General features: G+C 60.8%; 47 protein-coding genes (2 of these 47 cut by a window edge). 7 read left to right on the plus strand and 40 right to left on the minus strand.

Translation table 11 applies throughout. The features are described from left to right. Both QNJ86_RS12125 and QNJ86_RS12130 read right to left on the minus strand, forming a co-directional pair. Positions 1 to 5,470, minus strand: partial view of a leucine-rich repeat protein gene (locus QNJ86_RS12125; RefSeq protein WP_283833083.1) — the 5' portion only. The gene continues 2,474 nt to the left of window position 1, outside the view; only the first 5,470 of its 7,944 coding nucleotides appear in the window; the start codon lies at positions 5,468 to 5,470; its stop codon lies beyond the left edge, outside the window. A gap of 130 nt (positions 5,471 to 5,600) precedes the next feature. Beyond that, entirely contained in the window at positions 5,601 to 5,942 is a 342-nt protein-coding gene (locus QNJ86_RS12130; RefSeq protein ID WP_283832899.1) for a hypothetical protein, read from the minus strand. 524 nt (positions 5,943 to 6,466) lie between these two features. On the opposite strand from QNJ86_RS12130, the gene QNJ86_RS12135 reads away from it, so the two are divergent. After that, the gene (locus QNJ86_RS12135) at positions 6,467 to 6,961 is read left to right on the plus strand and encodes a YaiI/YqxD family protein (RefSeq protein WP_283832900.1); all 495 of its coding nucleotides are present in this window, start codon (positions 6,467 to 6,469) and stop codon (positions 6,959 to 6,961) included. A 139-nt stretch (positions 6,962 to 7,100) separates the two neighbouring features. Here the strand turns inward: QNJ86_RS12135 and QNJ86_RS12140 are convergent, their stop codons facing one another. Continuing rightward, positions 7,101 to 8,465 carry a DUF2130 domain-containing protein gene (locus QNJ86_RS12140; RefSeq protein WP_283832901.1) on the minus strand — a complete coding sequence of 455 codons (1,365 nt, stop codon included), beginning with the start codon at positions 8,463 to 8,465 and terminating at the stop codon, positions 7,101 to 7,103. A gap of 203 nt (positions 8,466 to 8,668) precedes the next feature. On the opposite strand from QNJ86_RS12140, the gene gdhA reads away from it, so the two are divergent. Beyond that, positions 8,669 to 10,000: an NADP-specific glutamate dehydrogenase gene (gene gdhA / locus QNJ86_RS12145; RefSeq protein ID WP_283832902.1), complete on the plus strand. Its 1,332-nt coding sequence runs from the start codon at positions 8,669 to 8,671 to the stop codon at positions 9,998 to 10,000. Between the two features lie 138 nt (positions 10,001 to 10,138). Here gdhA and QNJ86_RS12150 read toward each other — a convergent pair whose 3' ends face one another. From QNJ86_RS12150 to mtnA, 33 genes are all read right to left on the minus strand, one after another. Beyond that, entirely contained in the window at positions 10,139 to 11,059 is a 921-nt protein-coding gene (locus tag QNJ86_RS12150) for an alcohol dehydrogenase (protein WP_283832903.1), read from the minus strand. A gap of 103 nt (positions 11,060 to 11,162) precedes the next feature. Then, positions 11,163 to 11,696 (minus strand): GNAT family N-acetyltransferase, encoded by a 534-nt coding sequence (locus tag QNJ86_RS12155; RefSeq protein ID WP_283832904.1) that lies wholly within the window; start codon positions 11,694 to 11,696, stop codon positions 11,163 to 11,165. Between the two features lie 99 nt (positions 11,697 to 11,795). Further along, positions 11,796 to 12,758, minus strand: coding sequence for a DMT family transporter (locus QNJ86_RS12160; RefSeq protein ID WP_283832905.1), 963 nt, complete (start codon positions 12,756 to 12,758; stop codon positions 11,796 to 11,798). Positions 12,759 to 12,924: 166 nt separating this feature from the next. Then, on the minus strand, positions 12,925 to 14,472 hold the full coding sequence (locus tag QNJ86_RS12165; protein WP_283832906.1) for a GNAT family N-acetyltransferase: 1,548 nt from the start codon (positions 14,470 to 14,472) through the stop codon (positions 12,925 to 12,927). Positions 14,473 to 14,785: 313 nt separating this feature from the next. Further along, the gene (locus QNJ86_RS12170) at positions 14,786 to 16,969 is read right to left on the minus strand and encodes a LuxR C-terminal-related transcriptional regulator (protein WP_283832907.1); all 2,184 of its coding nucleotides are present in this window, start codon (positions 16,967 to 16,969) and stop codon (positions 14,786 to 14,788) included. 766 nt (positions 16,970 to 17,735) lie between these two features. Further along, positions 17,736 to 19,055 (minus strand): MFS transporter, encoded by a 1,320-nt coding sequence (locus QNJ86_RS12175; protein WP_283832908.1) that lies wholly within the window; start codon positions 19,053 to 19,055, stop codon positions 17,736 to 17,738. 70 nt (positions 19,056 to 19,125) lie between these two features. Beyond that, positions 19,126 to 19,761, minus strand: a complete 636-nt coding sequence (locus tag QNJ86_RS12180; protein ID WP_283832909.1) for a TorD/DmsD family molecular chaperone — start codon at positions 19,759 to 19,761, stop codon at positions 19,126 to 19,128. 69 nt (positions 19,762 to 19,830) lie between these two features. After that, positions 19,831 to 20,424 carry a 4Fe-4S dicluster domain-containing protein gene (locus tag QNJ86_RS12185; RefSeq protein ID WP_283832910.1) on the minus strand — a complete coding sequence of 198 codons (594 nt, stop codon included), beginning with the start codon at positions 20,422 to 20,424 and terminating at the stop codon, positions 19,831 to 19,833. Then, positions 20,421 to 23,156, minus strand: coding sequence for a molybdopterin-containing oxidoreductase family protein (locus tag QNJ86_RS12190; RefSeq protein WP_283832911.1), 2,736 nt, complete (start codon positions 23,154 to 23,156; stop codon positions 20,421 to 20,423). Before QNJ86_RS12190 ends, QNJ86_RS12185 begins: the two co-directional genes overlap by 4 nt. Positions 23,157 to 23,267: 111 nt before the next feature. Continuing rightward, positions 23,268 to 23,486 carry a zinc-ribbon domain-containing protein gene (locus QNJ86_RS12195; RefSeq protein WP_283832912.1) on the minus strand — a complete coding sequence of 73 codons (219 nt, stop codon included), beginning with the start codon at positions 23,484 to 23,486 and terminating at the stop codon, positions 23,268 to 23,270. 409 nt (positions 23,487 to 23,895) lie between these two features. Continuing rightward, the gene (uvrA, locus tag QNJ86_RS12200) at positions 23,896 to 26,772 is read right to left on the minus strand and encodes an excinuclease ABC subunit UvrA (RefSeq protein ID WP_283832913.1); all 2,877 of its coding nucleotides are present in this window, start codon (positions 26,770 to 26,772) and stop codon (positions 23,896 to 23,898) included. A 287-nt stretch (positions 26,773 to 27,059) separates the two neighbouring features. After that, on the minus strand, positions 27,060 to 29,195 hold the full coding sequence (locus QNJ86_RS12205; protein WP_283832914.1) for a PTS sugar transporter subunit IIC/EAL domain-containing protein: 2,136 nt from the start codon (positions 29,193 to 29,195) through the stop codon (positions 27,060 to 27,062). 214 nt (positions 29,196 to 29,409) lie between these two features. Then, positions 29,410 to 29,790, minus strand: coding sequence for a nitrous oxide-stimulated promoter family protein (locus QNJ86_RS12210; protein ID WP_283832915.1), 381 nt, complete (start codon positions 29,788 to 29,790; stop codon positions 29,410 to 29,412). A 279-nt stretch (positions 29,791 to 30,069) separates the two neighbouring features. Continuing rightward, positions 30,070 to 32,265, minus strand: a complete 2,196-nt coding sequence (locus tag QNJ86_RS12215; protein ID WP_283832916.1) for an ABC transporter permease — start codon at positions 32,263 to 32,265, stop codon at positions 30,070 to 30,072. Beyond that, complete coding sequence (locus tag QNJ86_RS12220; protein WP_283832917.1) at positions 32,255 to 33,082, minus strand: ABC transporter ATP-binding protein; 828 nt, start codon at positions 33,080 to 33,082, stop codon at positions 32,255 to 32,257. Before QNJ86_RS12220 ends, QNJ86_RS12215 begins: the two co-directional genes overlap by 11 nt. Before the next feature lie 83 nt (positions 33,083 to 33,165). Then, entirely contained in the window at positions 33,166 to 34,236 is a 1,071-nt protein-coding gene (locus tag QNJ86_RS12225) for a sensor histidine kinase (protein ID WP_283832918.1), read from the minus strand. After that, the gene (locus QNJ86_RS12230; protein WP_283832919.1) at positions 34,214 to 34,882 is read right to left on the minus strand and encodes a response regulator transcription factor; all 669 of its coding nucleotides are present in this window, start codon (positions 34,880 to 34,882) and stop codon (positions 34,214 to 34,216) included. The genes QNJ86_RS12225 and QNJ86_RS12230 overlap by 23 nt, the downstream gene beginning before the upstream one ends. A gap of 131 nt (positions 34,883 to 35,013) precedes the next feature. Next, positions 35,014 to 35,481 (minus strand): hypothetical protein, encoded by a 468-nt coding sequence (locus QNJ86_RS12235; RefSeq protein ID WP_283832920.1) that lies wholly within the window; start codon positions 35,479 to 35,481, stop codon positions 35,014 to 35,016. 2 nt (positions 35,482 to 35,483) lie between these two features. Further along, entirely contained in the window at positions 35,484 to 36,122 is a 639-nt protein-coding gene (locus QNJ86_RS12240) for a TetR/AcrR family transcriptional regulator (RefSeq protein ID WP_283832921.1), read from the minus strand. A 228-nt stretch (positions 36,123 to 36,350) separates the two neighbouring features. Then, the gene (locus QNJ86_RS12245; protein ID WP_283832922.1) at positions 36,351 to 36,818 is read right to left on the minus strand and encodes a hypothetical protein; all 468 of its coding nucleotides are present in this window, start codon (positions 36,816 to 36,818) and stop codon (positions 36,351 to 36,353) included. 164 nt (positions 36,819 to 36,982) lie between these two features. Beyond that, entirely contained in the window at positions 36,983 to 37,945 is a 963-nt protein-coding gene (locus QNJ86_RS12250; protein WP_283832923.1) for a tyrosine recombinase, read from the minus strand. Then, a complete protein-coding gene (gene trmFO, locus QNJ86_RS12255; protein WP_283832924.1) occupies positions 37,938 to 39,353 on the minus strand; it encodes a methylenetetrahydrofolate--tRNA-(uracil(54)-C(5))-methyltransferase (FADH(2)-oxidizing) TrmFO in 1,416 nt (471 codons plus the stop codon). Before trmFO ends, QNJ86_RS12250 begins: the two co-directional genes overlap by 8 nt. A gap of 58 nt (positions 39,354 to 39,411) precedes the next feature. Further along, on the minus strand, positions 39,412 to 39,708 hold the full coding sequence (locus QNJ86_RS12260) for a DUF2442 domain-containing protein (RefSeq protein WP_283832925.1): 297 nt from the start codon (positions 39,706 to 39,708) through the stop codon (positions 39,412 to 39,414). A 16-nt stretch (positions 39,709 to 39,724) separates the two neighbouring features. Next, entirely contained in the window at positions 39,725 to 39,991 is a 267-nt protein-coding gene (locus QNJ86_RS12265; protein WP_283832926.1) for a DUF4160 domain-containing protein, read from the minus strand. A gap of 65 nt (positions 39,992 to 40,056) precedes the next feature. After that, complete coding sequence (gene dprA / locus QNJ86_RS12270; protein WP_283832927.1) at positions 40,057 to 41,067, minus strand: DNA-processing protein DprA; 1,011 nt, start codon at positions 41,065 to 41,067, stop codon at positions 40,057 to 40,059. After that, positions 41,058 to 42,563, minus strand: a complete 1,506-nt coding sequence (locus QNJ86_RS12275; RefSeq protein ID WP_283832928.1) for a YifB family Mg chelatase-like AAA ATPase — start codon at positions 42,561 to 42,563, stop codon at positions 41,058 to 41,060. Before QNJ86_RS12275 ends, dprA begins: the two co-directional genes overlap by 10 nt. A gap of 5 nt (positions 42,564 to 42,568) precedes the next feature. Further along, entirely contained in the window at positions 42,569 to 43,069 is a 501-nt protein-coding gene (locus tag QNJ86_RS12280; RefSeq protein ID WP_283832929.1) for a YraN family protein, read from the minus strand. Between the two features lie 292 nt (positions 43,070 to 43,361). Further along, positions 43,362 to 44,150 carry a ribonuclease HII gene (rnhB, locus tag QNJ86_RS12285; RefSeq protein ID WP_283832930.1) on the minus strand — a complete coding sequence of 263 codons (789 nt, stop codon included), beginning with the start codon at positions 44,148 to 44,150 and terminating at the stop codon, positions 43,362 to 43,364. A 284-nt stretch (positions 44,151 to 44,434) separates the two neighbouring features. Continuing rightward, entirely contained in the window at positions 44,435 to 44,782 is a 348-nt protein-coding gene (gene rplS, locus QNJ86_RS12290) for a 50S ribosomal protein L19 (protein ID WP_283832931.1), read from the minus strand. Positions 44,783 to 44,995: 213 nt separating this feature from the next. Next, the gene (locus tag QNJ86_RS12295) at positions 44,996 to 45,328 is read right to left on the minus strand and encodes an AzlD domain-containing protein (protein WP_283833084.1); all 333 of its coding nucleotides are present in this window, start codon (positions 45,326 to 45,328) and stop codon (positions 44,996 to 44,998) included. Next, entirely contained in the window at positions 45,328 to 46,014 is a 687-nt protein-coding gene (locus QNJ86_RS12300; protein WP_283832933.1) for an AzlC family ABC transporter permease, read from the minus strand. Before QNJ86_RS12300 ends, QNJ86_RS12295 begins: the two co-directional genes overlap by 1 nt. 102 nt (positions 46,015 to 46,116) lie before the next feature. Beyond that, positions 46,117 to 47,160 carry a deoxyguanosinetriphosphate triphosphohydrolase gene (locus tag QNJ86_RS12305; RefSeq protein WP_283832934.1) on the minus strand — a complete coding sequence of 348 codons (1,044 nt, stop codon included), beginning with the start codon at positions 47,158 to 47,160 and terminating at the stop codon, positions 46,117 to 46,119. Between the two features lie 29 nt (positions 47,161 to 47,189). Then, positions 47,190 to 48,266 carry an S-methyl-5-thioribose-1-phosphate isomerase gene (gene mtnA / locus QNJ86_RS12310; RefSeq protein WP_283832935.1) on the minus strand — a complete coding sequence of 359 codons (1,077 nt, stop codon included), beginning with the start codon at positions 48,264 to 48,266 and terminating at the stop codon, positions 47,190 to 47,192. A gap of 174 nt (positions 48,267 to 48,440) precedes the next feature. Between mtnA and QNJ86_RS12315 the strand changes: the two genes are divergently transcribed. From QNJ86_RS12315 to QNJ86_RS12325, 3 genes are all read left to right on the plus strand, one after another. Continuing rightward, positions 48,441 to 51,164, plus strand: a complete 2,724-nt coding sequence (locus QNJ86_RS12315) for a cation-translocating P-type ATPase (protein ID WP_283832936.1) — start codon at positions 48,441 to 48,443, stop codon at positions 51,162 to 51,164. 124 nt (positions 51,165 to 51,288) lie between these two features. Further along, complete coding sequence (locus QNJ86_RS12320; RefSeq protein ID WP_283832937.1) at positions 51,289 to 51,948, plus strand: DUF1847 domain-containing protein; 660 nt, start codon at positions 51,289 to 51,291, stop codon at positions 51,946 to 51,948. Between the two features lie 109 nt (positions 51,949 to 52,057). Beyond that, positions 52,058 to 53,008: a MarR family winged helix-turn-helix transcriptional regulator gene (locus QNJ86_RS12325; RefSeq protein ID WP_283832938.1), complete on the plus strand. Its 951-nt coding sequence runs from the start codon at positions 52,058 to 52,060 to the stop codon at positions 53,006 to 53,008. Between the two features lie 5 nt (positions 53,009 to 53,013). On the opposite strand, the gene QNJ86_RS12330 is transcribed toward QNJ86_RS12325, so the two are convergent. Genes QNJ86_RS12330 through QNJ86_RS12345 form a run of 4 tightly spaced genes read right to left on the minus strand, consistent with a single transcriptional unit; the run spans position 53,014 to position 56,800 of the window. Further along, positions 53,014 to 53,742 carry a hypothetical protein gene (locus tag QNJ86_RS12330; protein WP_283832939.1) on the minus strand — a complete coding sequence of 243 codons (729 nt, stop codon included), beginning with the start codon at positions 53,740 to 53,742 and terminating at the stop codon, positions 53,014 to 53,016. 1 nt (position 53,743) lies between these two features. Next, the gene (locus tag QNJ86_RS12335; RefSeq protein ID WP_283832940.1) at positions 53,744 to 55,609 is read right to left on the minus strand and encodes an FAD-binding protein; all 1,866 of its coding nucleotides are present in this window, start codon (positions 55,607 to 55,609) and stop codon (positions 53,744 to 53,746) included. After that, entirely contained in the window at positions 55,606 to 56,115 is a 510-nt protein-coding gene (locus QNJ86_RS12340; RefSeq protein ID WP_283832941.1) for an FMN-binding protein, read from the minus strand. Before QNJ86_RS12340 ends, QNJ86_RS12335 begins: the two co-directional genes overlap by 4 nt. A 34-nt stretch (positions 56,116 to 56,149) precedes the next feature. Continuing rightward, positions 56,150 to 56,800: a cytochrome c3 family protein gene (locus QNJ86_RS12345; protein ID WP_283832942.1), complete on the minus strand. Its 651-nt coding sequence runs from the start codon at positions 56,798 to 56,800 to the stop codon at positions 56,150 to 56,152. A 194-nt stretch (positions 56,801 to 56,994) separates the two neighbouring features. On the opposite strand from QNJ86_RS12345, the gene QNJ86_RS12350 reads away from it, so the two are divergent. Together QNJ86_RS12350 and QNJ86_RS12355 are read left to right on the plus strand one after the other, a co-directional pair. After that, a complete protein-coding gene (locus tag QNJ86_RS12350) occupies positions 56,995 to 57,606 on the plus strand; it encodes a TetR/AcrR family transcriptional regulator (RefSeq protein ID WP_283832944.1) in 612 nt (203 codons plus the stop codon). A gap of 49 nt (positions 57,607 to 57,655) precedes the next feature. After that, on the plus strand, positions 57,656 to 57,671 hold the start of the coding sequence (locus tag QNJ86_RS12355; protein WP_283832945.1) for a DUF5692 family protein. It continues 1,019 nt past the right edge of the window; the window shows 16 of its 1,035 coding nt (coding positions 1-16); the start codon lies at positions 57,656 to 57,658; its stop codon lies beyond the right edge, outside the window.

Genomic DNA, 57,671 nt, shown 5'->3' on the forward strand with positions numbered 1-57,671 from the left:
AGAGATCAACGAGGTTGGGCATATGTGCGAACCACACCGACAGATTTACGCATTTTACACCCGGATCTATTTCTATCCGCTTTACCGCATCACGGTACGGCCCCCATAGACCCTCTGAACACCTACGCAAGGTCCAATCAATGGGTTCAACATCGCCCGCACCCTTAATCGAAAGCGTCCCGTCAGCAGTGACGCGCCACCACACGTCGCCCGTCGTGCCCGTAGCCAGAGGCATCTTCGCATCGAAGCCGCCACCCAACAGCCACTTGCCGTACAGCGTTGTCGCACCCGCGGGCACCGGTTTCGTGAAGTCGAACAGCGTGAGACATTCTTCATCCGTACACCAGCCGCTGAACACATAGCCATCGCGCTGCGGATACCCCGGGTCGGCAAGCATTCTCTGCGTATTGGTCCACGCCGTCGAGCGCGTCTCCCACGGGAAGCCCGCCGCTTCGTCGGGCGACTGCACCTCAAACGCAATCTCCGTCATACCACGATCGCCCATTTCAGCGTCATCGGTGATAAGCGTACGCCCCTGACCCTCCCAATCGTAATTGAGCACGTTGGGGTCGCTTCCCGCATAATACGTGGGAATGCGCTGTTCACCAGGGGAAAGTTCACAGAAGAAAGGCCTGGTCTCACTCACCATACTCTTCGGCATGGTGAAATCCGCCGGCAGATAGGAAAGCGCCGAGCAATTCTCGAACACGCCAAGCTTCTTTCCTCCCTCTGAAAATGCGAATCCCTCCGGGAGCGAACTCAGATTGACACAACCTTTAAACAGGTACGTTATATCCGGCGTTGAACCTTCTAAGGAAAACCCTGCGGGCAACGACGTCAGCGACTCACAGCCCAGAAACATCTCGCTGGCATTCAGAAGAGAGGGACCAAATTTCACCCCGTCAGGTAGAGTTTTCAGGTTCGTATTCCACGCAAAAAGCGACTCCGCGTTCACAAGCGTATCCGTCAGGGAGAATCCGGACGGCAACTCCTCAAGTGCGCAGTTTTGGAAAGCCGCAGTCGCCTTCTCCAGGCCGTTTGGGAACGTGAAGGTGTCGGGCAACTGAGTGAAGGAACTTGAGCCGCCATTCTGCCCACGCATGTTGAATAGCCAGGTCACGTCCTTGGTATCAGTAGGCACAAACACTTCCGCTATGTCGGCGAGGTTGAGCATCCCACAAAACCAGTACGCCATGCTGGCGGCACGTAGGCTCGGCACCAGGGACGCCTTTGTTACGCGCTGGCGATACGGACCCCAATAGCCTGCCGTTGGAAATTCCTCGTTCCCGTCGTCTTTCCATCCCAAGTCAGCAATGGAGCCGCTACCCTTAAGGTACAGCGTGCCGCTATCATCCAGCGACCAGAATGCGGTACCCCCATTCCCCACCGTCGGCAGCGCACCTTGAAGCGTGCCGGCCACGTACTTGCCGTACAGCACCCAGGGTTTCGTGGTCAGCTGCTCATCAACACGCTTCGAGAAATCGAAGCGCTGCGTGCACGCCTCGTCCGTGTACCAGAGCGTGAACACCTGACCATTGCGCGTCGGCACGGCAGGTTCGCCGAATTTGCCAGAGTTTAGATCAGGCGTGAGCGCCGTCCACGGGTCAAAGCGGGAACCGTCCCGGGATGACAGCTTGAAGGTAACTGAGGCATCTTCCGGTACTTTCAACGTTCGATGCTGATTAGACCAGTAGTTTGCATCCATATCGAGAATGACAGCATCATCACCGCTGTAGGCCAGCCCCTGGTCGACGCTATAGTTATAGAACATATTTGGTGCGGCAGTCAGATCAAACCCTGTCGGCATGCGGAACGCTGCTGGTAGCACATCCAGCTTTTTACAGTTACTAAACATCTTGTCTGCGCCAGGTGCGTTGCTGAACAGCTTAGGCAACGTGAACTGCTCCGGCAGACACATCAGGTTAATGCAATCCTCGAACAATCCAACGGCTGAGGTCAGCGAACCCGGCAACACGAAGCTTTCCGGCAAGTACGCAAGGCGCGAGCAAGACTGGAACATTTCGTCCATGGATGTAAGCGAGCTAGGCAGGAAGAAACCTTTAGGGAGCGTCTGCAGCTTGGTACCCTTGAACATTGCGGAAGCATTCTGCGCTTGCTCAGGCAGACAATGACTGCTTGGCAGGCTTTCTAGATTCGTTCCCTCAAACATCTGCGAACAGTCAGCAATGGTGCTATTACCCGCCATTGAACTGGTAAAACCTTGAGGAATCTCCGTCAGAGGGTTTCCAGCGAAAAGCGCACGCACCGTAGTAACACCTTCGGGGAATTTCAAAGAATCTGGAATGTGCGACACTGCGCAATTTTGCAACAAGTACGAAAGATCCTTTGTCCCCCGCGGAATACTTAGGCGAAAAATGTCGAGCAATTGCCTCATGTCTTTGAACCAGCACGCCATACTGGTAGCGCCCGCTAAACCACTCGTATCAACAATCCTCACTTCGTCGCGCAGCGGTCCCCAGTATTGGCTGTTCATGAGTGGGTTGTCAGGTGACCACCCAAAGTCACCCACCGGATCGGTGCTTCGAATGGTTAAAACGCCCATCTCCGAAAGCGACCAAGAGGCCTTTTCTTCGTCAGTGTTGTTGGCGTCCGCTGCCGTGGGCAGTGCACCAGAAGTCGGAGATGTCTGCACCGTACTTGTCGATTCAGCGAGCACGATGTCCCCATTCGTGCCGTCGTTGTACACCAGCTTCGAAGTAAGGGTGCCCGATCCGCCGGATGTGTATTTAAACATAACCGCGCATCCCGTTTGATCTGGATATACAGAAATGTCACCGTCTTTGTGGCTGAACTCATGCACGAGCCTGATATTGCTACCGAATGCCGAGTTCTCGGGAATGGACGGCGTAAACATTCTCTTAAATTCATTTCGCGAATTGGGCAAGCCAATGAAAGAAGGTACACCGGTTGAGAACGGAACCGCATTCACGCCATAGCTTTCCCAGAATTCCACTGCCTCGGAGGGGCAATGGAGGGTGACGAACGAGGTGTCGATATCTTGAAATATGGTGTGCTGTTCCGGGCCTTCTGTATTCTTAAATAGTGGATCCGGTGAAGTAATGAGCAGTTCTCGCAAGCTCGTACAATTGCTAAACACCGCTGTGTCAAACGTAACTCGTTCTTGGGAAAGAACAGCAGCATGATCCAAACTTATGCAGTTATAAAAAACATTTGCACTCACCCGAGTAACAGAGGGCGGCATGATAATCGAGGTAATATTGCGTCTTTGACTGAATGCCGACTTGCTCATTTGGGTCACAGTATTTGGGATTACCGGCACATCAGGTGTCGACTTCGGCGTTCCCCCAATAAGTACGGTTGGAACGCCATTCGCTTTCTTATAGAGCAACCCATCGCTAATGGCATACCACTCGTTAGCTGGATCGATATCAATTTCCGCCAAATTAGTTAAACCAGTAATAATATTGTAGCCTTGTCCGAAATTGGAAACCGATTTAGGTATGTAAAGATATGTCACGTTTACACAGGCCGACATCGAGTTTACATTCACCGCCTTCACGCCTTCCGGAATTAAGAAACGCCCGGTAATTGTTGCCGGCGTACCCCCGATAAGGGTAGTCATATCTTTCGAATAAATAACGCCATCTTTCGCCGTGAAAGATGGATTGCCTTCCTCGACCTCGATTTTTGTTAGAGACTTGCATACCATGAACGGATTAAAGCCCATGCTCGTCACAGACTTCGGAATGAGAACTTCCTTAAGGTTATAGTTATTTCCAAAAGCACAACCGGTCATATATTCAAGGGTTTGAGGAAGTTTAAGCGAGGCAATATCTGCCCCATTGAAGGCATAGTTCCCTGTTTCGGTCACCTTGTATTGAGCATTCCCATTACTTGCGTCTATCGCGATGTCGGGGATAACCAAATCAACTCCAGAAAGACTCACCATAGAGTACGACTTTCCCAGCACCCTACACGTTCCAGGCGTATCTCCATTGGGCTCTTTTATTATTTGGTAACGTAAGCGAGCCCCTTCGTATTCGTAATCGAATATGCCATTTTCCGCCAGAAGAGAGACTGTCCCGGAGAGGACCGAAAGACCCGAAGCTGTTGTATGCTCTTGCAGTGCGAGCGTTGTGTCGTAGGTGGGCAGCGTTTCCGCCTCAGGCTGCTCATCTGCGGGTTCAGTGGTCGTTTGGGAGGTGGTCGCTTCTGATGATGAGGCGACCACCTCCACGGCGCGGGTGGCGCGAGTAAGCTCATGAGTGTCAAGCGAGAGAACTGCGGTCACCTCGGAGGTGCCTTCGGCTTTGGCGGTGGTGGTGCCTTGCTCGTCAACCGAGAGGGGCTTGGCGGCGTAGGAGAAGGAAAGTTCCACCGGGCTGGGGGCTTCGCAGAGGCCATCTTCGAAGAGGTTGGCTTGCTGGCCTACTTCGAGGGTCAGGGGTTCTTCAGGGAGAGTGAGACCGTAGGGCATCAGGTGGTTGTTGTTGGCCAGAAGGCCGAGGTTCCAGGGGTAGCTGCCAGCTTCGTTATAGGGGCAGTAGATGGAGACGTTTGTGCAGGTGGCGAGGGCGTCTTCGGCTACCTCGGGGGTGTTGAAGGCGACGATGCGAGTGAGCGCTTCGCAGGAGGCGAAGGCGCGGGAGTTGATTGATTGCACGCTTGCGGGAAGCCAGATGTCGGCGAGAGACGTGGCTTCAAAGGCGCGCTCGTCAATGTGTTGCAGGGTGCCAGGAAGACTCACGCTTGCGAGGTTCGCACATCCTGCAAAGGCGGCTTCCCCAATGGTCGTTATTCCGGCGGGAAGCTTCACGCTGGTCAGTGAGCCGCGGTTTGCGAAGGCGTTGGTGGCAATGGTACTCACGCGGTACGACACGCCGTTGATCTTGGCGGATGCGGGGATTTCAAAGTCAGATGCGGGGTCTTCTGCACCTTCCCAGCTAACAGAGAGTGTATAGTCATCCAGAAGCGTAAACACCAACCCGCTTGCGGCGGATTCCACCTCGGGGTGCGCCGTTGCGCCCAGCTCGGCAGGTTCGGCAAAGTGCTCAAAGCCAGCCGCTTCCCACACAGCCTTGCGCTCGTTGTAGTCTTCCCCTGCTGGCAGTGCCACCACAACAGAGGACTTAACCTCATCGGCAAACGCCGTCGCATCAATCTCGCGCACGTTCCCAAGTGCGGTAATCGACGTTAAATCCTTGCAACCAGCAAGGGCATATTCGCCAATAGTTTCCGTCTCAAGCGGAACCACAACGGCCGCGCCTACTTTCGGTGGGCACACGATGAGGGTCTTCATATCTTTCGAAAATAGCATCCCTGCCTGCGTTGCGAAGGTGGTGCTGCCATCCCCGGCAGTGAGTGAGGAACCCTGGCATCGGGAAAATGCCAGGGCGGGAATGAATTTGGTTGAACCGGGGATGGTGACAGCACCCTCCTTGCCCTCGGGAATGAGCAGGAGATGCGAGTAGTCTTTGGAAAACAGCATGCGGTCCAACGACGAAAAGCCCTCGTTGCGGGGGCTTACGTGGACCTGCTTGAGCGACGAGCAGCCTTTCAGCGCCTCGTCGTCAACAGCTTTGATTGTTTCAGGAAGAAAGAGGGACTCTACAGAAGAGTCAGTGAATGCCCCCCCCCCCCCCGAGGTTTTTGAGGGCAGTTACCGTGTAGGTTTCGGAACCGCTCGCAACCTGGGCGGGAACGCTAAGGTGGGCGCTATTGGCAACGCAGCCGACGAGCGCCGCTGTTTTGCTTGACGCGTCCACCTCAAACACAAGACCGTCGGCGACGATAGACGTAAGGGAATCTGACGAACCCGCAGGTAGCGGTACCGTGCCTGCTACCTGGTCAGATGCACCAGTAGCGTCGGTGGAACCGGACACATTCGTGGTTTGCTTCTCGTTCGTGGAAGGTTGGTCGAGGGGTACCTGTTGGGAGAACTGAGCAGCGTCGCTACTCACACTCGAAGATTCAGTGGCATCCTCCGCGCCTGTAGCGTTGGAGGTTTCCGGGGCTAAAGGCTCAGAATGCCCCCCCCCCCCCGGAGGTTTTCGGATGGTGCGTCTGCGAAAGCAGGCAGCGTGCCGGTCGCCAAGGTCAGCGCGAGCACCGATGCGCACGCAACCTTGCCAAGCCGCAAAGCTCGACGAGTAATCATTTGTCCCTTGTCCCTTTACTTCAAAACTTCCGTGCATTTCCCGATGCACGTATCCCCTCTATGCGGGATATGTTCTGCATAGTAGCACGCGAATTGCGAATGTGAAGGGGTGCCGGACTTAGCCGCCTCGGGAAGAAGCCATGACACAAGAAGCAATATTCGCAGGTAGGTGCCCTCCCCCGTGAGGCACGGCAAAGTACCTTCCTGCGATGCATGTCTCCATCGTTTCTCCACAACTTACGTTAACATAATCTGCCGAAGATGAGCCCCCGCCCCACGCCAGCGCGTATACTTGAACGCACTACCTACCAGAAAGCGAGTCGCCCCATGAAACCTACCGTCTTCATCGATGCCGATGCCTGCCCCGTAACCTCGGAGGCGCTTGAGGTGGCGCGTGCGTGCAAGGTGCCGGTTGTCATTGCGGGCAACTCCACGCAGAATCTCGCGCGGCACATCAAGCGCGGTGATTTGCGCACGCCCACCGACGGATTCTGGGTGGATACGCTGGCGGTTGGCGTGGGTTCCGACGCGGCGGATTTCGCCATTGTTCAGGAGCTTTCGCGCGGCGACGTGGTGGTGACGCAAGACATTGGCCTTGCCGCCATGGCCTTCGGACGCGGCGCGCGAGCCATCGGCGTGCGCGGCCGCGTATACACGCTGGCCACCATCGACTTAGACATGCACATCCGCCACGAGGAAAAGAAGCTGCGCCGCCAGGGTGGCCGCACCCGCGGCCCCGCCCCCTTCGAAGACGACGACCGCGACCGCTTCACCACCAACCTCCGCCGCCTCATAGAGGAATCCCTCCGCGAAGAGGCGTGAAGTAGTTTCCGTAGGGCAAGGGTTCTACCCTTGCCGCTCAACAACAATAAACATGCAGGTCAGACACGGTTGACGGCAAGGGCAGAGCCCTGCCCTACGGCCAACCTGCCACGTATTAGATCAATGCAATAGAAAGCGCTTACGAAGCCGCAGCCTCCCCTTCCTCGCCTTCGTCGTGGAGGGCTTCGAAGGCGGCTTTCATGGTGGGGTTGTTCCTGGTCAGGCGTTTGATGGTGAGGTCTTGGGCCTTGTTGTTGGCCAGGCGCAGGTTGTTCTCGGAGGACAGCAGGGCCTCTTTCGTTTTCTGTAGGTGCGTGATGGTTTTGTCGATCTCGTCGATGGCGGTTTGGAACTTGCGGCTGGCCAGGTCATAGTTGCGCGCGAAGCCGGCCTTGAACGTTTCCATCTGCTCTTCAAAGTTCGTAATGTCGATGTTCTGGTTCCGCACCACGGCCAGTTCGGCCTTGTAGGCCAGCGAGTTCAGCGCCGCGTTGCGCAGAATGGAGATAAGCGGGATGAAGAACTGCGGACGGATGACATACATTTTCTCGAAGCGCCACGACACGTCCACGATGCCCTGGTTGTACAGTTCGCTCTCCGGCTCCAGCAGCGTCACCAGCACAGCGTATTCACAGCCCTTTTTCGCGCGGTCGGCGTCGAGCTTCTTGAAGAAGTCCTCATTCTTGTGGCGATGCGACGAATCGTCGGACTCGTTTTTCATCTCGAACATGATGGAGATAATCTCGTTGCCGTCCTCGTCGCATTCGCGGAAGATGAAGTCACCCTTGCTGCCCTCAGAGGCGTCGTTGTCCTTCTCGAAGTAGGCATGCGGAAACGCGGTGGCGCGCAGCTTGTTAAACTCGGTCTCGCAGTGCTGCTCAAGCGACTCGCCCACCATCTTGGTGGACAGGCGCGCCTTCATGTCGCGATAGCGCTCGATCTCTCCCTCTTTGTAGGCAATGATGTCGTCTTTTGCCTTCAGCTCAATGGCAAGCTGTTCCTTGAGAGCGCTTGTGGCCTGGCTCTTTTCGGCCTCCTTGAGCGCCACCTGTGCGGCCAGTGCATCGCGCTCACGCTCAAGCGCCGCGCGGGCTTGTTCAACGGCCAGTTTCTTTTCGGTTTCGAACGCAGCGGCCTGCGCGGCGGTGCGCTGCTCCAGTTCGGCAATGCGCGCGTCCTTCGCCGCCGCAGCCTCGGCTAGCGCACGCTCGCGTTCGGCCTGGGCGAGGCGCGCCTCGTTTTCGCGCTCACACTTCGCCGCTTCCAGGCGCGCTTCCAACTCTGCGATGCGCCGCTCGCGCTCGGCCACGCCTTCCTGTGCCTGACCGAGGGCTTGCGCCACGGCCAACTCTACGGCCTGCTTCTTTTCGGCGGCCAAAAGTTCCTCGTGGCGGCGCACTTCGCGGTCGAACTCTGCGTCACGCACCTGCTTCACAATGGCGGCAAACCCCGCCTCATCAATGGTGAACACCTCGCCGCAGCGCGGGCACTTAATCTCGTTCATACGCACTCCTTCTCTCGCCGTCGATTCTACCCCATCAAACTCCCCACCGCGCCCCTTCCATAAAAGTGTGACGCGCTATCGCTAAGACGCTCCTGCCTTTCGGGGCGGTGTTTGTTTCAAAACGTTTAAATAACCGACACCGTCGGGAATGCCACCGTATAATGGCAGTACATGCAACCATCCCCCTAAGGAGGCGCCCGCCTATGAGTTACGTGCAGAACGTCATCGAGCAGGTCAAGGCCAAGAACCCGAACGAACCGGAGTTCATCCAGGCCGTCACCGAAGTGCTCACATCCCTGGAGCCGGTCATCGAGTCGAACCCCGCCTACGAGAAGGCCGGCCTGCTCGAACGCATCGTCGAGCCGGAGCGCGTGGTCATGTTCCGCGTGCCGTGGGTGGACGACGCCGGCAACGTGCACGTGAACCGCGGTTACCGCGTACAGTTCAACAGCTGCCTCGGACCCTACAAGGGCGGCCTGCGCCTGCACCCGTCGGTGAACCTGGGCATTATCAAGTTCCTCGGCTTCGAGCAGATTTTCAAGAACAGCCTGACTACGCTCCCCATGGGCGGCGGCAAGGGCGGCTGCGACTTCGACCCGAAGGGCAAGTCGGACATGGAAATCATGCGCTTCTGCCAAAGCTTCATGACCGAACTGTGCAAGCATATTGGCGCTGACACCGACGTGCCGGCCGGCGACATTGGCACGGGCGCGCGCGAGATTGGCTTCATGTTTGGCCAGTACAAGCGCATCCGCAACGTCTGGGAAGGCGTACTCACGGGCAAGGGGCTGTCCTATGGCGGCTCGCTCGCCCGCACGCAGGCCACGGGCTACGGCCTGGTGTACTTCGTGCAGGAGTACCTGACCTGCCACAACGACTCCTTCGAGGGCAAGACCGTGGCCGTGTCCGGCTCCGGCAACGTGGCCATTTACGCCACCGAGAAGGCGCAGCAGCTGGGCGCGAAGGTGGTCACGCTGTCCGACTCCACCGGTTGGATTCACGACCCGGCAGGCATCGATCTGGACCTGGTGAAGCAGATCAAGGAAGTGGAGCGCGGCCGCATCAGCGAGTACGCGAAGCGCAAGGACGGCGTGGAGTACCACGACGGCCGCGGCGTGTGGAGCGTGCCGGTGGACATCGCGCTGCCGTGCGCCACGCAGAACGAACTGCTGATTGACGACGCGAAGCAACTCGTGGCGAACGGCTGCAAGATTGTGGCCGAGGGCGCGAACATGCCCACCACGATAGACGCCACCGACTACCTTATGGAGAACGGCGTGGTGTTCTGCCCCGGCAAGGCGGCGAACGCCGGCGGCGTGGCCACCTCTGGTTTGGAGATGTCGCAGAACTCCGAGCGCCTGAGCTGGACGTTTGAGGAAGTAGACGCCAAGTTGCAGGGCATCATGAAGAACATCTATCACGCGGCCGACGACGCGGCGCGCGAGTACGGCCACGAGGGCAACTACGTCATGGGCGCAAACATCGCCGGCTTCAAGAAGCTCGCTGACGCCATGATGGCCCAGGGCATCGTGTAAGCGGACGCGCGGACATACCTGCGAGATTGAAACGACCCCGCCTCGGCGGGGTCGTTGTACATTCGGGGAACGTTAGGAAATTCGGGGCCGGTGCTGCCAGTTCCAAAAAGTTCCGGAACGGTCTACCCCTTCTCGCGCTTAGAGTTCCTGAATAACCTTCGCCGACACCACGTTGTGCGGGGAGATGATGATGGCGCCCACCGAACCAAGTTCCGGGGCGTCCACGTAGAACGTGCCTTCCACCGTTTCACCCATGACGAACAGGTCCTCGTCTTGCGTCGAAAGCACGATGTCGATGCCTTCCACGTCCTTGACGCGCTCCTTGTCATCCACGAGGGCCACCACGAAATCCACCTGGTGACGCTTGAAGTACGCAATCTGCTTTTCCAACATAATGGACGACGCGGGTCGGGCCACCGAGAACACGCCGAAGCGGTGCTCGCCCTTCTTCAAGATGACGCCTTCCTCATAGGTGCTGAGGTTTTTGGTGTCGAGCGCAAACACCGTCGCGCCCTTGTCTTCGTAGCTTTTCTGAGCGTCAGCCACATTGAGAGTCTTCTTCTTTTTGGCGGCGTCGGTGGATGTGTCGATAGAGGCATCAGGCGTCGACTTCGGTTCCGCCGAAGGAGCAGCATCAGCGTCAGTGGCAGGTGTGCCAGAAGCATCCACGGGTTTCTTTGGCGCATCTGCCTCACGCCCCTGATCAGCGGATTTCTCTCCGTCAGGCACCTGTGCCCCATCAAGCGGCGCTCCCGCTCCCAATGGCTCTTCCCCCAACCCCGCAGCCTCAGGCGCAGTTGTTGACCCAGACGTGGCCGAAGCCCCCGAACCCTTCTCCGCCTGATCCTGCTTGGCCGCAGCCGCAATGGCAGGATCGGCCGTGCCCGGATACACGATGGCAGTATAGCCTTCCATGCTGCCGAACGTATCATCCAAGTTGGAGGCCGCCACGTTCCAGGAATGACCCGCAAGGATATACCATCCCAAGCCGCAGAGGCTCAGAACAATAAGCCCCGCGAACACGAGGAGCGCGATTTTTTCCCGAGAAGTAACCGACATAGTGAGAGAAATTATACCGCTTGGAAGGCGTCTGGCCGCTTTGTCTCCCAATCGGCAGAATTTCGACAGCAAACCCTCAGCAGCGCCCCCGCCAAACCGCGCGCTACACCAATTTCTCAAAGGCAACGCGGTCGGGCGTGGCTTCCTCAGCATGCGCAATGTAGATAATGCCGCATTCGGTGTAGCCGCGCTTCGTCATGAGGCGGCGCATGGGCACATTGCCGGGATGCGTATCAATGCGCACGCTGGCGAAACCGCGGTCGTGCACCAACCGCTCGGCGTTTTCCAGCAGAAGCGACGCGGCACCGCGGCCTTTGCACGCCGACGACACGGCCACACGGTGCACCACCCCGTAGCTGGGGTCACTCGAAAGGCAGTCGGTGAGCCACCGCCCGCCCTCAATAAGATCGTAGTCGCGCTCGCCCGCAAACCCCACCATAGCGGTAGCCATGATGCGGCCATCTTCGCCTTCCACAACATAGGAGTCGCCGCGCGCCACGTCGGCTTCAATCACGTCGCGATGGGGATAGCCACCCTGCCATTGGTCGATGCCGAGCGCGGCAAGCGCGCGGCGGCCGTCAGCGAGTATATCCATGATGCGGTCGATATCAGACGCGCGGGTCAAACGAAAGTGCACGGGAGGGTTCTCTTTCTCTCTCGTTCCAGTACCAAAGGGGCCGATCAGGGTACCACAAACGCGCGCAACGTGGAACCACAGCGCTGCAACAATTCGCCGTTATGCTGAATTTTCCGCTGCATCCGCAGTGGGCGCGGACGTCTCTTCGCGCTGGGTTACCAAAAACACCATGACCAAAATCATCAGCATACCAACAATGTCCACTGGCGTGACCGCGGTGCCCAGCCACACAGCGGAGATCACTGTCGCCGACACCGGCTCCACGCAACCCACCAGCCCCGCGCGCAGCGGCCCCGCGTCGGTAATGCCTTGCAGGTAGAATAGGTAGGCAAAAAACGTGCCGATGATCACCATAGCCGCCATCACGCCCACCAACTCAGGCGTGAGGTCCACCGGAATAGTCCACGGCTGCACAAACACGGTTGCCACCGTGCCGCCTAACAGCATGGCAAGCCCCGTCACAATGAAGCTGCCCCACTTCTCCAGCACCTTGCCGGGAATGAGCGTGTAGCCCGCAAGCGCAAACGCCGACATGAAGCCCCAAAACAGCCCCTCAGCAGGGATGGCAAGCACGCCGAAGTTGCCCTTCGTGGCTATGAGGAACGTGCCGCCTATCGCCAGCACCAACCCCACGGCCTCGCGCAGCTTCGGCAGGCGGCGCACGCGCACGCATACGATAAACATGATGACCACGAGGCCAAGGCGCTCAAGCACCGTACCCGTGCCCGCGTTCGTGTAGGAAATGGAAGACAGGTAGCTCACCTGCGTCAGCAGCACGCCAAACAGCGCGAAGGCACCAATGCGCAGAAGCGAACGCTTGTCACGGAAAACGGCGCGCAGGCGGCTGCGCTCTCTCACGAGGCACACCGTAAGGAAGATAGCCGCGCCCGCCAGCAGGCGCACGCACGTGATCCACGCCACCGGTACGCCAAAACCGCTGGTCAAAAGCTGTGCACACGTACCCGAGAAGCCCCAGCAGATACCGCCCAGCGCCGCGAACGCAATGCCGCGCACCACGTGGCTTTCCTGCGACGCCGCGCGCGAACCAGCCGCATTCGCCATTCGCCTTCTCCCTTCCTCACGCCCGTTAAAAGAGCGCCTCTAACGGGCGCATCAGCGCATTGTCGCACGGAAGCGCACCCCGGTAAAGAGGGAGAGCGGCGTGGCGAAACGGAATGCGAAAAACGTCCGCAGGGGGGCGGCGAAAAAGCGGACCGCGCGCGGCCTTCTACAGCAGTTTTTCGTAGGCGATGCGCTCCTTGCGGCGGCCGAACACGTCCTTTATGGACAGGATGCCGCAGCGGGTGTAGCCGTGCTTTTCCAGCAGCTTTTGGATGGGCTCGTTTTGCTGGTAGACGTCGGCGCGCAAGCTGGCGCGGCCACCGCGACGCGTGATGCGCTCGGCCGTTTCCAGGATGAACGCGCCCACGCCGCGGCGGCGCGCGGCGGGGGCCACCGACACCCAGTGCAGCTCGGCGTAGGGCTGGGGCTGGGCATCGGTTTGTGTGAGCCACTGCCCCTCAATGCCGCCGGCGTAGTTTTTGTCGGGCGAGAACGACACGGCGAACACGGCAATCATATGCCCCTGCGCGTCCCCCACCACGTGCGTGGTGCCATTTTTGATGCTGTGCATGAGGCGGCGCGCCGAGGGATACTTCTTGCGGCCTTCGTCAATGCCGAGCGCGGCGAACGTCTCGTGGCCCGCATCGAGCAGCGCCCACACCTGGTCAAAGTCTTCACGCGTGGCAGGGCGGCTGGTGTAGTAGCCCAGCACCGAGGCGCGACCAGCGAACAGCGGCGGGTCGTCCAAGGCGGCTTCGGCGCCCTCCCTCAGTGCGACGCCCGGCGCACCTTCGCCTTCCAGCGCCGGCTTCGGCTCGCGTTCGGTCACCAAGAAAATCATAGCCACGATGAATGCGCAGCCCGCAATATCCCAACCCGACACGGGCGCATGCAACCACACCACAGCGAGGATCGTAGCCGACACAGGCTCCACGCAGCACAGAAGGCTCGCCTTCACGGGGCCCGCGTCGTTCACCCCTTGCAGATACAGCATGTAGGCGCCGAGCGTGCCCACCAACACGATGGCCGCCAGTGCCGCAAGGCCGCCCGTCGAAAGCTGCACGTCCAGGGTCCACGGCTGCACCACCACCGAGGCCGCCGAGCCGCCGAAGAGCATCGCCAGGCCCGTGACCAGCATCGCGCCCCACTTCTTCAGCACGCGCACCGGCATAAGCGTGTAAAACGCCAGCGCCAGCGCCGACACGAGGCCCCACGTAAGACCCTCGGGCGGAATGGCAAGGCGGCCCGGGTCGCCTTGCGTCGCAATGATCACCATGCCACCCAGCGCAAGGATGAGCCCCGCCACCTCGCGCACCCGCGGCAGCCGCCGGGCGCGCACGCACACATACAGCATAATGAGCACGAGGCCCACCTGTTCAATGGTGGTGCCCACGCCGGCACTGGTGTAGGCAATGGCGTTCAGGTAACTCAGCTGCGTCAGCAACACGCCGAACACCGCAAAGAGCGCAATTTGCACCAGCGAGCGCCGGTCGCGAAAGACCGCAATCAGGGAGCGCCAATCCTTCACCGCAGTCATGAACAGGAAGAACACCGCAGCAATGACCATACGCACGCAGGTGATCCACACCGCTGGAGCGCCGTAGTTGTCCATCAGCAGCTGCGCGCAGGTGCCCGAGAATCCCCAACAAATGCCACCCGCCAACGCGCACACAACTCCGCGCACCACATGCCGCCCCGCCGTCGTCTCAGCCACGCAACCCCGCTCCCTCAAAGTGTGTCGGATTCTCGGCCCGAAAAAGGCCGCAGCGCATTGTCGCACGCCCCCGCCCCCCGGTAAAGAAGGCATTCGGTAAGATTATGGTTGTGAGGATTATGCGGCCGGAGGCCGCATACTAAACGCCCAGGTTGGCGTAGTAAGACAGCGAGGGAGTCTGTGATACCCGAGATTCGTGGGATCGCGAAGGCGAAGCGTACTTCGCTACGCGAGCCTTCGGGATCGCGCAAAGATCGGGTATCACAGACTCCCGCAGCGTCAACTGGTTCCGCCGTTCGTAGAACGGCGGAACCTATGAGGAGAGTTTTTCCACCAGTTCCTTGCGACTACTCACGGCCAGTTTGGTGTAAATGCGCTTGCGATGCGTATCAACGGTATTTACCGATACGCATAACGACTCAGAAATATCTCGGTTGCTATAACCAAGCGCCAGCAGTTCGCACACTTCACGCTCACGAGCCGTCAGCGGGCTTTTGCTCGGCGTTTCAAGGCGCCACGCTGGCTCCGGTATGTTCAAGTCGGCTATCCGTTGCACAATCTTGCGTACGAAGGACTCCTGTTTCCTATCCAACAGGTTTCGCTCTTGCACTTCGGCAAGCACACGCGCCATGGTGGCTCCCTCGTTGACGAATGCCTCAATTTCGCCCGTCTCGCAGCCAAGCGAAAGTGCCTGGAGAAGAGTTTGGGTTGCGGGACCTTGTTGTCCCGCCACATGAGCCACCAGCGCTTTAGTAACAAGCGCTGACAAAAGCAGGCCATTGCGATGGCTACGCTCAAGGCTTTCCTCAAGTGCCTCAATCAGCTTCCTCGCCTCTTCAAGTTGGCCTTTTACAAAGCGAAAACGAACAAGCACAAAAGCAATCAAGTCATTCACCAAATCGGCCGAGGCGGGATCGGCGGCGCGCAGCATGCGCACGTGCCCCTCTACCTCATTCAGACGACCCGCATCAAACTCAATAAGTGCAAGGTACACCAGTACCACGAGTTTTGGCCTTTCCGCATGGTACTTGTCGCACAGTTGTAGCACCGAGCGCGTAGTTTGCAGCGCCTCTTCCGTTCTCCCCTGCGCGTGCTGTGTCAGCGCTAGGCCACACGCCGCCTCTGAGAAAAACTCAACGCCCGATGTCGGTTTCAAGACCTCAAGGCTTGCTCGGTAGAACCGTTCGGCCTGTTCAAAATCTCCCCTCTTCCGGGCAACCGTCGCCGCAATAACATCCGGCAGAGCGTTAAACTCAACTCCTCCCCCCACCTGGAAACCCACATAGCCCCTTGCGCTCCGAGCTGTTTCCTCCGCGCGCCGCAGGTCGCCCGCATCAATACACTGTCGCGCAGCGAAATAGCACAGTACCGAACAGGCAGGTTTATTGCCCTGGCTCTCCGCAACCTCCACGCAGTTTTTGAGGTAACCGATAACGCGATCCGGCTCCTTCTCACGAGCAACAATGCAGCCAGCTGCGTTGTACACCAAACTCAAGAAAAAACCGGGGTCTTCTTGATTTCGTTGCAGAAGCTTATCGATGAGGCCTTTTCCCACCTGAATATCACCACTGTGGCCGCAACACATCGATTGCAGAACCAAGCACTCAGTCTCCATTTGAAGGGAATCGGGATCTTCTTCGTCCACAAGACTCCGTGCGATGCGGGCACACCGCAAAGCCTCCTCAACCGAGCCCGCCTTCACAAACACCCAGGCCTCGGCAATGCTCAGCTTCGGCGATGACTCAAGAATATGGCGTGGCACCTTCTCCAACGCCTCCTTGAACACGTCGAATCGATTGTCGAACATGAGCGAAAGATGATATTCCCCCACCAGCTCGTTGAGCTCTTCCCAGAGAGCGGCCTTGCGCAGACAGTCCATCGCCTGCCCGATGTAATCGTGTTCTTTCAGATAGACGCTGGCGCGCTTGCAAAGCGTGTCAAGGGTAGACCGTTCAAGTTTTCTGAATTTCGCCTGTAAGTACTGTGGCCACGGGTCATTATTTTCATACCACCCGCGCTTTCCAGATACTGGCGTGAGAGCACCCGTTTTGGCCACGATGGTTGCGATTACCTCATCGCTTCCACTCACCTGCAAAACATGGTCGCAAAGAGCGGGGGTCACAATATCGAGAAACGAGGTTCTCACAAGCACGGTTTTTTCGGGCTCAGATAACAGCGAGAAAACCGCGTCGAGTACAGGTCGAGCATCAAAAGAAGTGTTGACCAGGCCATCCACAGCGTCATTTTGCTCGGTAAGATAGGAAACTGCCTGATTGAGCGCAGGAAGATGACCACCCGTCACGCACCATACTGCAGCACCTACCTCTTCGGGTACGCGCGTCCCAGCGCCAAGCGCACTGCGTACATAGCGGGCCGTCGCATCTTCATCGAGCACAAGTTGCCCGGAGGCAATAAAGGAAACCGCCTCATCAGCATCAGGAACCCCACGCGCCGCAGGAAACGAAGGTGCTCGCTGCGTTGAAATAATAAGCCTCACGGCGGCGGGCAAGTATCTCACAAAGGAATCGAGCACCTCGTCGATATCCTCGTCGTCGATACATTCAAAGTTATCAAGTACCAGCACGTGCCTCGTTGAATCGTCCGCCTGCGTACCTCGCTCAAGGGCTACATTCAGCACATGAGAAAACGTGTCCGACTGTCCGCTTTCCACCACTTCGTCGAACAGCTGACCGAGATGAGGAACAAGCACCTGCAAGCCCGCTATCAGTACCTCACAAAACCGCGCGCACTCATTGTCGCCCGCATCCAGGCGCACCCAAGCCACCTTCGTTGAAATGGGTAGCTCGCAAGAAGATGCCGAAGCGGCCCACTGTGCAAGTAGCGTCGTCTTTCCACATCCAGCAGGTGCCACAAGAACGAGAGCGTTCTTCTCCAAAGAACGCTCCACCAACTCACACAGCGCATCGAGCGCACAACACGGGCTTGGAAGGCGCGGAATGCGAAACTTTGACGATGGAAAGAGTTTTATACCGGTTCGTCCTACGATTAGATTCCCCATGTATCGATCCTAACCGATCGCACAACAACGAAATCGATGATCGTCATACTCACCGTCTCACCAAGCATTACCTCTCCAGAAGGCAGCGAGCATGACCGCGGCAGAGATGCCGCAGACCCCCTTGGGGCGCATTCTAGCACGCCTTCGTACGAGTAAACCTGTCATGAAACCAGCGCGAGCGGAGTGGCCACTTGTTGCTGAGACAAACAGGCCACTCCGCACTTCACCGTTACTTCCTGAGTTCTTACGCCTTCGCCGTTTCTACCTCCTCGGCAAGTTCTTTCGCCGCATCCTCTTCCATCTTCGACAGCAGCTTACTCTTCTTACCACCCACCAGCATAAACACTGCCGATACCAGGATGAACGCTGCACCGACAAACAGCGCGCCGTTCCAACCAAAGCCCGAGCTTCCCACTGCCGCAAGCGCCGGAACACCGATGGCGTCCATAATGGTCTTCGCCAAAAAGGCGATGCTGTACAGGGCCGCAAAATAGGCAGGACCCAGGTACTTGGAAACCGCGGACGTGAAACACACAGGCGCGGAGCTGAGCGCAGCGCCGAAGAAGAATCCACCGATATAGAGCACGGCAACGTTGGCTCCAAAGAACACGATAGCCATAAGACCAGAAGCAGCCAGCACGTTAACCACCACATAGGTGATGCGCGGGCCAATTCGGTCGATGAAATACCCTGACAAAAGTTTACCAACGCACCCCGCAATGGAAAGGAACGTCATAAACACGCCTGCCGTAGCCAAGTCGAAGCCAGTGGACACAATGTAAGTCGGGAAATTTTGGAACACACCCTGCTCACCGATACCAATCAAGCCGAAGCTGATAATGACCGCCCAGAACGTGAACGTTTTGATTGCCTGTGAACGATTGAGTCCTACAACCTTGACCGCACCCGCCGTTTCCTCGTTCTCGACTCGGGCCGCTTCTTCCTTCGTCATGCCGTCGGGATACAAACCCACATCCTGCGGGCGGAACTTAATGAGAAACGCCGCAGCAAGCAGCACGATAAACGAAATGAGCGCAAGAATCATCGGCGCGTTCTGCCAACTGCCAGCAGCAGTAAGAATAGCTACGAGATTCGTCGTAATGAGTGAAGCCGGGAATGTTGCACACAGCGTGATGCCCGTCGCAATGCCGCGGCGTTTGATGAACCAGTTCGACGGAATAGCCGTGATAAGAACCAGGCCGCCGCACCCGTTGCCAATACCCATCACAGCATATGCAACGAATACCATCCAGAGCGAGTTGACAAACCCGAGAATCAAAAAGCCTCCCGAGTACATAACCGCCGCAATAAGAAGACAACCCCTGATGCCAATCTTGGATACCAGGCCATTCACGGCCAGGCCAGCAACGCCAGACACCACGAGATACACCGAGAATCCCAAACTCACGACCGAAGCTTCAGCACCCAGCATCTCGGTCATAGGAATACGGAGCATACTAAACGAATACAGTCCGAAGCCCTGCGTCACGATGCAGACCACGAACACAATAAACACCTGAATCCAACCCTGCGTAAAGAATTTTGATCCTGTTTTTTCAGACATGATACCTCCCCTTAAGTGAAGGCTTTCGTTTCGCCTTACTTGATAACGAACGTTTTTGGAACGAGTGCGCTCACGAACATTCCCCTTGCACGCATGACTCCAGAAGTGTCAAAGCACCCTGATAGAAGTCCGTTTCCGCGGTGCGTGCGACACTATCGCAAAAGTGAGGAATCCACTGAGCTATATGGTCACGCTTGAACGAAGCAGCTTCCGCCAACGCCTCATCCCGCTTCTCGTTGCAGCCTTCGCGCTGGGCAGAAAGCGCCTGTTCTTCCAGATGGGCAAGGTATAAAAGCTCAACCGAAAGATGATCTTCTGGCTCGTGTCCCTCCCAATCGATGGAAAACCCCGCGCGGCGGTAGCGACGTACCGCATCGTCGCGGGCATCCTGCATAAGGAGCCCGCCCTCGTGAACAAAGAGTGACTCATAGGGCAGCGGCGCGTTCAAACGCGGGCTCGCGAACAGCGTGGTGAACTCTACCCGCAGGTTTCGTGCCACCTCTTCATCCTCAAGCGCCCGCTGTGCGTCGTGCGCTAGTGCGGCTTGGGCTTGTGTGACTTTCTCACCCATCCCGTCGAAAGCGCTCAGATCAAGAGTGGCAAGCGCTTCGCGATCAATAACGTTCCAAAACAGACGGGCAAGCACACGGAGCCGCTTAATTTGCTGCTCGCACAGCGTTTCCTCAACAGCATCGTAGGTCATCATCGGAAAACCCCTTCCCCTCTCAACCACCGTGCAGGCTGGAGGTACGTTCCCCCAGCCTGCACACATGGGCTAACGAACCCTCAGCCCCTCCATGTCGCGCCACTCTTTTGAGCTTAAGAGGTAGTAGCACGAAGGCTCATTGCCCGAATCAACCTTGAGCTGATGGACGTTATCACTCATCAAAGCAATAACCTTCGAAATATCGCTTTCAGGGTCGTCTACATCACCGAACAGCCACGCGTTTGAGTTGCAGGCAAACGCGCAGGCCGGAGGCAAACCCTCATCCACGCGGGCGGCGCACAAATCACATTTACCCACCGTGTTGTCGCGTTCGTTGTAGCTAATAGCGCCATATGGGCAGGCGTCGATGCACACCTTACCCTCGCAGGCCGCGCACGACGTTGTATCTATGATCACAATGCCGTCTTCACGCTTGCTGATAGCCTGTTCAGGACACGCTGGCAGGCAAGAGGGCTTGCGGCAGTGCTGGCACATAACCGGGATGAAGTACGTCTCTGCGTCCGGATAGTCGCCCGTCGTTGAGGTATACGTGCGCACCCAAAAAGCACCCAAATCCACGTTGTGTTCCTGCTTGCACGCGCCCATACAGCCGCGCGTGTCCATGCAACGGTCGAGCGATACGACCAAACCTAACTGCGTCATGCTTCACACTCCTCCGTCGTCATGGGCATAAGTGCCTCAAGTTGCTCACGGGTAATTTCAGGCTGATAGCGCGCAATGTCCTCATCCGTTGCCTTGTAGATGCGGCAAAGCTGGGAACGATATCCGCCTGACCCGGTCTCGGGGCAGTTGTTTTCCACTTCAATCAGGGCCTCGGCGTTCCACTCAAAGGCACCATGCAAGTCATCAGTCGCAGACTTTTCGGGACGCCACCACGCGTGTTGCGAATACGAGACCACATCAGGGGCCACCATAAACCGGAAAGACACCTTGCCCATAATCCGGTTGTAAGGCGCGCGGCCTCCCGTGGGCGGCGCTTCAACCCAAATCCAGTCGCCCTCCTTCACGCCATAGCGTGCTGCCGTCTCCGGGTTGATGAACACATCGGGAGTTCTCGTCATTTCGCGCGTCCACGGCAACTGACGGAACTCAGAGTGGAAGAAGCCGGGCTGGCGCTTGCCATACGAGCCAACCAGCGGGTACTCTTCAGCCAAGTCGGGGCGCGAAAGCGGCGATTCGGCAGGTTCGACATACACTGGTAGGGGCGGATAGCCACACTTCTGATGGATCGTGGAGAACAGGTTAGCCTTGCCGGTGTCGGTGGGGAACTTGCCCGCTATGAGATAGCGCTCGGTCGACGGAGGCGTATCGGCGCCAGGCACCTTCGCCACGCGACGCTTGAGCATCTCGTCAAACGGCATGCCCAAAAATTCACGACTCAGCAGGTCACGCTGTCCGTCGATAGTATCTGCCGGCCAGAACTTTCCGTACTCGCCTGCCCAGTGGTTTGTCCACTCGTCGTTCAAGCGACCTTCCACATAGCGTTTATCATACTTGCCAAGTTCCTTAGAAAGCAGGGCACCGAAGTCGTAGTCATGACGTGCTTCGCACAAAGGTTCAACGGCCTTATTGAAAGCTTGGTGCACCGGACTTGAACCGCCGCCAGTGCCAAAACTCAGGAAGTTGCGCTCCATCCAGGTGACCGCAGGAAGCACGTAGTCGGCCATCTCCGCCGTGGGAGTCATGACAACATCGGTCACCACGTGCAACTGGATTTTGTTCTCGTCGTCAAGCAACTTGAGCCACCGCGCAAGCGTGGGATCGTGCATGAGCCAGTTCGACGAGATAGCGATGATGCCATGAACAGGATACGGACGACCGGTCTCCGCAGCTTCCATGACCGTAGTGAGGTCGGGGAACAGCAGCGAGCCGTCGGCATTCTGCGGGCGAATGGGCTGCCACTTCGTAATTTCTTCCCAGGCATAACCGCACCCGACGCGATGGGTGTAGTAACCCAGGCGCTTGCGCTTCTGCTCCAAAGGAAGGCCATCAGCCCAGGAAAGGTCTAGCTCGCTCGGGAACGCATGAGGCGTGACCGGATAGAACGCGCCCAGCACATTGCCGCCCGCAACATCGACACTGCCCGTGATGATTTTCAAAACGTTGATGGCGTTCACATACTGAGAGACATTAGTGGACATGTATTGCATGCCCTGGTTGATATCGACCGGCTTAAGCGTGCCAATCATCGTGGCCACACGCACCACCTGATCGGCGGGAACGCCGGTGATGAACTCAGTGTGCTCAGGCGTCCACGGCTCAACGTTGTTCGTCAGCATCTGGAAGGCCGGGATGCAGGTAATCTTGCCGCCACGCGTGCACAGTTCAACCTCATATTCGCCGAAGAGCGCGGGGCTGATTGAATCGGGCAGTTCCGCAGCCGGCGACTGTTCGGTCGAGGTCTTGTTCTGCTCGAACAACTCCACCAAGTGATCGTAGTGGGCCTTGCCGGAGGGGCCACCTTCCCACTGTACTTCTTCAACATCCCAGTACTTGAGGCGATTCTCTTTTTCGTCCCACACCATATAACGCTTGTCGCTGCCGCCCTTTACGATGTCACTCTCCAGCAGCAGCGCACCGGTGTCGCCGCGCACCAGGAAGGGTGCGTTGCTCCAGCGGACAATGTAATCCTTGTCGTACAGTTCCTTTTCAATGATGACTTTCACCATGCCCATGATGAGCCCAACATCAGTGCCCGGGCGCACGGGAACCCATTCGTCAGCCTTGCTGGCATAGACGCCCTGCACGGGGTCAACAACGATAAATTTTGTGCCGTTTTCCTTGTTGGCCATAATGGACTGCGTCTGAATGGGCCAGGCATAAGCCTGCTCGGCTGAGAAACTCACATGGCAGTTCGTCGGCGCCGACCCGCCGCCAGTTGCTGTATAGAAACCGTAATTGATATGCTCGTGGAACTGGGGCAAATAGCACACCTGAATAGCGCCATAGTAGTTGTTCGGCGTACCAATAGTGCGTGCGATACGATGGGCTACCCAGCCCATGTCGTGGCGTCCGGTACGTCCGGGGAGCACGAAGGTCTCGGCCCCATACTCTTCCACCATGGAGTGAATCTTCGCGGCGATTTCCTCGACAGCCTGATCCCACGAGATGCGCTCCCACTTACCTTCGCCACGTTTCCCCGCACGCTTGAGGGGATAGCGCAGGCGCGTCGGGCTATACTCAAATTGAATTGCTTCCGAGGCGCGCACGCACGCCTTGCCCATGTTAGGCGGGCCAAGCTTTGGATCCCCTTCAACCTTGACCGCCCTTCCGTCTTTCACTGTTACCCATACTGGGCAGTTCAGGTGACACGACCGACAGCCGGCGTACACCTTCTTGGTTCCGCTTTCGTTGGTTGCTTGGGCGTTTTCCACGTCTCCTCCTCCGTATCTCGCCGTACCGTCGCGCGGCTGCTAGCACGCGCCTTTTATCAAGCCGGTGGGCTCGTTTGGCAATGCCTTTGCAGCACCGCCCCCTTAGCTTGTTTAACCGAGCGAAGCTTTTGGAGCGCTCGGAGCTTTAGGTGCCGCCGGGGCACCCGGCGGGGTCGGAATACCCAGGGGAGCTCCGTCAGCCGTGTCACCACTGGGCCCGTCAAGCTCCGCGCCGCAGCTGTCGCAGATAGCCGCGTACTCCAGATTCTCCGCACCGCACGCAGGACAGATGTTGGCCTGGGCTTTTACGTCTGCAGGTCGAAAACACATATGAATCCTCCTCTCGCTTTTCCACCATCTGGCAAAAAAGTATAGGGAGGCCGAACGCGCCCGAAATCACCGGAAACACGTGACAAGGCATGGTGATTTTTAGGGATGGAGAGAAGGGTTTGAGGAAGAAGCGCACAGGCGCGCCGAGAAAAGAACTGAGAACGCAGGTCATGGTTGTATACTCCGCCTACGGCGGAGAGGGCGCTTCGTGAAGCACCCCTACGAAAATTACCTTTTTAGTTAGGTTTATCGTACATGAAGGAGCCCTCGTCATGGTGATAGGGAGGGCAGGTCATCTTGTGGCGTATTCGGTAACGCGTAAGCGCGTCACATTTTTTGAAGCGGGGCTAGAGACTCTTGTTGCAGCCTCTCGCTATAGAAGTTCCGGCGGCTGTAAGCCGCCGGAACGCTAAAGCATACGTTTCACGAATTGGCCCGTGTAGCTTTCCTCCACCTGGGCTACTTCTTCGGGGGTGCCTTGGGCTACTATGGTGCCGCCACGGTCGCCGCCTTCGGGGCCGAGGTCGATAATGCGGTCGGCGCACTTGATGACGTCGAGGTTGTGCTCAATCACCAGCACGGTATTCCCAGCATCCACCAGGCGCTCAAGCACTTCCAGCAGCTGACGCACGTCCTCGAAGTGCAGGCCCGTGGTGGGCTCGTCCAGAATGTAGAACGTCTTGCCAGTCTGGCGGCGCTGCAGCTCACTCGACAGCTTCACGCGCTGCGCCTCGCCGCCGGAAAGCGTGGTGGCGGGCTGGCCCAGACGAATGTAGCCCAGGCCCACGTCATGCAGCGTTTGCAGCTTGCGCTTGATGCCCGGAATGTTCTCGAAGAACGCGAGCGCATCGTCCACGGTCATGTCCAACACCTCGGCAATGTTCTTGCCGCGATACGTCACCTGCAGCGTTTCGCGATTGTAGCGCGCACCGCCGCACACCTCGCAGGGCACGTAAATGTCGGGCAGAAAGTGCATCTCAATTTTGATCTGACCGTCGCCCTTGCAGGCCTCGCAGCGGCCGCCATTCACGTTGAACGAGAAACGCCCTGGCCCGTAGCCGCGCGCCTTCGATTCCTGCGTGGAGGCAAACAGCGCGCGAATGTCATCCCATAGCCCAATGTAGGTAGCAGGGTTCGAGCGCGGCGTGCGTCCGATAGGACTCTGGTCGATGTTGATAACCTTGTCGATCTTATCGAGCCCGGTAATTTTCTTGTACTTGCCCGAGCGTCGGTGCGCATGGTTTACGCGGTTTGCCAGCGCCGGTGCCAGCGTATCGGTGACCAGCGAACTCTTACCCGAACCGGACACGCCCGTCACCACGGTGAGCGTGCCGAAGGGCACTTCCAGCGTCACGTTTTTCAGGTTGTTCTCTGTCGCGCCCGTCAGCTTGAGCGAGCCGCGGCGCGGCTTGCGGCGCTTCTCAGGTACGGGGATGGTGCGCCGCCCAGACAGATAGTCCGCCGTGAGCGAGCCGTCGAACTTCACAATTTCATCCGGCTTGCCGGCGGCCACCACCTGGCCACCGTGTTCGCCCGCGCCGGGCCCTATGTCAATGACGTAGTCGGCGCTGCGGATAGTGTCTTCGTCGTGTTCCACCACAATCACCGTGTTGCCCAAGTCGCGCAAGCGCTCAAGCGTGGCAATAAGCCGCTCATTGTCGCGTTGGTGCAGGCCAATGGAGGGTTCGTCCAAAATGTAGAGCACGCCCATGAGACCCGCACCAATCTGCGTAGCCAGACGAATACGCTGCGCCTCGCCGCCCGAAAGCGTGGCGGTGGCGCGCTCAAGCGTGAGGTAGTCCAAGCCCACGTCCACCAAGAAGCGCAGGCGCGCCTTGATCTCCTTCACGATGGGTCCCGCGATGTGTTCCTCCGCACCGTGGAACGACAGCCCCTCGAAGTACTCAAGCGAGTCCGCCGCACTCATTTCGGTTACGTCATGAATAGACTTGTCAGCCACCGTCACGGCTAGGATTTCAGGCTTCAAGCGCTTACCACCGCACGTCTGACAAGGCACAATGGCGAAATACTCGGACAGTTTCTCGCGCTGATTGTCCGACTGAGCCTCCTGATAGCGACGCTGCACGGCGGCAAGCGCACCCTCCCACTCGATATACCAGTACGTCTCGCGGCCATCCACCGTCACGTAGTCGACGCGCACCTTGGTGTCGCCCAGGCCGTAGAGCAGCGCATCCTGCGCCTTCTTCGGCATGTCTTCCCACGGAGTGTTCTCATCCACGCCCATGTGGTGGGCCACGGCGCGCAGCACCTGCGGGTAGTAGTTGCCCGTCTTAAACGGCGCAACCACGCCTTCTGCCAGCGTGAGCGACGGGTCGGGTATCACCAGCGAGGGATCCACTTCCTCACGACTGCCGATGCCCAGGCAATCGGGGCAGGCGCCGTAAGGCGCGTTGAACGAGAAGTCACGCGGTTGCAGCTCGTCCATGGAGTGGCCGTGCTCGGGGCACGCGAGCGCGAGCGAGAACAGGTGCTCCCCCTCGCCCAAACCACCCGTGGCACCCGACGACTTGCCGCCGCTTTCGCCGAGCGGCTGGCCGTCGTCGCCCAGCACCTGCACGAGCACGCGCCCATCAGCCAACTTCGTGGCCAACTCCACGGCCTCAGCGATGCGGCTCGTGGCACTCTCTTTCAGCTGGACGCGGTCCACCACCACGTCAATGAAGTGCTTGATCTTCTTGTTCAGCGTGCGCGGCTCGCCGTCCAGTTTCACAATTTCGCCGTCGATGCGCACGCGACTAAAGCCCTCTTTCTGCAGGTCGGCGAACAGCTTCGTAAACTCACCCTTGCGGCCCGCCACCACCGGGGCCATGATGATGGCCTTCGCACCCGGCGCGAGGGACAAAATTTCGTCGGTCACCTGGTCGGTGGTTTGCTTCTTGATGACGCGCCCGCATTCCGGACAGTGCGGCACACCCACGCGTGCGAACAGAAGGCGCAGGTAGTCGTATATTTCTGTGGTCGTGCCCACCGTGGAGCGCGGGTTTTTGGAGGTGGTTTTCTGGTCGATGGACACGGCCGGCGACAGACCGTCAATGCTGTCGAGGTCCGGCTTGCTCATCTGCCCCAGGAACATACGCGCGTAGCTGGAGAGGCTTTCCACGTAGCGTCGCTGGCCTTCGGCATACATCGTGTCGAAGGCGAGGCTCGACTTGCCACTGCCCGACAAACCCGTAATAACCACCAGTTCGTCGCGCGGAATAATGAGGTCAATATCTTTCAGGTTGTGCTCGCGAGCACCTTTAATAACAATGGCGTTTTGTCCCATAGTGCGTATGCTCTTTCTATCGTGCGGCGGCCGAAACTATGGCTACCGGAAAACTATCATTTCCGTGTAATCGTCCATTCTAGCGCAGCCAAGCACAACCAAGGGCGAAAACATCCGTTCGCCCCATTCGTTCAAATTCTGAGCACAAACTGTTCGATTCCTACCGACCTGTCATCCCAAGCGGCGCCAACCGTAAGCCTTTCTGCTCACGCCGCACGGGATCCTTCGACTCCGCGCCTGACGGCGCTCCGCTCAGGATGACAAAGGGTTGTGCCAGCAGTAAATCGTCAGGATGACAAGGGGGTATTCACCCGCACCCGTTCTACCATTTCGTTGAATGGGAGGGCGGGGGCGTAGAGGTAGCCTTGAAAGTAGGAGCAGCCGAGTTCTTTCAAGCGGTCGCGTTGTTCGGCGGTTTCCACGTACTCAGCCAGCACCGTGAAGCCCAGTTGCTCGGAAAGTTGCGTGATGGAAGCCACAATTTCGGCGTAGCGTTCGTTTTCCATGACACCTTTGGCAATGGTGCCGTCAAGCTTCACCACGGAAAACACGCTGGTTTCCAGGTACTGGAACGACGTGCGACCCATGGAGAAGTCGTCGATGGCAAGCGGCACGCCCGCGTCCGCCAAGCGACGCAGCAGCCCCGACGCGTCCGCGTCCCAACGCAGCGCCTCGCGCTCCGTGGCCTCCACCACTACACGCCCCGCGTCCAGGCCGCGCGCCCGCAGTGCAGCAATAATAAAGTCGACCGACTCCGCGTCCTGCAGCAGCGTGGCCGTGGCGTTCACGCTCACGGAGAAGTTCGCCGCCAGCGCGCCCTCGTGCGCAAGCGCTTCCACCGCCAGCGCCTCATCGAGCGCCCGATCGAACACCGCGCGCTCCAAGTCGCGCTCCACGCCCACCTCTTTGACCAGTTCCAGCACGAGCGGCGGATACAGCATCCCATACACCGGATGCTCAAAGCGCAGCAGCGCCTCTGCCCCCACCGCCTCGCCCACGGCGTTGAACTGCGGCTGATAGTGCAAGACAAACGACCGCGTGACCACCGCATGCCGCACATCCTCGGAAAGCGAACGGGCCAGCGCCCCCTGCGGCCCCGCCGTAGCGATGAGTTCCACCTCATGACCCGAACGTTCAGCATCTTGGAACGTGGCAAGCAGCGCCGCGTACTCCCGGCGCGCACGGTCGTCGGCCGAACGCTCATAGCGGCGAAGAAACGGCAGGTAAAGCACCACATCAAGCATGATGCATCCCAGCTGCAGCAGCGCGCCCGCCATCGACCCGGTGGCAACATACCCGCCCACCAACGGCGGCGTTGTCCACGACACATCCACCACCGTCAGCGGCACAAGACCCGCCGCCGTGGCCGCGTACGCCACTACCATATTCACCAGGGGCACGGCAATAAACGGGATAAACAGCGCCGGATTCCACACCACCGGCAGGCCAAACAGCATGATTTCGCTGATGTTGAACACCATAGGCACGGCCGCAAACGTGGACAGGCGCCGCGCACTGCGCCGTCGTCCAAACAGCAGAATCGCAATGAGCAGGGCCAGAAGCGCCCCAGCACCACCAATCGAGGCAAACACGTCCAGAAACGTCTTTGTCACAATATGCGTCGGCGCCTCCCCTGCCGCCAGCGCCGCCGCATTCGCCGCCGTACCCGGCACGAACACGCTTTGCGCCACGCCGTCCAGCATATTGCCGCCATGGATGCCGAAGAACCACATGACGTTGTTCATTAAGAGGTACAAAAGCCCACTGCCAAGCGTAGCCGTGGCCAGCGGAAAAAGCGCGCTCACTCCCTTGAACAGCAGCTCTTCCACGCTGCTCACGCCCGCCAGGTGCGCCACCAGCACGTTCACCAGCGCAAATGCGAGGATCACCACAGCAATGGGCATGAGCGCCGACACCGCTTGGTTGAACACATCGTCCATGCTGTCGCCATAGAGCCGCTTCGCGCGGCGCAGACGCATCAGGCGACAATACAGCATGGACGAACCGAGGCCAGTCACAATGGCTATGAATAGCGACCGCGTGCTGAGCACCACCAGGTTGAATGCCTCAGTACCAAAGCCAACGAACGCCAGATACGCCGCCAGCGCCGCAAAGGGCGCGCCCTGCACGAAGAAACCACCGAACCGCTCGGCGCTTGCGTTCGCATAACGCAGCGCAATGGCCACGGCCACATACAGCGAAAAAATACCCATCGTGGCGTCGTACGCCAGGTTCAGCACGCGTTCAAACAGCGGAACAGAACTCAGAAACACCTGATAAGACGCGAACGGCAGGTTGAGAAAAATCAGACAGAAGGAACCCACCAACAGCACCGGAATAGTAAGAATGAGGCCTTGGCGAATGGCTTGGAACGCCATGACGTCCTCCAAGCGCGCGAACAGCGCGTCGACCTTGCCAAGCATGCCTTCCCTTTCCTCGCCGCACCTGTCGCAGAACCTTGTGCCCATTGTACCGCGAACTGCACAGGGGGGTGGTGCAAACAACGACGTTTGGGAAACGGATGAGGAAACGAGCGAACGGGAGGAAGGTTCAGCAGGCGAACTGTGAGGCGAATTCGGCAGGCGAAGGTTCCGACGAGCCGGCAGACTAGCCGGCTGGCGAATTTAGGGCTGTGGTTCAGCGACCGAGCAGGTGGCGAACAGCCGCCACGGGATGATGCAAGAGCATGCGCGGGCCGGCGTAGCGCATGACCGCACGTACGGCTTCGCGCTTGTCGGGAGCATAGCAATGGTTGCCACACTGTTCGCACGAGGTTTTGACCTCCATCTTGCGACAGCGCTCCGTGCGCAGCACGGCGTAGGCGTCTAGCTCAGCACACGCCGGACACACCCGCGCGCCACAATGCGCCGTCTCGGTGCGCGCGGCCGCCTCATGGTTACCGGCGCAGTACAGCACCACCATCTGCGAGATGGTGCGCTTCTCGCGCACGCGGCGCTTCGCTGTCTGAGGGGAGTCAACCATGGCAAACATTTTACCAAACCCCCCGCACCTGTCCATCGGGATTTCCCCTGCTCCCTGATCAAAGATACCTTTATCATCCCGAGCGGAACGCCGCCAGTATCCCCCTGTCATCCTGAGCGGAGGCGCGAAGCGCCGTAGTCGCGACGCGAAGCTAGTCCCGCAGGGGAAGGATCCCGTGTGGCGTTAGCTGGGGGTATTCCTGCTGGCGCCGTTCGGGATCCTTCGACTACGCTCACTGCGTTCGCTCCGCTCAGGATGACACAGGGGTACACCAACGGCGCCTCTGCAGGATGACGGGGGGTTGCGCACGCTTCCCTACCCCAGAAGCTTGCTTCCCAGTGAAGAGCGAATGATGCCCTTGCTGGCGAAATACGTCACCAGCAGATACGCGCCGTAAATCACCGCGGTAAACACGCCGGTCAGAAGCGCGGGCTCAAGTACTGACACGCCCAGCTGCTTGGTCACCGTCTCGCTGATAATTCCCACCGCACACACCGTGTGACACACAGCCAGCGCTAGCGGCACCAGGAAGTACACGAGCGTCTGCGTGCGCAGCGACCGGAAGATCATGCGGCGGTCGCAGCCAATCTCGGCGAGCGTGCGGTAGCGCGGCAGCGAGTCACTGGTCTCCGACAGCTGCTGGATGGCAAGGATTGCCGCCGTAGCCACCAGAAACATGAAGCCAATGTAGAGCGCCAGGTACGAAATCATGAGGTTCATGCCGCTCGACTGAATGAGCACCTCTTGCGCGGTAAACGTCAGCGTAACCGGCCAGGGATTCGGGCCGAACGCCCAGCCCGACGCAGCCACCTCGGCGCTGGGGGGTGACACCTGGGCCAGCAGCTGCTCAAGCAGCACATCGCCCTCGGTACGATCCACCTTGTACATGAGGTTCAGGTAGCTCGCGTCCGGCACCTGACCCTGAGCGCGCAAGTCGGCAATCACCGAATCGGACACGATAACCTCGGCACCGCTCGACACGAACGCAGCATCTTCCAGCGGCTGACTGCGCAGCTCGCCCACCGAGGTGAGTTCGCGGCCTGCTGCCACCACCGTCTCGCCTTCTTTCGCGAGCGATTCCGCAAGCCCTTTCATGCCATCGAGGGTGTTGTTCACGGCGTAGTTGTTCTCGCCTACCTCTACCGTCGGACGCCCGGTGAGCTCGGCAAGTGTATTGAACTGTGAGACAGCGATGAGCGTGACACCCTGCTTGTGCACGGCCTCGTTCTGGTTCTCGTTGCCCGTGTCCCACTGGTAGCGATCCATGAGTTCACCGTAGGATGTGTCGGCGCTTACATAGGCGTCAATCTGCGCGGACTGCTTCACCAGTTGGTTCCACAGCTCGGGCGCGCCGTCGGCCAGCTTCGCGGCCATGTCCCAATCGTACGCCTCAGCGTCGGCCTTGATTTTGGCTGCTTTCTCGTCGGCCACCTTCTGGTATTCGCGATCTTCCTCGGACATGTTCGCCAGTTTTTCGGGATCATCGGTTCCGCCGGTGTTCAGGTAGATGTTCGCGGTCAGCGTGGCATCGTACAGCGTGCCGTTCTCAATGTTTCCGCTGAACGCGCGCGCCAGCCCCATGCCGGTGGAGAACACTGTCAGCGAGAAGAACAGCATCACGCACACCACCGACAGCGACACAAACGCCGTATTTACCTTGCTGGCAATTTGGCGTGTCGTAAACATGACCAGACCTTTGAAATACACGCCGCGCGTGCGTTCAAGTACGGCAATCACAAAGCCCGCGAGCGACCAGAAGAACAAGAACGTTCCCAGCACCATGAGCACCGTGGCCCTGGTGAATCCTGGGCCAAAATCCAGCACGCCGTTCTCGATGAGCGTGACATACGCCCACGCGAGAATGCCCACCGCCGCAATGAACGCCACCAGGCTCACCCACGGATTCCGCACGCGGTAACGCGCGTTCTTGGCGCGAGCGCTGAGTAGGTCGATAAGCTTATAGCGCCTGATGGAAAGCGTGTTGAACACCGCCGTCACCGCAAAGATGAGCACAAAGCAGATGAGTGTCAGCATGAAGCCGTCGAAGGAAAATACGAACTGATACTGCGTCATCTGGATGTTGAACAGCCCCGCCGTCACGAACGAAAGTCCCTGCGACAGCGCAAGTCCCAGCACCAGGCCCACGGCCAGCGACACCAGGCCCACCGCCACCGTTTCCATGAGCACGATGGCCGACACCTGCCCCGGCTTCATGCCTAACACCAGGTAGGTACCGAATTCCTGCTTGCGCCGCCGGATGAGGAAGCCGTTGGCATACAGCACCAAAAAGCCCAGCACACAGGCAATAAGCACGCTGAACATGCCAAGGAACTGCCCCGTGAGCGCAAACACGCTGCCCGAGGCCGTGTCTGCGAGGTCGAACAGGATGGACTGACTCTGCACGGAGTTGAACGCGTAGAACACCGCCACGCCGAATACGAGCGTGACGAAGTACACAGCGTAGTCCCGCACCGAGCGGCGCACGTTGCGCCACGCGAGTTTAGCTAGCATCGCGCACATCCCCTCCAAGGAAGGTCACCACTTCCATGATGCGGTTGAAGAAGTCGGTGCGGCTGGTGTCGCCCTTGCGAATTTCATTGAACACGGCGCCGTCCTTGATGAACAGGATGCGGCTGGCAAACGACGCGGCGAACGAATCGTGCGTCACCATCATAATGGTGGCGTTCAGCTGGGTGTTCATCATGGTGAGCGTGTCCAGCATCACCGAGGCACTGCGCGAATCAAGCGCGCCGGTGGGCTCGTCGGCCAGTACCAATTTCGGGTCAGCCACCATGGCGCGCGCCGCCGCGATGCGCTGCTTTTGGCCGCCGGACATCTGGTAGGGATATTTGTTCAGCACGTCCGACACGCCTAGGACCTGCGCAATCTCTTCCACCTTCGGGCGCACCTTGGAGGTGTGCTCCCCCTTCACCGTGAGCGCGAGCGCGATGTTTTCGAACGCGGTCAGCGTGTCCAGCAGGTTGGAGTCCTGGAAGATGAAGCCCAAATCGTCGCGGCGGAACTTCGCCAGCGAGCGCGAGCGCAAACCCGTGACGTCGCGGCCGTCCACGAGAATATGGCCGCTCGTGACCGTGTCGATGGTGGCTACGCAGTTCAGCAGCGTGGTTTTGCCGGAGCCCGACGGCCCCATGATGCCCACGAACTCGCCCGGCATCACGTCGAAGCTGATATCGTTGATGGCGCGCGTGACGGAATCGCGGTTGCCGTACACCTTTTCAATCTGACGCACGGACAAAATGGGTCGCGCCGAGCCCGCTGCAGCATGGGCCGCCGCGGCGCTTTGCGGAGTGGCATACACTTCGGTCATGATTCGCATCTCCTCTTCTTCGGGTATGAGAAGATACTACGAAACCCCACCCCCACCTGCCATAGCCCATCCTTACCCCAACCTTACGCTTTTGAAAGGAAGAGAGTGGTATCCAAACGGCGGCGGTCGTGGGGGAAGGTTATGAGGACGCGGGTACCGCTTCCCTCTTCCGAGGCGAGGCCCACGCCCAAGTCCATCTTCGTGCACAGCTCGGACACCAGGTAGAGGCCCATGCCGGTGGACGAGCCCAGCATGCGACCGTTTTGGCCGGTGAAGCCTCGCTCGAACACGCGCGGGACGTCAGCGGCGGGAATGCCGGGGCCGTCGTCGGCCACCTCCAGCACAGTGCGCGCGGCGGGCGTGCCCTCCCCCTCCGTGCGCGTGGAGAACCGCACCTGCGTCGCGCCGTACTTCGCCGCATTCGTCACCAGTTGCCCCACAATGAAGGCGAGCCACTTCGCGTCGGCAAATACGCGCACGTCACGACCTAGCTCAATAACCGGCGTCGTCCCCTGCTCAATGAGGAAGCGTGCGTGCTTCTTCACCGCGCCGCGCACCACGCTTTCAAGCGGCACCTCGCGAATGGCGAAGTCCCGCGCAAGCGAGGTGGAGCGCGCGTAGTAAAGCGCCTGTTCAACGTATCCCTCGATGCGGTCAAGCTCGCCTTTGAGCTTCGTGGCCTCCGAACCGTGCAGGTTCGCCGCCATGAGACCCGCGGCGGCGATGGGCGTTTTTATCTCGTGGATCCACAGCTCAATGTAGTCGCGGTACGCCTCGGCTTGCTGCTTGTGCGCGGCCACGTCATCGGCCGCCGCCTTCCCCGTGGCTTCAAGCGCCTCGAACGTCAAGCAGCCCTCAAGAAACTCGGGTTCTTCCAACAACGACGAGGCGTAATAGGCGTTCTCTAGGTCGTCGGTGAAACGCACCAACTCGTCGTAGAAGCGACGACGACGTGCAAAGTCGTACGCAAAGACCACCGCCCCGCAGGCCACCACGAAGCACGCGCCCAGGACGGCCGCCTGCACGCCGTCGCCCAGCACCATAAACATGCCTGCCACACCAAATGCGCAGATGACAAGCAGTACGCACGCCACTGCGCGATCGCGCAGATACCGTCCCAGGCTCATGGCCTCACACCAAATACCCTTGTCCACGCCTGGTCACCAAAAAGCCCTCGGGCACACCGATGGAGGCCAGGCTTTTGCGTAGGCGGTTCACGTTCACCGTAAGGGTGTTGTCGTCGATGAAGGCGTCGGATTGCCAGAGTTCCATCATCAGCTCCTGGCGCGAGATAATGGTGTCGTGGTTCGCCATGAGCAGGTGCAGAATTTTCAGCTCGTTGCGCGTAAGTTCCACCGCGTGCCCGTCGTGCTCCACCGTGCCGCGGGCCACATCCAGCACCACGCCTTTGTGCGCGATGCGCGTAGACGGCTCCCCGCGCTGCGAGCGACGCAGCACCGATTGCAGGCGCGCGAGCAACACGGCGGGGTTGTAGGGCTTCGTCACGTAGTCGTCCGCACCCAGGTTCATGCTCATGACTTCGTCAAACTCGCTATCGGACGAGGTGAGCATGATGATGGGCACGTCGCTTTCCTGCCGCACCGCGCGGCACACGGCATGCCCGCCGGCGCCGGGAAGCTTCAAGTCCAACAGCACGCAATCGGGCTCAGCCGCCAGAATCTCGTCGACCACGCAATCAAAGTTCGCGGTGGACACCGGCTCGTGACCCTGCAATTCCAGCAGGTGAGACACCTCTTCGCGCAAAGGCGCGTCATCCTCCACAATGAATATGACGGCCACAAAGCCCCCTTCGCGATGCGTTGCCGCACGTCCGCGCGCAGCAACAGGTTACGGTACGTAAGCCATACTATGACATCCGCGTGACGGATGCCCCCAGACGTAACCGTATCGTCATCGGAGGGCCGGCGCGGCTAGTGCTGCCGCGCAGAGGTGTTCGGCATCACCGGGCACACGACGTCCGTATTCTTGCGAAAGTAGCGCAGAAGAAAGGTGAGGCCCGCCACCACCAGCGCAATACCCAGCCCCGTATAGAAGAAGGCGAAAAACCAGTCCGGGATCAGGCCCGACATGCGCAGCCCAATGCCGCCGACCATCATGATAGCCATCATGATATAGCCCTTCTTGTCGAAGAACTTGAAGATGTTCGTCTTCGCTTCTTCGTAGCCGCGAATGCGCGCCGTGTGTTTGCGCACCATTTTCTGGAAAATGCGGGAATGGAACAGCACGAAGATCACGACCGAACCCACCAAGAGCGCCCAGATGACCCAGCCCCAGTCGTGCCGATACGCGCCCAGCCCGATGTTCGCGATGTTGGCGCCCGCGATGGCCCACACGATGCCAGCCACTAACATGAGCTTTTCGGTGGTTATCTTCAACATGATTACTCAACCTCCTTGACAGCCCGTGCCGTCGACTCGCTTTGCTGTTCAGGGGCGACATGCGCCCCTTCGGTGTGCGCCGGCGCTTCGTAGAGCGCGGCGCTCAAAAGATGCGCCAACACGCGGCAATCGCCCTCGCCGGCGCTTAGGGTGTGAATAAGGCTGTCCAGCACAAACGCCACCAGTTCCTCCGCGCTCACGCCCGCGCGGGCAACATCGGCGTCGGGGTCGGCCGCAAGGACGGCCTGAAGGCCCGCACGCATGTGGTTGAAGAGTTCCGTTTCGCGCAGCTTGCCCGCATCACGGCCCTGCATAGACAAGGCGCTGATCTGCGGTAACCAGTCTGAGCGAAACGCTGCAAGGCCTGAGGTAAGGGCGCTGTGCAAGCGCACCACAAAGGCATCGAAGCGCTCCCCCGGCACCACGCGGCACAAGTCCTCCTGGAAGACATTGCCCCAAAACGTGCCGATGACCTCCACCATGAGGTCGTCTTTCGTAGGGAAGCAGTTGTAGATGGTGCCCACCGACACGCCGCACGCCTCGGCCACGCCGCGGATGTCAAGGGCCGCAAGCCCCCGCTTTTCAGCGAGCGCATAGGCCGTCTGCGTGATGGTGGCGCGATCCACGCCTCGTCGCACCATGGCGCCCTCCTTTCCGCGTGTGGGTTTCTGCCGGTGTTGCCAATCCAAAGTGAACATCGTTCATTTCAAGCTGTGCCTATTATACGCACGCCCGCAAACGAAGCAAGGGGTTTCTGAACAATGTTCAGAAACCCCTTGCGAGCGGTGGCCACGTTGGGTAGTCAGCGCAGAGTGCGCGCCCGGCAACTCACTTTGGAGCTGGTCGGATGCTGCACAGTGCATGCGGATTTACTTGTCGGTACCTAAGCCGTTTTCGGTAATGTCAAGAATCTCAATCTTCTCGGGCACGAAGTCGGAACCGAGGCCTGCGCCGCGCATGACCAGCACGTCATCGGCCGCAAACGTCGGGTCGTCAGCTACAGCGCCCGATTCGTCCATAACCACTACATTACCCTTGTTGAAAGTGATCTCATCTTCGTCGGCAACAAAGGTCTTCGCGCCACTGCCGTCCTGAGCGTTCTCAAGTTCGCCCAAGTTAACGGTCACTTCGTCGCCGTTCACTGCCATTACCTGACCGTAGCGCACGGTCTCGGTTTGGCTGGTGCTGGGTTCCATTTGAGACGTCTCCTGGCCGGAGCCTTCGTTTTGGTTTGCGTCGGTATTGGTGTCACCCGCCGCGCACCCGTGCAGAAACGGCGTCATGGCCAGCACGGCCGCCACGGCCCAGCCCATCATCCTAAACTTGCGCTTATTCATAAGCATCATATCCCTTCTAACGAGCGTCGCGCGGCGAATGCGCGCCTGTTCAACGCCCAATAGTGAAGGAATGGTCGACCAGTGTGGGCGGAGGGCGCCATCCGTCAGGCAGCGGTCAGGCCGCCGCTACCTGCGCGCCAACAGCCCGGTGAGCGGCGGGAGCCTTAGCCGCGCGGATGCGCGCGATGATGCACCTGCTTGAGACGGCCCGGGGAGAGGTGCGTATAGATTTGCGTGGTGGACAGGCTTGAGTGGCCGAGCATTTCCTGCACGCTGCGCAGATCGGCCCCGCCGTCGAGCAAATCCGTTGCAAAGGTGTGGCGCATGTCGTGGGGCGACAGCGTTTCGTCGAGCCCCGCGGCGCGCAGCGCTTCCTTGAACAGCTTGCGGATGCCGTCGGTGGTCATGCCATTGCCACGCGTGGACACGAAGAAGAAGTCACTCTGGCGGTCTTTGAGGATGTGTGGGCGCCCTATCAGCAAATACGTGCGCATTGAGGAGAGCGCCATGTCATGCAGCGGGACGATACGCTCCTTCGACCCCTTGCCGAATACCTTCACCTGGCCGCGCTCGAAGTCGACGTTAGCCGTGAGCAAGCCCGCGGCTTCGGACACGCGCGCGCCGCACGCGTAGAGGAACTCCAGCAGCGCCTGGTTACGCAGGTCAACCGGGGTTTGCTCGCGCAGATTGCCGGAGACGTCGCGCTTGCCATACACCGACAGCAAACGCACCATGTCGGCGGCGCGTATGACGTGCGGCAGGCTTTTCTGTTTGCGCGGGCCCGAGAGCACGCTTGCCGGGTCGGAGTCGATGACGTTGGTCACATTGAGCCAGCGAAAGAAGCTGCGCAGAGCCGAGAGCCGCCGGTTAATGGTGGTGCGCGAGTACTGGGCGCGATCGAGTTCTCCCAGGTAGCGACGCAGGTGTTTGTGTGTTGCAGCCAGCGGGTCAATATGTTCGCGCGCGGCCCAGCGGGCGTAATCTAACAGGTCGATGCGGTAGGCGCGCAGCGTGTGCACCGAGGCATTGTGCTCCACGCGCAGCGCATCGCAGAAGCCCTCAATGAGCGCTTCGGTGTGCGGGTCACACTCCGGGGTGTCATCTGGTGCTAGAGAGGTTTCAGTCATCGCACGCATCCTTGTGCGCGGCCGGCATGAGGCCCGCCTGCTCCAGATCGCGCACGTAGGCCACAAGCGCCTCGGCCCCGCGGGCGGCGTAGGCGGCGTAGCGGTCGCGCTTGTTGCGCACGCGCTGCGCAAGCGGCGGCATGATGCCGAAATTCACGTGCAGGGGCTGGTAGTCCACCGTTTCCGGGTTCGTGGCGTAGGACAGCAACGCCCCAAACGCCGTCTCGGTGGGAAGCGGCGGCAACGGCGTGTTGGCGAGCGTTGCAAGCACAGCCAACGCCGCGTGCAACCCCGAGCGGATGGCCTCGCAATACCCCTCCGTGCCGGAAAGCTGCCCGGCAATGAATACCGGGATGCCAAGGGACGCGGCAGCGGGTGCCGTCAGGTGCAGGTTACTGTCGAGCAAGCGCGGCGCATCGAGAAACGTGTTGCGATGCATGACACCATAGCGCGCAAATTCAGCCTGTTCAAGCCCCGGTATGAGGCGAAACACCCGCTTCTGTTCAGGAAAGGTGAGGTTCGTTTGAAAGCCCACCAGGTTATGGCACGATCCGTGCGCATCCTCGGCACGCAGCTGGAGCGCCGCCCACGGCCGCCGTCCCGTGCGCGGGTCGGTGAGCCCCACGGGCTTCAGCGGGCCGAAACGCGGAGCGTCGTGTCCCTTGCGCGCAATTTCTTCGATAGGCTGGCACGCCTGGAACAAATCGCGCGTCTCAAAATCGCGTAAAATCACGCGCTCAGCCGCGATAAGTTCCTCGATGAAGTGGTCGTATTCCTCGCGCGTGAACGGGGCATTCAAGTAGTCGCCCACTTCCGCCCCATCCTCGTAGCGGCTTTGGCGAAAGAGCCGCTCGGTGTCGAGCGAATCGGCCATGACGATGGGTGCCGCCGCGTCATAGAAGGCAAGATGCTCACCGCCCGCATACGCAGCGAGGTCGGCCGCCAGGGCGTCGGAGGTAAGCGGGCCGGTCGCCACAATGAGGGCACGCGCACCGCAGGCAGCCTCAGCAAGCGAGGGGGCCTCTTCGCGCACCAGGTTGATGAGAGGGTGCTTCTCAATGCGCGCCGTCACCTCGCGCGCGAATGCCGCACGATCTACCGCAAGCGCGCCACCCGCAGGCACAGCGCACTCGCGCGCTACCGCCATGAGATGCGAGCCAAGCGCGTCAAGCTCGGCCTTCAGCATGCCGGCCGCGCTCTCGGGCTTCATACTTTTGAGCGAGTTCGAACACACCAGTTCAGCGCACGCATCGGTGGTGTGCACGGGCGTGGGTACCGTCGGGCGCATTTCCACAAGGCGCACGCGCACCCCGCGATCAGCCACTTGCAGCGCCGCCTCACTCCCCGCAAGCCCAGCGCCCAGTATAGTTACGTAGTCAGTCATGCCCGCAAGGATACCAAACCTCAAGCCCGCACCCTATCCACGACCTCAAAAATCCGCACGAGCAGCGAAGCAATGCAACCAGCTATTTCACCGGAACGCTCAACTCAAACAGAGCCTCAGGGCATACTTCCTGGCCAGCCGGCCATGCGAGCGCCATTCCCCCATCAATGATACGAGCATGCTTAAAGTACCGCTCGTCTTCCAAAGGGCGATAGGCATCGCCATAGGCAATGAGCGGGGCTGCATCAAAAAGCCGCTGCTCCCCCGTCTCAAATTCAAGCAGAAGCGTAGTGCCGCCTTTCGGCTCGACGCGCGTCAAATCGGGTTGGGACTTGTTCATACCTACCACTGCCCCATCAACCACTACCGGCTCCCACATGGCGCACCTCCATCCACTAGCGCAACGGATCTATTTTGAAAGCGTCCAGCCCCTCAGCTAGCAAGTTCCAATCGGCTTCGAGTTCCTCCCGATGAACAACCACCCATGCGCGGAGCAACGCGAGTTTTTTAGCGGGAAGATAGCCATCGAGCACGTTTCCGTCAAAGTCGAGTGAGCAACTATACTCCGCATAGCGCGCATGAAGATGCGGCGTATGATGCTTTCCATACGGCTCATTATACATGATGACCACGATGCCAAAGAAGAGGGATATGGTCGTCATAGCACTCCTTTCCCTACTGGCACTTCACAAGTACTCCGATGAAACCCATTGCTGCTTACATTCCCTCACCCCACGGGGCCCCAGCGGCCGTCGGGGTAGTGGGTGACCAGGCCGGCGCGTTCGGCTTCGACGAGGTGCTCCATGAGCCAGACGCGTGGGTCGGCGATAATGCACACGTCGCGGGCGATGCCGAAGAGCTCTTCCATGCCGAGCGGCTCTGCAACAAGCGCGGCGGCAAGAGGGCCAAGAACTTCTGCAGCGTTGCGGGAAGCGTGGGTAGAACGCGTCGCTGGTGCTGGTGTTGGTGGTGGTGAATTGCCGACGGAAACCCTGGCGCTTTCGACCACTTCTTCCCCTGCAGAGTTGCTCGCATCCACCGCAGGTGCCTCCCAGCTTTCCTGTTTTAAGCAGCCGAACAGCGAAAACAACGCATCGGCAAACGTTTCATCGTCGACGATAGGTACGGCTCCCTGGTGCAGAAGCCGGTTCGCGCCGCGCGATGACGGCGAGGTGATGGCACCCGGCACCACCAGTACGTCGCGACCCGCCGCAAGCGCCTCATCGGCTGTCGAAAACGTACCCGACGGCAGACCAGCCTCCACAATGAGCACCGCCCGCGCTAGCCCGGCGATAAGCCGGTTGCGGGCGCGAAACATATACGGCCGCGGCGTACGATCCCAGGGATGCTCGGAAACAAGCGCTCCACCACCATCAACAATGCGCTGGAAAAGACTTTCGTGCTCGGCCGGATACAACTCATCGCAGCCCCCGCCCAAAAACACCACGGTGGGAGCGCCCGCCTCAAGCGCCGCCCGATGTGCAGCAGCATCGCAGCCCCGCGCGCCACCCGAGATGATAACCACCCCTCGTTCGGCAGCCGCCTGCGCAAAACGGGTCGCACACCCAATGCCGTAGGGCGTGGCCTTGCGCGCGCCCACCACGGCAAGTCCCTCCTGCAAAGCAGCCGTATCCCCCACCACATAGAGCCGCTTGGGTGGATCGGGAATACGCGCAAGCGCCGCGGGAAAGCGCGCATCATCCCGTGCCAGTTCGCACCGCGGTCCCTTTACAGGCATGCTCCCACCCCCTCGCGCAAACGGAAAGCAAGTGCCTCACACAGATGACTCTTGGTTACCGCCGCCGCTTCCTCCATGTCGGCTATCGTGCGTGCCACGGCGAGCGTGCGCATAATGGCACGCCCACTCATGCTGGCCGCGCGCGCAGCATCCTCGTAAAACGCCCGATCCTCGTCGGTGAGCGCACACGCCTTTATGAGCGAAGCCGCCGTGTCATGTCGCTTCGCATTGCCACCCTCGCGCGCTGTGCGCCACGACGAGTAGGCGCGCGCCTTTAACACGCCTTCGCGCAACTCGTCTGACGAGGAACCACCGCCGGAAGACAGCACCTCACCAGGGGCAATGCGACACACGTCAATATGTACGTCGATGCGATCCATCAGCGGCCCACCGATGCGGTTCTGATAAGCGCGAATCTGCGCCACGGTACACGAACAGGCATGTTCTTCGTCACCGCTATAGCCACACGGACACGGGTTCGAAGCCGCCACCAGCATAAAGCGTGCCGGAAAAGACACCGACCCATCTGCGCGGGTCACCGTGACACGCCCCGACTCCACCGGCTGGCGAATACCCTGCAGCACCGAAGGTTTAAACTCCGCCAGTTCATCGAGAAAGAGCACCCCCGCATGCGCAAGCGATATCTCACCCGGCCGCGGCGGCGAGCCACCGCCCACCAGCCCCGCCAGCGACGCGGAATGATGCGGGCTGCGAAACGGCCGCAACCCACCCAACACGCCCGATACTTCCTCACCCGCCACCGAGCACACGAGCGCCGACTCAAGCATTTCCTGCTCGGTCAAGGGTGGCAGAATGGAAGGCAATCGCGAGGCGAGCATGGTTTTGCCCGAGCCGGGTGGACCCATCATAAGCACACCATGCCCACCCGCTGCCGCTATCTGTAGCGCCCGTTTCGCCATATCATGGCCAGCGACATCACGGAAATCAGGTGCGTTGCGCACCCGCGAGAAGTGCGGTGCCTTTAGATCGACGAAGTCCCCCGTACGGAAGGTGGATAAGGTGCGCGCGCCGCGCTGCACCAACCCCTCTATGGCCACCAGCCGCTCGGGCGCGTCGGCGCACACAAGGTCTAACCCCTGATCACGCGCCGCCAACGCGTAGGCCATAAGTCCATCGACGGGACGCACCGCCCCCTCAAGCGACAACTCACCCACCAGAAGTGCCCCCTCGCAGACGCGCGGGTCAATCTGCCCCGTCGCCGCAAGCAGTCCTACTGCAATAGGCAGATCAAAACCCGAGCCGGTCTTGCGCAGCGCCGCCGGTGCCAGGTTCACCACCACGCGATCGTTAGACATGGAAAAGCCACTCGCGCGCACGGCCGCGCGCACGCGTTCGCGCGCCTCCTGCACCGCCGCATCAGCCATGCCAACAATGCAAAACGCCGGCATACCGCTGCTCACCACCACCTCAACATCCACCGGCACAGCCTCGACGCCCCGCAGTGTGGCACCCCGCACCGCGCACCTTCCCTGCATGCTGCTCACCCGGCCATAAACGCGTTGATGTAGTGATGCATGAGCACCCGATCGGGCGCTATCACCAATAGCGACACCACATCGAAGCGCACCGACACATCGGGCACCTCGTAGTTTTTGACGTAGAGTGACGCGATGCGCCCATAGCGTTTACGCTTGGCCTCATCAACCGCCTCGGCGGGAAGGCCCTTTTCCGTGCTTGACCGGGTTTTCACCTCAACAAACACCAGCACGTCGCCGTCGCGCGCAATGATGTCCGCCTCGCCCGCCGCGCACTCCCAATTGCGCTCGAGTATTTCGTAGCCGCGTCTGTCCAAAAAGCGCGCGGCGGCGTTTTCTCCACGTCGTCCCAGTTCGGTGTTGTGTTTGCCGCGCGAACCGCCGCTTTTGGGGCGCTTGCGCGAAGAACAAGACTTCGCGGCGCCCGCTTCCGCCGCGTTCTCAGCCGCCACCTGGTCAACATCATCCGGTCGCGGTTTCGCAACCGTGGCACTTGCTCTACTCATAGGATGACCCCTTTCTCTTCGGGGTCATCGTAGAGCCGCAACCTTACCAATTCGCCGTCAGGGCACCCCTCACGCCGCCGTGAGAATCATGACCAAGAGCCGGCGTACAAGCCGTACTCACTGCGACAAAACTACGGCGCATATCAAACGCGTTTCAAGCGCGCCTACGCCGCAAACGCGGCACAAGTACGGCGCATTTCCAACGCCATTGAAGCACGCGAGTATTGACCTGGCATTTCAGAAAGAAGAAGAAAAAGCGAGGCCCCGGAACCTCGCGGTGGAAAACCGGGAATTAGAACAGAGATTGCTGGGTAAACGCAGTGCAAAACGACACGCGATGGATGGGCGTGAGCCCGTAGCGCTTGATGGCCTCAATGTGCGCAGGACTCGCATAGCCCTTGCAGGATTCGAAATGATACTCGGGATATTCCTCGGCATAACGACACATAAGCGCATCGCGCTCGACCTTCGCCACAATGGACGCGGCGGCCACCGAGGCGCACAAGGTGTCCCCCTTCACCACGTTCACTTCGCGCGCATCCATGCGCAGAGGGTTGCCGTCCAGAAGCACAACGTCCGGATGCACGCCCGCCTCTTCCACATGCGCCACCGCGCGACGAAAGGCGCACACGAGCGACGCGGTCATGCCCGCCGCGTCGATATCGCAGGCTTCGATGTACTCAACTGTCCAGGTCATGGCCACCTGTTTGACAACTCCCGCAATGCGCTCGCGCGCTTCGGGCGTGAGCTGCTTGGAATCGTTCAGGCCCTCAACAATGGGATCTTCGGGCAACACGACGGCACCCACCGCAAGCGGCCCTGCGAGCGGGCCCCGCCCCACCTCGTCGAGTCCCACAATAACCGTGCCGCCGCGTTCGGCCGCGAGCGCTCGCTCATACGCATACAGGGAAGCAAGTCGCTCGCGCTCGGCGCGCACCGCCGCCAACCGCCGCCGCGCCGCCTCAACCGCTTCGCGTACCCCCTTGCGCGTATCCGCCACCAGCGCGCGCTCCAGCACGGCGAACTCCTTCTCGTCCGCCTCATGCAGTCGGCCCTTAATCTCAGCAACCGTCAACCCCACGCGCCCGCCATTCCCTCTCACAAAGCGCACCGCCCCAGCGCCGCGCCTTCGAATTCTCGTCTCACGCCCATAATAACAAACCCCTCGCGCAATTCGCGCGGAGCGCGAAAGCAGTCGCCCAGGTTGGCGTAGTAAGACAGCGAGAAGCCCCCTCGTATCGATAATCGGCCCGTTTCGCGGCTGAGCGTACTTCGGTACGCGAAGGCAAGCGAGAAAGGGCCGAGGATCGGTACGAGGGGGCTTCGCAGCGTCGAGAAGTTCCGGCGGCCGTCAGGCCGACGGAACTACCTAAAGGACTTCTCTTTGATCTTGGCAGCCTTGCCCACTTTGTCGCGCAGGTAGTAGAGCTTGGCGCGACGCACATCGCCCTGACGGACGACTTCAATCTTCTCGATCTTCGGGGAGTGCACGGGGAACGTACGCTCCACACCAATGGAGAAGCTGATCTTGCGAACCGTAAACGTTTCGCGGCTCGAGGCGCCATGACGGCGGATGACGTCGCCCTGGAACACCTGGACGCGCTCGCGGTTGCCCTCGACGATGCGGTAGTGGACCTTCACGTTGTCGCCCACGTGGAACTCGGGAAGGTCCTGCCTGATCTGCTGCTGTTCGATAGCGCGAATGATGTCCATGTTCGTTATCCTTCTATGTGTTCAAAATGAATCTCGTGCGTGTTCTGTGGAAAGACACAATTGGACAGTATACTGCCCCAGCCCTTCTCACGCAAGGAAAAACCGCATCACTTCCTGCATTTTTTCCCGTATTGCCCACCTCTCCACGCAAAGCGCAGAAAACAACAAGCCTTTCGCTCATCCCTCACCGGCCCGCGTCGCGTCCCGCGGCACTCAGATAAGCGTCAGCAGCGCGTAGGCAACCACGCCGGACACGGCACACCACAGAAGCGACTTCGTCTTCCACGCCACCAGCGCCACCACGCCCGCCGCCACCAACGGTGCTGCCGCAGGCCACACACCCGCGTCAAACATGCCAGGCGTGAGCAGATCGTTTGCCACCAACGCCGCGAAGGCAGCGGGCGGAATGAACCCGAGCGCACGCTCCACGCTGGCGGGGAGGTTCTTCCCCTTAAGCGCGAACAACGGCACCGTGCGACATATGAGCATGGTCACAGCGCAACACGCGAACACGATGAGGAAGTCTCCCCGGCTCATCGGCTCCATCATCCGCGCCTCCTTGCCCATGAAAACGCAAGCGCCGCAGCCACACCAGCCACCGCTCCCACCAAAATGGCCGGGCCCGAAAGGCCCACCGCCTTGCACACGAACACGCCCACCATGGCCACCACCGCCGCAAGTACGTTAGCCGCCGAGGGCTTCTGCGTAACCAGCAAGCAGATGAAGATGGACGTCATCGCAAACGACGCAATGGCAAGCGGAATACCCACGGCGTTGCCCACCAGCACGCCCACCACGTTCGAAAGCGCCCAGGAGCTCTGCGACAGCAGGTTCACCAGGGTGGCGCGGCCCACCGACCACTCCCCCTCAGCAAACTTCGACACGTTCACGCCGTAGCTCTCGTCGGTCACCGTGGCCGCGAACAGAAACGCCAGGCGCTTGCGCACGCCCTTGCACGCGGGCGCGAACGCCGCCGAGTACAGCATCTGGCGCGTGTTCACCAGCGACACGCTGGCAATAATGGAGGCCACCGGCGAGCCTGCCAGCCACATATTCGGAATCATGAACTGCCCTGCACCGGAGTAGAACAGGGCCGACAGCAGGAACACCTGCAGCGCGTTCAGGCCGATGGAGGCGCACAAAATACCGCAGGGTATGCCAATGGCGACGTAGCCCAACATGATGGGCAGCGCCGCCTGAAACGATTGTCTGATGTGATCCCCGGAAAGCATAGCTTACCGATTATACAAGTTTTGCGAACGTGCGCAACGACCTTCTGCCCGCGGGCGCGCACCGCAGGCGCGCCACGCAAGGCCGCCCGCGCCCCTACCTATTTAATAATGTATGGAAAGCGGCACGAACAGCTGCTGGAACTGGTTTTTCGCGTAGCGGTCGGTCATGCCGGCCACGTAGTCGGCCACGGCGCGCAACGTGTCGCCCTCGGAGATGGCGCGGTATTCCTCCGGCACCTCGTCGATGTGCGCCACGTAGTAGTCGAACAAGTCGCTCACCAGGTGCGTTGCCTTCTCGACTTCGGCCATCACAACGGGTGCCGTGTACACGCGCGCGAACAGGAACGCGCGCAACTCCATCATGGCATCCCACACCGAATCGCTCATGCGAATGTCATCAACCTCAGCGGACGTTTCCACCATGTCCAGCACGAGCGTTTGAATGCGCGAGGAATGGTCGGGCCCCAGCACGGCGTGCGTGGAAGCGGGCAGGTCATCCTCGGACAGAATGCCCGCGCGGATGGCGTCGTCGATGTCGTGGTTCACGTACGCGATGCGGTCGGCCGTGGCCACGATGCGCCCCTCCAGCGTCTCGGCGCGCAAGTCACCCGTGTGGCACAGAATGCCGTCGCGCACCTCGGGCGTGAGATTCAACCCCTTGCCGCCATTTTCGATGCGCTCCACCACGCGCAGACTTTGCTCGTTGTGACGGTACAACGCGTGCGTGCCGGGAGCGTCCGGGTCAAGGCCCTTGTGACGCGCGAGGCACCGCGCGAGCGCTTCCTCCCCCGTGTGGCCAAACGGCGTGTGCCCCAGATCATGACCAAGGGAAATGGCCTCCGTGAGATCCTCGTTTAAGCCAAGCGCACGCGCGATGGTGCGCGCAATCTGCGCGACCTCCAGCGTATGCGTGAGTCGCGTGCGGAAATGGTCACCCTCAGCAGCGAGGAACACCTGCGTCTTGTGCGACAGGCGGCGAAACGATTTCGTGTGCAGAATTTTGTCGCGGTCGCGCTGGAAGTCGTTGCGCAGGATGTCGGGCTCGGTGGAACGGGCGCGACCTTCGCTCTCGTCGGCGAACGACGCGTCGGGCGACAGCACCTCGTGCTCACGTTCCTCTTGGTCCTCGCGGTGAATGATGCGCATGGCGACCCTCCTTGGACTGGGCGATGCGCTCAGTATACCAGCTTGCTGGGTTCGAACACGCCCTTTTCCGTGATCACGCGCGTCACCAGCGCCGCTGGAGTCACGTCAAACGCAGGGTTCCACACCTCCACCCCTGGCATTGGGTGTGGAAGTACCTCAGCGGGGCTGCGCTCTTCGATGGGGATACCGGAGCCGTCTGCAAGCGTTGCGTCAATGGTGGACGTGGGTGCGGCCACGTAGAACGGAATGCCGTGGTGATGCGCGAGCACCGCCACGCCGTAGGTGCCTATCTTGTTGGCCACGTCGCCGTTGGCAGCAATGCGGTCGGCACCCACGATGACGGCATCAACTTCGCCCTTCGCCATGAGGCTGGCTGCCATGTTATCGCAGATGAGCGTACAGGGAACGCCCGCACGCGCAAGTTCCCACACCGTGAGGCGCGCGCCTTGGCCCACCGGCCGCGTTTCGTCGGCATACACGCGCGCTATTTTGCCCTTGGCGGCAGCGGCATACACCACACCGAGCGCCGTGCCGAAAAACGCGGTGGCCAGGCTGCCGGCATTGCAGTGCGTGAGCACGCGGCTGCTCGGCCTAAGCAGCTGCGCGCCGTGAGCGCCGATGGCACGGTTCACGGCCTCATCTTCGGCTTCCATGCGTTTGACTTCGTCAAACAGTGCGTCAGCCACCTCGCCGGGCAGCGCGCCTTCGGCGAGGTGTGCCTGCGCCACGTCCACCACGCGGCGTACGCCCCACGCCAGGTTCACAGCCGTGGGCCGGGCGGCGGCCACTTCATCAGCCACTGCGGCAAGTTCGCCCGCGAACTGCCCGGAAGCTTCAGCGCACCCGTGCGCCGTCGCCGCCGACGCGCCACCGTTGCTCGCCCAGAGTGCCACAGCCGCCGCACCCGCAACGCCAATGGCAGGTGCCCCGCGCACGGCAAGCGTCTTGATGGCCTCCACCACCGCGCGCCACACGTCCGTGCGCTCAAATACCAAATCAGTGGGCAGTTTCCGCTGGTCAACATACGCAAAACAAGTGCGCCCGTCGCCGTCACGCTGCAACTCAACCGTGCGCGGCAACTTCTCAAGGTGAAGCACGTGATCCATCAGGGGCCTTCCTCTCGTTTGTCAGCGCTATTCTACCGGAAAAGGCGGCACGTGGCCGCCCGGCACACCCCAGGTAATAGTTGCATGACGGTTCGCAGCGGCGAACGTACGCGGCGCAGGCGGACGCGTACACTCAAGATTCATCTGCGCCGCCCCGCCGTCGAAAGGAACGTTATGCCCTCCCCGTCCCCGACTGCCCCTGCCAAACCTGCCGCCCCACGCGCGCCCAAACCGTGGCATGCGCTGCCGCTTGACGAGGTGCTGGCCGACCTCAACGCCTCGCGCGAGGGCCTTTCCGACTTTAACGCCCGCACGCGCCTGGCCGAAGTGGGTCCCAACGAACTGAACGCCAAGCCGCCGCGCACGCTTGCCCAGATGGTGCGCGAGCAGGTGGGCGACCCCATGGTGCTCATCTTGCTGGTGGCCGCCGCGCTCTCAGCGCTTCTACAGGAGTGGGCCGAAGCCGGCATCATCTTTATTATCGTGGTGGCGAACGCGGTCATCGGCATTGTACAGGAGCGCAAGGCACAGTCCTCACTTGAGGCGCTGCGCAACCTGAGTGCACCCACTGCGCGCGTGCTGCGCGATGGCGCGGAAACGGTAGTGCCCGCGCGCGAACTGGTACCGGGCGACGTGGTTATCCTCGATGACGGCAGTATGGCTCCCGCTGACCTGCGGCTGCTTTCCACAGCAGGGCTGCGCATGCAGGAAGCCGCGCTCACCGGCGAGTCGGTGCCGGTGGAAAAGGACGCCACGGCCACCGTGGTGCCCGGCGCGCCCGTGGGCGACCGCGCGAACATGGCGTTCGCCACCGCCATTGTGACCGGCGGACGCGGCGTGGGCGTGGTGGTTGCCACGGGCATGAACACCGAGGTGGGACACATCGCGGGCCTCTTGGAAGGCGACGAGGAACTGGACACGCCCTTGAAGCGCAAGCTGGCCTCATTCGGTAAACTGCTCACTATCGTTGGCGTGGCGGCGGCGCTGGTGGTGTTGGCCGTGGGCATGGCCTATGGGCGCCCCTTCGCACCGCTGTTGCTGCTGGCCATCTCGCTGGCTATCTCGGTCATTCCCGAGGGGCTGCCCGCCACCGCTACCATTGTTATGGCGCTCGGGGTGCAGCGTATGGCCCGCCACCAGGCGCTTGTGCGACGGCTGCCCGCCGTGGAAACACTCGGCGGCGCTACCGTCATCTGCACGGACAAGACCGGCACCCTCACCGAGAACCGCATGAGCGTGGTGCGCGCCGCGCTCGGGCCCGACCTCGACCACGCTGCGGCACCTACGCCCACCCGCGCGCTTGAGGAACACCCCACGCTGTTCGGTTACCTCGCGTTCACGGCCGTACTCTGCAACGATGCGGGGTTCGCGGACACGGACGCCAGCAACACCGCTCCCGGCGGTGCAGCCTCGCCCGACACCATCATCGGCGACCCCACCGAGGGCGCCCTGCTCGTCATGGCGCGCGACAACGGCATCGACCCCGCCGCCCTGCGCACCACCTACCCGCGCCTGGCTGAGCGTCCCTTCGATTCCGACCGTAAGCGCATGGCCACCGTGCACGAGCGCGACGGCGAACTGGTAGTGGCCGTGAAGGGCTCGCTCGACGGGCTACTTCCCCGCTGCACGTTCCTCATGGACGAAGACGGCCCGCGTCCCATGACCGAAGGCGACCGCACCCGCGCACTTGAAGTGGCACAACAGCTCTCCGACGAGGCGCTGCGCGTGCTCGCCTTCGCCACCCGGGCGCTGCCCGCCCTGCCCGCCGAGGGCGAGGACATTGAGGAAGACCTCACGCTCATTGGCCTGGTGGGCATGATGGACCCGCCGCGCGCCGACGTGCGCGAGGCCGTGGACACCTGCCGCACCGCTGGCGTGCGCACCATCATGATCACTGGCGACCACGCCGCCACCGCACGCGCCATCGGACGTGAACTGGATATCTACTGCGAGGGAGACCTCGTGGTATCGGGCAGCGAACTTGACGAGATGGACGACGCACAGCTGGATGCCGCCATCGAACGCACGAGCGTGTTCGCACGCGTGTCCCCCTTCCACAAGCTGCGCATCGTGCGCGCGCTGCGCTCAGATGGCGAGGTGGTGGCCATGACCGGCGACGGCGTGAACGACGCGCCCGCCCTCAAAGCCGCCGACATTGGCGTGGCCATGGGCATCACCGGCACCGACGTGGCGAAGGACGCCTCTGACATGATTCTGCTCGACGACCGCTTCACCACCATTGTGAACGCGGTGCGCGAGGGGCGGCGCGTGTATCGCAACATCCAGAAGGTGGTCGCGTTTTTGGTAGCCGATAACCTGGCAGAAATTGTCGTGCTGCTTACCGCCGTGGCGCTCAACTGGAATGCCCCGCTCACGGCCGTGATGATTCTCTGGGTGAACCTGGCTACGGCCACCCTGCCGGCCCTTGCATTGGGTGTAGAACCAGCAAGCCGCCACATCATGGAGCACCCGCCGCTGCGCTCTGGCACGCTGCTTGAACCCCGGCTGGCGCGCCGCGTCATATTCCAGGGGCTCTTTGTTGCGGTGTTTGCACTGGCGGCATTCGTAGTGGGACGCGAAGCGAGCGGGGATGCCGTCGGGCAAACCATGGCGTTTACTGTTCTGGCGTTTTCCCAGGTGTTGCGCGCGGTGAATCAGCGCTCTACCACCGACCCGGTGTGGGATCGCGGCGGCGGACGCAACCCATGGCTCTGGGGCGCGGTGGGCGTGTCGGTGGTGCTCATGCTAGCCGTGCTGCTGATCTCGCCCGTGCTGGCGGCGTTTGGCGGCGAACCCATGAACCTCTGGCAGTGGGGAGTGGCGCTGGGCCTCGCGTTCCTCTCGCTCGTACAAACCGAGGTGGCGAAAGCCATCGGCCGAGTGCGCACACGCAGCTGACGCGCACCTCTTCCCCCTTTCGCCCCCTCGCCCCGACGTGGCACGAGGGGGTATACTAAGGCCAAACGAAAGGCTGTAACGGAGGGCAACCTGGTAGGTGGGGAGCCAACGAAAGGGGCAAACGATGGAGCAGTGTGGATTCTCGTGTCTGAGCTGCGCAGGTGAAGCGTGCGAGTTCGAAACGGGCAGTAACCCGCCCGAGTGCGTGCAGGAACTCATCACGCCCACCATCCACGACGAGGTACACGCGCGCTACGCCGAGCCGGAGAACCACCGTATCATGAAGGCGGCGGTGCAAACGAGCGAGCGCTGCTCAAACCTCACGCGCGTGCAAGAAACCATGGAATTCGCCCACCGCATAGGTGCGCACCGCATTGGCATTGCCACGTGCACCATGCTTGTCGAGGAAAGCCGAACGCTGCGCAAGCTGCTTGAACGCGCGGGCTTTGAGGTGTTCGGCATCGCGTGCAAGGTGGAGAGCAACCACCGCGACGACCTTGACCTGGTGCTTGAAGACGGCAAACGCGGTGCGGTGCTCTGCAACCCCCTCATGCAGGCGCGCCTTCTGGAAGAGGAGCACACCGACCTCAACATTGTGATGGGGCTCTGCGTCGGCCATGACACGCTGTTCTACCGGTACTCACATGCGCCGGTGACCACGCTTGTGACCAAGGACCACATCACCGGCAACAACGCGTGCGCGGGCCTCTACGCCTCGAAGTCCATCTACAAGAAGCGCCTGAACGCAACCATTGAAGGCTGTCGCACCGGCACCTTCGCCTGAGCGCGGGGTGCATGGAGACTTTGCGCGGCTCCCGCAGCGCCGGGAGCCGCGTCCCCGCTCGCGCGCTATTATTGTTTCATTGGTGAAACAATCGTGAGCAAGGAGCGGAATGAGCGCGCGGGTAGACAACAGGGCCTTTGAGGAACTGAGGCTTGATTCAACGTTTTTCGTTGCCTTCGACTTGACCCATCGTGCGCTGAAAAGCGGCCTTGAGCGCGCAAGCTCCCTCAACGTGACGCAGTACCGCATGCTGGTAAAACTCCTGGCCGCTGGTGATGCCGGCGTGCCGCAAACGGAGTTGGCGAAGCTGCTGAACTTCAAGCCCAACGTGGTGACCCAAGCCTTAAACGTGCTGGTAGCAGAGGGGTTCGCCGAGCGTCTGCGCGATACGGGCGCGGACGGACGCGTGCGCACCGCGCGCATCACCGAAGCGGGCACGCGGCACGTGGAGCAGGTGAATACTTCCATTGTTGAGCGCCTGTATGCCCTCTTCCCCACCGAGGACGCAGGCTACCGCAGCATCTTGGAAGCGTCTATCGCCGCCGGCGCGAGCATTGACCCGCCGCTTTCAGGTGACATCTCCGGGCGCTTCGCCGCCTCCCGCGCACTCGTGTCGCTTGAGCTGGTGAAACTGGCATTGGAAGAGGCCCTGCGCAGCACGTGCGACGGCGCGTCGCTTGCCGAATGTCGCGTGTTGCAGCGCTTGGGTGAAGTGGGCGAACCCCTGCGCGTGGGAGACATCGCGCGCCAGTTGCAGATGACACCCGTTGCCGTGGCGCGAGCCGTTGACAAGCTGGTCGCACGCGGGTGGGTGGTGCGCCTGGCTAGCCCAAACGACCGCAAGGCCGTATTTGTGGACGCCACCGATGCGGGGCGTCGCCAGCAGCGCGCCATCGCCCGCACCATCGACGTATTGTCCCGCCGCCAACTGTGGCAACGCCTGAACGCCGAGCAGCGACAAGCCCTCGCCCGCGCCTGGCGCGTCGTGGTGGCCGACCTCCAAGCACGCGAAGAGGCCGAACGCAAAGCCGCCCTCGGCCTCTTGAAACCAATCGCGTAACGCGCTTACGCTGATACCTTCTTCATCAGGGCTGTTGCGCCCAACAGGATGGCCAGGTTCGCCACGATGTCGGCGGCAAACCAAGCGCCCACCACACCCAGCTGGACGTGCGCCGTGTTGATGGACGCGAACGTGCCCACGGTGAGCAGCATGACCACGAGGCCACATACAAGCGCAGCCACCACCAGGGTGCGGCCGAATCCCGTGCCGCGCGCCTTCGCACGTGCCACGCAGAGGCACACCACCTGCGATGCCGCGCCCAGAAGCGTGCCGATGAACGCCGCAAACACCACGGCCGCCAGCAGCAACACCGCCGTGCCCGGCAGCTTCGAACTCATGGAGCCCACCTGCACGGCAGACAGAATGCCGCTCGCCATCACCAGCGCGCACACCAGCGCCACAAGCGCCGTTGCCCAACCCCACAGAAACGCGGTCGCAGGCTTGCCCGCACCGGCCACGCCGCGCTCGAACAGCAGCCCCGAAAGCGCCACACCCGCCACGGACACCACCAGCACGAGCCCCGAAAGCGCCATGAACGCCACCAGCGTCGAACCCGTCAAAATGGAACAGATCACGTCAAGCATCGGCACGTCAGCAGCCGAAATGTAGTCGTAGGACAGCGTACCCGTGAGATCCATCACACCCAAGCCCACGCGCGCCACGAGGGCTACCACCAGCGAGAGGGCGAACAGCGCCCCGTAGGGCCGCGCCATGCTTTTCATCTGCTGCAGCATGTCACATCTCCTTCCCACCGTGCGCCTGCGCGCCCAGTTCGTTGCCCGTCGCAAACGTCCCGCACAGATACCCACCGCAGAACGCCAGGCTCACGTCGCCCAGAAGCGAGCCCAAAATGGGGTCGCCGATGTAGCTGTTCTCGCCGCACGCACCGCCGGCCGTGTGCCACCCGGCGTACAAACCCGGAATGGGCGTGCCCTTCGTGGACACCACTTGCATCTGGTCGTTGATGAGCAGGCCCGCCTTCGTGCCGTACAGGTTGCCGCCGATGCGACAGCCGTAGAACGGCGGGTCGGAGATGGTGTGCAGCCACTCGGGCGGCATGGGATACATGAAGTCGTCCTCGCCGCGCTCGCACGTTTCGTTCCACTTCCGCACGGCCTCTACCAGCACACCCGGCTCGAAACCCAGGTCACGCTCAAGTTCTTCCAGCGTGTCGCGCTTCTTCAGCACGTCGGCGTCGATGGCGTCCTGCACGCCGTGGTGCCAGTCGCGGTAGTGCTCGGGCACCTTGTCAATCTGCTCAAGGTCCGGCGTGATCAGCTTGCGGCAGTGCTCCTGTGCGTAGCCCGCCAGGTGTTCCTCGTAGTGCGAGTCGAAGATGATGTATGAGCGATGCCCCGGAGGCGTCATCTGGATGGTGGCCAAATCGCCCAGCGCGTAGATGGCGTTCGCGCCGTCCTCACCCACGCGGCTGTCCATGTAGCGCAGGCGGTTGCCGCAGCGATCGATAGTGAACCACGGCTGGCGCGAAAGCTGCGTCATGCCGTCGTAGAGGAAGCGCGCCCACTGGCCACCCTCGGCTTCCCAGTCAACGCCGCCATCAAACGACGCCGAGCTGTTGAAGCCCGACACATCTGCGCCCACGCCCAGCCCCATGCGGAAGCACTCGCCCGTCTCGCCGGCCGTGAGGTAGCTTGAGGCGCAGCCCATGGCCGCGGTCGGAATATACTGCTTGAGCAGGGCTTTGTTGTTGCAGAACCCGCCGGCCGTGAGGATGACCGCCGTTGTGGCATGAATGTACACCTCGCGCTTGAAGTCCTCGCGGCACACCACGCCCACAACGCGACCGTCGTCGTCGCGCACGAGCGCCTCAGCCGGGCACTGGAAGTGGTACTCCACGCCGTGCTTCTGACCGAAGCTGAACATGGCGTCGGTGGCATCCTTCATCTTGAGCACATGGTGATCAAGCGTGGAATTCTTCGGCGCCACGTACACGGGCACCTCACCGAGGCGCCACTGCACGCCGCAGTCGGCCATCCAGTCGATACACACCCCGCCTGCCTCGGCAATAAGGTGGATAAGCCGCGGGTCACACGCGTAGTGGTACTCGTCAATAGCCCAGTCGGCCAACTTACGTGCGTCGAAGGGGTAGCTGGGGAAGGCAAAGCGCTTCGACTCCTGCAACTTCGAGCCGCCCAAGATGGCGCACATGCCTGCCTCCTGCGCGTTGCCGCCGTGCAGGCCAAGCGCCTCCACGCAGATGGTCTTCGCGCCCAGCTCCGCCGCGCGAGCCGCGGCATTCAGACCGCCGCCGCCCGCACCTACCACGCAGATCTCGCACTCATAATCCCACTTCGCAGGTACCGCGCGGGGCGGGATGGGCGTGGCATCGTCGGCCGGAAAGGCCGCTGAGTTGTGCTCGCGGTACGTGCCGTCAGAGCCCGATGCGTTGCCCTCTTCACTCGCTGGCACGGTGACCGCACGCGAGCCGTCGGCCGCCCAGTCGCCAATGATGCCGGGCTCCACCGCCTGCGCCGCCGCCGGTACCATGCTTGCCGCCGCCGTGCCTGCCGCCATCACAGCCGCCCGCGTCAGAAAATCGCGCCGGGACATGCCTCCCGTCGCGCGCGTGTTTTCGCTCATCGCTGCTCCCCCTCACCCGTCGTTGCGGCGCCCGCGGCCGCCGCTTCGGCCTGCGCAAGCGCATCGTCAACAGCAGTGCGCACGGCGGCCGTCGTAATGGTGGCGCCCGTCACCGCGTCGATGTCCGACCCCTGCGCCGCCTCAATCATGGCCGCGAACTTGCCGTCGCGAATGGCCTCATAGCCACCGCGGCTCTGGCTTTCGCCTTCCTGCGTGGTTTCCAGGCACGTAATGCGGTTGTCGTCCACCAACAGCTTCACGGTGACCAAGCCTTCCATACCCTTACCGGTGCCGGTGTACACGCCGTCGGCCAGAGTACCCTCAGCCTTCGCCGCGGGGTCAGCCACCACTTCAACGGCCCACGGGTCATCCGCGCGCAGAGCCAGCTGCTCAGCACTCGCTGCGTCCTTCGAGCCCGAGCCCTCAAACGACGACCCGCAGCCCGTCAATCCCAAGGCGAGCACCGCGGCGGTTGCGCCACAGGCTGCCGCTGTTGTTTTCTTCATCGCTCGTTCCTCCTCACTGTGCTCATCTCTCCCCTCATGCGCGCGCCGCGCCGGGGTTTTCCCAGCCCGCAGGCACGTCGTAGTCATGACACGTGTTGCAGTACAGATATGAGGTACCGTGCGCGACGTGGCAGTTGCTGCAATCAATGGCAATGCCTTGGTGCGACACGTGCGGGTTCACGCCTTCCTCGCCGCCCCAGTTCTCCGTGGTTGCCGCCACTTCGTCGAAATCGTGGCAGCCCGCCGTGGCGCACATCTTCGAGTCGGCCGTCACACCCACCGTGGCCAGGTAGCCCGTCTCATCAGTCACATAGTCGCCACGCACCCACGCAAGACCTTCGGCCACCTGCTCGTCGATCTTCGCCTCGTGGCACTCCAAACAGGTCACACTGGCGCGCTCATGGGCGTTCGCCATGAGTGTGGTGTCGTGGTAGTAGCCCTCAACGTAGTTGTCCATCGGCTCATGGCAGATGGCGTTACAGAAGCTGGGCTGCTCGTGCCACACCCAGAAACCCGCGCCCGCCGCCACCAGCACCACCACAACCACGCCCACCACGAGCGGCCACCGCTTCGACCGCTTGGGTGCGCGCCGCCCCTCGGGCGCACCCCCATCATCAGGCCTTGTCGCCACTTCGTTGGGACCAGCATTCCGGCCGTCGCGTTCCTCCCTAACCCTTTCGTCCATGCGTCCCTCCTCCTTCGTTTATTATTCATAGCTGATTGTTTTTTATTTCATCTATGAATTTTATTGGCGCTCATAGTATCATGGTCGCAACGAACCTGTCATTGACGGATTGCCCGATCTGTACATTGACGCACCGTCAAAGCGCGGCGTATTCTCCGCTCGTCAGGGAGGTCGCCGGCCGAAGGAGGGGAAAGATGCAGAAGGCGGACACCATGCACACCGACAGCGAGACGCGCTCGACGCGCCGCGACGACATCGTAGAGGCCGCGCGCCAACTCTACGAGGAGCAGGGCCTTTCGCGCACGTCAGTGCAGGCCATCACCGACCGCGTGGGCGTGGCACGCTCGCTCTTCTACCACTACTTCCCCGACAAGAACGCCGTCACCTCGGCCGTACTCGACGACTACATCGCCGACTTTTTGGAAGCGCTGCACATCTGGAACGAGGAACGCCGCACGGGCGACATCGAAGCCGCGCTCTCAAGCGTGGTGAAGATCCTGCGCCTGGCGCTGTTCGAGCACGATTCGTTCCGCCGCTCGCTCGCCTCCAAGGAAAACGCGGCGCTGTACCTGGAATTCGTGAACCGCGTCGCCGACCGTATGGCCACCTACATCGTGCAGACCACCGTGCGCGACTACGGCGAGCTGCACGAAATCAAGATCGACCACGTGTACGAGACGTTCTACATCCTGATACTGGGCATTGTGGGGTACGTGCGCCGCCACCCTGACGTGGACGACGAGGTACTGAAAGACGTCATCGCCCAAACGCTGCACATGGACCGGGGTACCACGCCGCCGGTCTAAACGGGGAATAAAGAGCCAAAGAGAACCGCAAGAAGAAGGAGGGTTTCACATGTTGTTCCAAGTTT

The sequence above is a fragment of the Gordonibacter faecis genome (genome assembly GCF_030077735.1).
In the GTDB taxonomy this organism is placed as follows: Bacteria; Actinomycetota; Coriobacteriia; order Coriobacteriales; family Eggerthellaceae; genus Gordonibacter; species Gordonibacter faecis.

Excerpts from the sequence above, each read along its gene's own strand:
- QNJ86_RS12265 (WP_283832926.1), bottom strand. The coding sequence starts at position 39,991 with ATGACGACCATATCCCTCTTCTTTGGCATCGTGGTCATCATGTATAAT.
- QNJ86_RS12320 (WP_283832937.1), top strand. The coding sequence starts at position 51,289 with ATGGAGCAGTGTGGATTCTCGTGTCTGAGCTGCGCAGGTGAAGCGTGC.
- uvrA (WP_283832913.1), bottom strand. The coding sequence starts at position 26,772 with ATGGGACAAAACGCCATTGTTATTAAAGGTGCTCGCGAGCACAACCTG.
- QNJ86_RS12260 (WP_283832925.1), bottom strand. The coding sequence starts at position 39,708 with ATGTGGGAGCCGGTAGTGGTTGATGGGGCAGTGGTAGGTATGAACAAG.
- QNJ86_RS12240 (WP_283832921.1), bottom strand. The coding sequence starts at position 36,122 with ATGGTGCGACGAGGCGTGGATCGCGCCACCATCACGCAGACGGCCTAT.
- QNJ86_RS12160 (WP_283832905.1), bottom strand. The coding sequence starts at position 12,758 with ATGGCGAATGCGGCTGGTTCGCGCGCGGCGTCGCAGGAAAGCCACGTG.
- QNJ86_RS12215 (WP_283832916.1), bottom strand. The coding sequence starts at position 32,265 with ATGCTAGCTAAACTCGCGTGGCGCAACGTGCGCCGCTCGGTGCGGGAC.
- QNJ86_RS12185 (WP_283832910.1), bottom strand. The coding sequence starts at position 20,424 with ATGACGCAGTTAGGTTTGGTCGTATCGCTCGACCGTTGCATGGACACG.
- QNJ86_RS12335 (WP_283832940.1), bottom strand. The coding sequence starts at position 55,609 with ATGAGCGAAAACACGCGCGCGACGGGAGGCATGTCCCGGCGCGATTTT.
- QNJ86_RS12135 (WP_283832900.1), top strand. The coding sequence starts at position 6,467 with ATGAAACCTACCGTCTTCATCGATGCCGATGCCTGCCCCGTAACCTCG.
- rplS (WP_283832931.1), bottom strand. The coding sequence starts at position 44,782 with ATGGACATCATTCGCGCTATCGAACAGCAGCAGATCAGGCAGGACCTT.
- gdhA (WP_283832902.1), top strand. The coding sequence starts at position 8,669 with ATGAGTTACGTGCAGAACGTCATCGAGCAGGTCAAGGCCAAGAACCCG.
- QNJ86_RS12300 (WP_283832933.1), bottom strand. The coding sequence starts at position 46,014 with ATGCTTTCCGGGGATCACATCAGACAATCGTTTCAGGCGGCGCTGCCC.
- QNJ86_RS12245 (WP_283832922.1), bottom strand. The coding sequence starts at position 36,818 with ATGAATAAGCGCAAGTTTAGGATGATGGGCTGGGCCGTGGCGGCCGTG.
- QNJ86_RS12220 (WP_283832917.1), bottom strand. The coding sequence starts at position 33,082 with ATGACCGAAGTGTATGCCACTCCGCAAAGCGCCGCGGCGGCCCATGCT.
- QNJ86_RS12325 (WP_283832938.1), top strand. The coding sequence starts at position 52,058 with ATGAGCGCGCGGGTAGACAACAGGGCCTTTGAGGAACTGAGGCTTGAT.
- QNJ86_RS12345 (WP_283832942.1), bottom strand. The coding sequence starts at position 56,800 with ATGGACGAAAGGGTTAGGGAGGAACGCGACGGCCGGAATGCTGGTCCC.
- QNJ86_RS12330 (WP_283832939.1), bottom strand. The coding sequence starts at position 53,742 with ATGCTGCAGCAGATGAAAAGCATGGCGCGGCCCTACGGGGCGCTGTTC.
- mtnA (WP_283832935.1), bottom strand. The coding sequence starts at position 48,266 with ATGGATCACGTGCTTCACCTTGAGAAGTTGCCGCGCACGGTTGAGTTG.
- QNJ86_RS12205 (WP_283832914.1), bottom strand. The coding sequence starts at position 29,195 with ATGCTTGGCAAGGTCGACGCGCTGTTCGCGCGCTTGGAGGACGTCATG.
- QNJ86_RS12175 (WP_283832908.1), bottom strand. The coding sequence starts at position 19,055 with ATGTCTGAAAAAACAGGATCAAAATTCTTTACGCAGGGTTGGATTCAG.
- QNJ86_RS12275 (WP_283832928.1), bottom strand. The coding sequence starts at position 42,563 with ATGCAGGGAAGGTGCGCGGTGCGGGGTGCCACACTGCGGGGCGTCGAG.
- QNJ86_RS12235 (WP_283832920.1), bottom strand. The coding sequence starts at position 35,481 with ATGTTGAAGATAACCACCGAAAAGCTCATGTTAGTGGCTGGCATCGTG.
- QNJ86_RS12195 (WP_283832912.1), bottom strand. The coding sequence starts at position 23,486 with ATGTGTTTTCGACCTGCAGACGTAAAAGCCCAGGCCAACATCTGTCCT.
- QNJ86_RS12150 (WP_283832903.1), bottom strand. The coding sequence starts at position 11,059 with ATGTCGGTTACTTCTCGGGAAAAAATCGCGCTCCTCGTGTTCGCGGGG.
- QNJ86_RS12280 (WP_283832929.1), bottom strand. The coding sequence starts at position 43,069 with ATGAGTAGAGCAAGTGCCACGGTTGCGAAACCGCGACCGGATGATGTT.
- dprA (WP_283832927.1), bottom strand. The coding sequence starts at position 41,067 with ATGCCTGTAAAGGGACCGCGGTGCGAACTGGCACGGGATGATGCGCGC.
- QNJ86_RS12140 (WP_283832901.1), bottom strand. The coding sequence starts at position 8,465 with ATGAACGAGATTAAGTGCCCGCGCTGCGGCGAGGTGTTCACCATTGAT.
- QNJ86_RS12315 (WP_283832936.1), top strand. The coding sequence starts at position 48,441 with ATGCCCTCCCCGTCCCCGACTGCCCCTGCCAAACCTGCCGCCCCACGC.
- QNJ86_RS12340 (WP_283832941.1), bottom strand. The coding sequence starts at position 56,115 with ATGAAGAAAACAACAGCGGCAGCCTGTGGCGCAACCGCCGCGGTGCTC.
- QNJ86_RS12210 (WP_283832915.1), bottom strand. The coding sequence starts at position 29,790 with ATGGACAGGTGCGGGGGGTTTGGTAAAATGTTTGCCATGGTTGACTCC.
- QNJ86_RS12350 (WP_283832944.1), top strand. The coding sequence starts at position 56,995 with ATGCAGAAGGCGGACACCATGCACACCGACAGCGAGACGCGCTCGACG.
- QNJ86_RS12295 (WP_283833084.1), bottom strand. The coding sequence starts at position 45,328 with ATGGAGCCGATGAGCCGGGGAGACTTCCTCATCGTGTTCGCGTGTTGC.
- QNJ86_RS12250 (WP_283832923.1), bottom strand. The coding sequence starts at position 37,945 with ATGACTGAAACCTCTCTAGCACCAGATGACACCCCGGAGTGTGACCCG.
- QNJ86_RS12305 (WP_283832934.1), bottom strand. The coding sequence starts at position 47,160 with ATGCGCATCATTCACCGCGAGGACCAAGAGGAACGTGAGCACGAGGTG.
- QNJ86_RS12180 (WP_283832909.1), bottom strand. The coding sequence starts at position 19,761 with ATGATGACCTACGATGCTGTTGAGGAAACGCTGTGCGAGCAGCAAATT.